The sequence below is a fragment of the Pseudomonas nitroreducens TX1 genome (assembly GCF_000313755.1).
GTDB classification, from domain to species: Bacteria; Pseudomonadota; Gammaproteobacteria; order Pseudomonadales; family Pseudomonadaceae; genus Pseudomonas; species Pseudomonas nitroreducens_A.
Genome location: NZ_AMZB01000133.1, coordinates 54836 through 111757 on the forward strand (window position 1 = coordinate 54836; position 56922 = coordinate 111757).

Genomic DNA, 56922 nt, shown 5'->3' on the forward strand with positions numbered 1-56922 from the left:
GGTCACCACCTCGGTGACCGAGATTGCCGCCACCTCCAAGCAGCAGCAGGCCACCGCCACCGAAACGGCCGCCACCACCACCGAGATCGGCGCCACCTCGCGGGAAATCGCCGCCACCTCGCGCGACCTGGTGCGCACCATGACCGAAGTGTCCTCGGCCGCCGAACAGACCTCCACCCTGGCCGGCTCCGGCCAACTGGGCCTGGCGCGCATGGAAGAAACCATGCATCACGTGATGGGTGCGGCCGAGCTGGTCAACGCGAAGCTGGCGATCCTCAACGAGCGCGCCGGCAACATCAACCAGGTGGTGACCACCATCGTCAAGGTGGCCGACCAGACCAACCTGCTCTCGCTCAATGCCGCCATCGAGGCGGAGAAGGCCGGCGAATACGGCCGCGGCTTCGCCGTGGTCGCCACCGAAGTGCGCCGCCTGGCCGACCAGACTGCCGTGGCCACCTACGACATCGAGCAGATGGTCCGCGAGATCCAGTCCGCCGTGTCCGCCGGTGTGATGGGCATGGACAAGTTCTCCGAGGAGGTGCGTCGCGGCATCTCGGAAGTCGGCCAGGTCGGCGAGCAGCTCTCGCAGATCATTCAGCAGGTGCAGGCGCTGGCGCCGCGCGTACAGATGGTCAACGAAGGCATGCAGGCCCAGGCCACCGGCGCCGAGCAGATCAACCAGGCGCTGGTGCAGCTCGGCGAGGCCACTGGCCAGACCGTGGAATCCCTGCGCCAGGCGAGCTTCGCCATCGACGAGTTGAACCTCGTGGCCAACGGACTGCGCAATGGCGTCTCCCGCTTCAAGGTCTGACGCCGCCGCGGCGGGCAGGCTGTACCTGCAGTTCCGCCTGGGCGCGGATCGCTATGCGCTGGACGTCCACGACGTCATCGAGGTGCTGCCGGTGCCTGCGCTCAAGCGCGTGCCGCAAGCGCCAGCGTGGGTCGCAGGGCTGTTCCCGCACCGCGGCGAACTGCTGCCGGTGCTGGACATGAACCAACTGGCCTTTGGGCACAGCGCGCCGCGCCGCACCAGTACGCGCCTGGTGCTGGTGCGTTACCGCGCCGCAGGCGAGGGGCCGGAGCAGCGCCTCGGATTGATTCTCGAACAGGCGACCCACACCCTGCGCCGTGATCCTGCGGCCTTCCGTGACTACGAACTCGACAACGGCAGCGCCCGCTACCTTGGCCCCGTGCTGGAAGACGAGCAGGGCCTGCTGCAGCGCGTGGGCGTCGACCAGTTGCTCAGCGATGAAGCCCGCGCGCGCCTTCTGCAGGACGCGGGAGGAGCGCCGGCATGACCGATCCGCGTTTCGCCCAATTGCTCAAGGAGCGTATCGGCCTGGATGCCGAGTCGGTCGGCGACGCCGTGATCGAGCGCGCCGTGCGCCAGCGCTGCAACAAGGTCAGCGGTGGCAGTACCGAGCATTACTGGATGCAACTGCAAGGCTCCGCCGAGGAAATGCAGGCGCTGATCGAGGCGGTGATAGTCCCCGAAACCTGGTTCTTCCGTTACCCCGAATCCTTCGGCGCGCTGGCCGACCTCGCGTCCCGGCGCGTGCTGGAACTGGCCGGCTTCCGGCCGCTGCGTATTCTCAGCCTGCCGTGCTCCACCGGCGAGGAACCGTACTCCATTGTCATGGCGCTACTGGACGCCGGCCTCGCGCCGTCCGCCTTCCAGGTGGATGCGCTGGACGTCAGCCGTGCGGTGCTGGAGCGCGCGCAGGAGGGGCGCTACGGGCGCAATTCGTTCCGCGGCGCCAACCTGAGTTTCCGTGACCGCTACTTCAGCGCCGACGGCAACGATTACCAGGTGGCCGAGGCGGTGCGGCGCAAGGTGCAGTTCCGCGCCGGCAACCTTCTGGCGCCGGGCTTGCTGGCCGGGGAGGCGCCTTATGACTATGTGTTCTGCCGCAACCTGTTGATCTACTTCGACCGTCCGACCCAGGAACAGGTGGTGGATGTTCTGCGCCGCCTGGTGCGGGCCGACGGCGTGCTGTTCATCGGCCCGGCCGAGGCCAGCCTGATGTCGCGCGTGGGCCTGCGTCCGCTGGGCGTGCCGCAGTCCTTTGCCTTCCCGCTGCAGGTTGCCGAACCGGCGCCCCGTGCGAAGCCGCTGAACTGGGAAGCGCCCGCGCCGACTCCTCGTCCGGCGCCGCCCAAGCCGGCGCCGGTGCGTCCGCGTCTGGTCGCCAGGGCCCAGGAGCCGGTGCCTGCGACCGCGGGTGACGCGCTGGCAGACATTGCCCGGCTGGCCAATTCCGGCCATGCCGCCGAGGCGCGCCAGCGCTGCGAGGCATTGTTGGCCGAAAGGGGGCCGAACGCCGAAGCCTTCTACTGGCTCGGCCTGCTGGCCGATGCGCAGGGCCACGGCAGCGAGGCGCAGGCGTTCTACCGCAAGGCCCTGTATCTGCAGCCCGATCACCAGGAAAGCCTGCAACACCTGGCCGCGCTGCTCGCGGCGCAGGGGGATGCCGCCGGCGCCCGGCGCCTGCAGGAGCGTGCCGCGCGAGGAGTGAAGCGCAATGGTTGAACGCGATTCTGCATACCTCGACAGTTCGTCCCTGGGCGGCGACCTGCCGAGCGTGGACGACTGCTGGAACCGCATCGGTGTGCGCGGCGACCGCAGTTGCCCGAGGCTCGCCGAGTACATTCATTGCCGCAATTGTCCGGTGCATGCCGCCGCCGCCATCAGTCTGCTGGACCGTTACGCACTGAGCAGTGAAACGGCAGACCTGGACCCGATGGAAAGCCCCGAGCCTGCGGTCGAAGAGGGCTGTCCGCACCTGATCTTCCGCCTCGGCGAGGAATGGCTGGGCCTGCCCACCCGTGCCCTGGCGGAGGTGGCGCCTGCCTGTGTCGTGCATTCGTTACCGCACCAGCGTTCGCCGGCATTGTTGGGCGTGGCCAATGTGCGCGGCACGCTGGTGGCCTGCATTTCCCTGGGCGAGCTGCTGGGCCTCGATGCTCGCGCGGCCGTCCGTGACAACGCGCGCATCGTGCCGCGCATGCTGATCCTGGCCGCCGTCGGCGGGCCGATCATTTCGCCGGTGGATGAAGTGGACGGCATCCATGAACTGGACGAGACGGCCATCGTCGAAGCCGCCTCCCAGAGCCACGCCGCCAACGACCGCTTCACCCGCGGGGTGATGCAGTGGCGCAAACGCAGCATCCGCCTGCTCGATCAGGAAGCCCTGCTCGACGCCGCCGCCCGGAGCCTCGCATGACCCCGGACCAGATGAAGGATGCATCGATGCTGGAGCTGTTCCGCCTGGAGGCGGAGGCCCAGACGCAGGTGTTGGTGCAAGGGCTGATGGCGCTGGAACGCAACCCGACCCAGGCCGACCAGCTCGAAGCCTGCATGCGTGCCGCGCATTCGCTCAAGGGTGCGGCGCGGATCGTCGGGCTGGATGCCGGCGTGCAGGTTGCCCATGTGATGGAGGATTGCTTGGTCGGCGCCCAGGAGGGCCGCCTGCTGCTGAGTTCGGGGCATATCGACGCGCTGCTGGCCGGCACCGATATCCTCCTGCATATCGCCGATGCCCAGCCCGAGCGGGCCGAGCAGGCGCAGCAGGGCGTGCCGGTCATGGTCGAGCGTCTGCAGGCCTTGCTGTCGGGCAAGGCGCCAGCCCAGGCCGCGCCGCCGCAGGCGATACCCGTCGAGCCTGCTCCGGCAGCTGTGGATGTGCCCGCGCAAGCTCCGTCGGCCCCCGCTGAACGCCCCCAGCGTCGTCGTTCCAGCGACAGCGATGAAGCGGGCGAGCGTGTACTGCGGGTGACCGCCGAGCGCCTGAACCAGTTGCTCGACTATTCCAGCAAGTCGCTGGTGGAGTCCCAGCGCCTGAAGCCGCTGCTCGATTCGCTACAGCGTCTGAAGCGCATCCAGGCCAGCGCCAGCCGCGTGCTCGACGGCGCCCGCGACGCCGCCAACACGGCCAATCTCGACGCCGAGGCGCAGGCCTACCTGGCTGACGCGCGCCGCCTGGTCGGCGAGTGCCAGCAACTGCTCAGCGAGCAGATCGCCGAGCTGGACGAATTCAGCTTCAAGGCCGGACAGCGCGCCCAGTCGCTCTACGACACGGCACTGTCCTGCCGCATGCGGCCCTTCTCCGACGTGCTCTCCGGGCAGGCACGGATGGTCCGCGACCTGGGGCGTTCGCTGGGCAAGACCGTGCGCCTGGAAGTGCACGGCGCCGCCACCCAGGTCGACCGCGACGTGCTGGAGAAGCTCGAGGCGCCACTCACCCACCTGCTGCGCAATGCCGTAGACCACGGTATCGAGTCCGCCGAAGCGCGCGCCGCCAATGGCAAGCCGGAGGAGGGTACGATCCAGCTGCTGGCCCGCCACCACGCCGGCATGCTGGTACTGGAGCTGCAGGATGACGGCGGTGGTGTCGACCTCGAACGCCTGCGCAGCGCCATCGTGCGTCGCCAGCTGTCCACCGAGGAAACCGTGGCGCGCCTCACCGAGGAGGAACTGCTGAGCTTCCTGTTCCTGCCCGGCTTCAGCATGCGCGAGCAGGTCACCGAGGTGTCCGGCCGTGGCGTCGGCCTGGACGCCGTACAGCACATGGTGCGCCAGCTGCGCGGCGGCATCCGCATGGAGCAGGTGCGCGGGCAGGGCGCGCGCTTCCACCTGGAAGTGCCGCTCACGCTGTCGGTGGTGCGCAGCCTGGTGGTCAGCATCGGCGGCGAAGCCTACGCCTTCCCGCTGGCGCACATCGAACGCATGCGCCGCCTGGCGCCGGACGAGATCGTCCAGCTCGAAGGCCGCCAGCAGTTCTGGCACGAGGGCCGGCATGTCGGCCTGGTGTCCGCCAGCCAGCTGTTGCAACGCCCCGACGGCGAGGCTTCGCCCGACGAGATTGCCGTGGTGGTGATCCGCGAACGGGACAGCACCTACGGCGTGGCGGTGGAGAAATTCATCGGCGAGCGTACCCTCGTGGTGGTGCCGCTGGATGCTCGCCTGGGCAAGGTACAGGACGTCTCCGCCGGCGCACTGCTGGACGACGGCACGCCGGTGCTGATCCTCGACGTCGAGGACATGCTGCGCTCGGTGGAAAAGCTCCTTGCCACCGGTCGCCTGGAGCGCATCGACCCCACCGGCCGCCTCAGCGGCCCCGCGCGCAAGCGCGTGCTGGTGGTGGACGACTCGCTCACCGTGCGCGAGCTGGAGCGCAAGCTGCTGCTGGGGCGTGGCTATGACGTCGCCGTGGCGGTGGACGGCATGGACGGCTGGAACGCCCTGCGCTCGGAGCATTTCGACCTGGTCATCACCGATATCGACATGCCGCGCATGGACGGTATCGAGCTGGTCACGCTGATCCGCCGCGACACCCGCCTGCAATCGCTGCCGGTCATGGTGGTGTCCTACAAGGATCGCGAAGAAGACCGCCGGCGCGGCCTGGACGCCGGCGCCGACTATTATCTGGCCAAGGCCAGCTTCCACGACGAGGCCTTGCTGGATGCGGTGGTCGACCTGATCGGGAGTGCGCAGGGATGAAGATAGGGATAGTCAACGACATGCCCCTGGCGGTGGAGGCCATGCGCCGCGCGCTGGCCTTCGAGCCGGCGCACCGCGTCGTCTGGGTCGCCGCCAACGGCGCCGAGGCCCTCGAGATGTGCGCCGCGCACAAGCCCGACGTGGTGCTGATGGACCTGCTGATGCCGGTGATGGACGGCGTCGAGGCGACCCGCCGGATCATGGCGCAGAGCCCCTGCGCGATCATCGTCGTCACGGTGGACCTGGAGCGCAACATGAGCCGCGTGTTCGATGCCATGGGCAACGGCGCGGTGGATGCGGTGAATACCCCGGTGATGGGCTGCGGCGACCCGGCTGAAGCCGCGCGCCCGCTGCTGCGCAAGCTGCAGAACCTGGCATGGCTCAATGCCCCGCAGGACAGCCGCCCGATCGCCAGCGCGCCGCTGGTGCGCAAGGGCAGCGGTGCGCACAAGCTGGTGGCGATCGGCTCGTCGGCCGGCGGCCCGGCGGCGCTGGCGGAACTCTTCGCCGCGCTGCCGGAAAGCTTCCCGGCGGCTGTCGTGGTGGTCCAGCACGTCGATGAAGTCTTTGCCGCGGGCATGGCCGAATGGCTGTCGACCCAGTCGCGTATCCCGGTGCGCCTGGCACGCAATGGCGAATCGCCACAGCCCGGCTGCGTGCTGCTGGCCGGCACCAACCACCATATCCGTCTGCTCAGGAGCGGCGAACTGGCCTATACCGCCGAGCCCAGCGGTCATATCTACCGGCCCTCGATAGACGTGTTCTTCGACAGCGTGGTCGAATGCTGGAGCGGCGATGCCGTCGGCGTGCTGCTCACCGGCATGGGCCGGGACGGCGCCGAGGGCCTGAAGCGCATGCGTGGGCGCGGTTTCCTGACTTTGGCCCAGGACCAGGGCAGCAGCGCCGTGTACGGTATGCCCAAGGCCGCGGCGGCGATTGGCGCCGCGGTAGAGATCCGCCCCCTGGGCGACATCGCCCGCAGACTCGCTGAGGTCTGCGCCTGAGCGCGGGCTACGGAGCTGATTGCATGAACCCCCTATCCATGAATTCAAGTCAGAGTAACTACCCCGTGAACACCCCCGGCGACTCCGCTGTGATGGTGCTGCTCGTGGATGATCAGCCGATGATCGGCGAGGCCGTGCGCCGTGCCCTGGCGGACGATCCCAGCATCGACTTCCACTTCTGCTCCGACCCGCACCAGGCCATCGCCCTAGCGATCCAGATCAAGCCCACGGTGATCCTCCAGGACCTGGTCATGCCGGGCGCCGACGGCCTCTCGCTGGTGCGCGAATACCGCGCCAGCCCGGCCACCCGCGACCTGCCGATCATCGTCCTGTCGACCAAGGAAGACCCGGCGGTGAAGAGCGCGGCGTTCAGCGCTGGCGCCAACGACTACCTGGTCAAGCTGCCCGACGCCATCGAGCTGATCGCCCGGGTGCGCTACCACTCGCGCTCCTACCTCGCCCTGCAGCAGCGCGACGAGGCCTACCGCGCCTTGCGCGAGAGCCAGCAGCAACTGCTGGAGACCAACCTGGTGTTGCAGCGGCTGATGAATTCCGACGGCCTCACCGGGCTGTCCAACCGCCGGCACTTTGACGAATACCTGGAAATGGAGTGGCGCCGCTGCCTGCGCGAACAGACCCAGCTGTCGATCCTGTTGGTCGATGTCGACCATTTCAAGGCCTACAACGACACCTTCGGCCATGTGCAGGGCGACGAGGCCCTGCGTCAGGTGGCCGGGGCCCTGCGTTCCAGCGCCAGCCGGCCCTCCGACCTGCCGGCGCGCTACGGCGGCGAGGAGTTCGTCATGGTCCTGCCCAACACCTCTCCCGGCGGCGCACGCCTGCTGGCCGAGAAGCTGCGTCGCTCGGTGCAGGAACTGAACATCCGCCACGAACTGCCGAGTCCCGGGTCCCCGCTGACCGTCAGCGTCGGCGTCGCGACCCTGATCCCGCAGGCGGGGCAAGCCTGCCGCCAGCTCATCGAGCTGGCCGACCAGGCGCTCTACAACGCCAAGCACGGCGGGCGCAACCAGGTGGCCATCGCCGGCTGAGCGAGCGGGGAAGGGCGCCGGGCGGGCGGTGGCGATCTGTCGTAAACCTTTTTAGGGGCGCGACAGTTCACGTATACTTGCCGGCTTTTCTACGCCCTTTACCCGTGAGAGATGCCCGCCATGGAAATCCAACCGATCCTCAACAGCATCAAGGACCTCTCCGACCGTACCCACTCCATTCGGGGGTATCTTTGACTACGATCTGAAACATGATCGTCTGATCGAAGTAAACCGCGAACTGGAAGACCCGGCGGTCTGGAACAAGCCCGAATACGCCCAGAACCTGGGCCGCGAGCGCGCCATGCTGGCGCAGATCGTCGAGACCCTCGACGAGCTCACCGGCGGCCTGGCCGACTCCCGCGACCTGCTCGACATGGCGGTCGAGGAGAACGACGAAGGCGCCGTCGGCGACGTCGAGGCCGAGGTCCAGCGCCTGCGCGAAATCCTCGAGAAGCTCGAGTTCCGCCGCATGTTCAGTGGCGAGATGGACCCCAACAACGCCTATCTGGACATCCAGGCCGGCTCCGGCGGCACCGAAGCCCAGGACTGGGCCAACATGCTGCTGCGCATGTACCTGCGCTGGGCCGACAAGAACGGTTTCGACGCCGAGATCGTCGAGCTGTCCGAAGGCGAGGTCGCCGGCATCAAGGGTGCCACCGTGCACATCAAGGGCGAATACGCCTTCGGCTGGCTGCGCACCGAGATCGGCGTGCACCGCCTGGTGCGCAAGAGCCCGTTCGACTCCGGCAACCGTCGCCACACCTCGTTCACCGCCGTGTTCGTCTCGCCGGAAATCGACGACAACATCGAGATCGAGATCAACCCGGCCGACCTGCGCATCGACACCTACCGCTCCTCCGGCGCAGGCGGTCAGCACGTGAACACCACCGATTCCGCGGTGCGTATCACCCACGTGCCGACCAACACCGTGGTGGCTTGCCAGAACGAACGCTCCCAGCACGCCAACAAGGACACCGCCATGAAGATGCTGCGGGCCCGGTTGTACGAGCAGGAGATGCAGAAGCGCACCGCCGCCTCGCAGGCGCTGGAAGACACCAAGTCCGATATCGGCTGGGGTCACCAGATCCGTTCCTACGTGCTCGACCAGTCGCGCATAAAGGACCTGCGTACCGGCGTGGAACGCAGCGATTGCGACAAGGTGCTCGACGGCGACCTGAACGAGTACCTCGAGGCCAGCCTCAAACAAGGGCTCTGACGCATAGCCCCATTGTAGGAGCGAGCTTGCTCGCGAACCCGTCCAAGAGCTTCGCGAGCAAGCTCGCTCCTACACGTATCCCCCAATTTGATTTAGACGCCAGGCAGATAGACGACCATGAGCGACCAACAACTCGACGCTACCGAACTGCAACAGGAAGAAAACAAGCTGATCGCCCAGCGCAAGGAAAAACTTGCCGCCGTGCGTGAAGCCAAGGCGATCGCCTTCCCCAACGACTTCCGCCGCGAGAACTACTTCGCGGACCTGCAGAAACAGTACGAAACCGCGACCAAGGAAGAGCTCGAAGCAGCCGCCATCCCGGTCAAGGTTGCCGGTCGCATCATGCTCAACCGCGGCTCCTTCATCGTCCTGCAGGACAGCAGCGGCCGCCTGCAGGTCTACGTGAACCGCAAGACCCTGCCCGAGGAGACCCTGGCCGAGATCAAGACCTGGGACTTGGGCGACATCATCGGCGCCGAAGGCACCCTGGCCCGCTCGGGCAAGGGTGACCTGTACGTCGAAATGACCAGCGTGCGCCTGCTGACCAAGTCGCTGCGCCCGCTGCCTGACAAGCACCACGGCCTGACCGACACCGAGCAGCGCTACCGCCAGCGCTACGTCGACCTGATCGTCAACGAGGAAACCCGCCACACCTTCCGTGTGCGTTCCCAGGTCATCGCCCACATCCGTCGCTTCCTGTCCGATCGCGGCTTCCTCGAAGTGGAAACCCCGATGCTGCAGACCATCCCCGGCGGCGCGGCGGCCAAGCCCTTCGAAACCCACCACAACGCGCTGGACATGCCCATGTTCCTGCGTATCGCCCCCGAGCTGTACTTGAAGCGCCTGGTGGTCGGTGGCTTCGAAAAGGTCTTCGAAATCAACCGCAACTTCCGTAACGAAGGCGTCTCGACCCGGCACAACCCCGAGTTCACCATGCTCGAGTTCTACCAGGCCTACGCCGACTACGAAGACAACATGGACCTGACCGAGGAACTGTTCCGCGAGCTGGCCCAGGCCGTGCTCGGCAGCACCGACGTGCCCTATGGCGACAAGGTCTTCCACTTCGGCGAGCCGTTTGCCCGCCTGTCCGTGTTCGACGCCATCCTCAAGTACAACCCGGAACTCACCGCGGCTGACCTCACCGACCTGGAGAAGGCCCGCGCCATCGCCAAGAAGGCCGGCGCCAAGGTCCTCGGCCACGAAGGCCTGGGCAAGCTGCAGGTGATGATTTTCGAAGAGCTGGTCGAGCACAAGCTGGAGCAGCCGCACTTCATCACCCAGTACCCGTTCGAAGTGTCGCCGCTGGCCCGCCGCAACGACAACGACCCGAGCGTCACCGACCGCTTCGAGCTGTTCATCGGTGGCCGCGAGATCGCCAACGCCTACTCCGAGCTCAACGACGCCGAAGACCAGGCCGAGCGCTTCATGCTGCAGGTCAAGGAGAAGGACGCTGGTGACGACGAGGCGATGCACTTCGACGCCGACTTCGTCAACGCGCTCGAATACGGCATGCCGCCCACCGCCGGCGAAGGCATCGGCATCGACCGCCTGGTGATGCTGCTGACCAACTCGCCGTCGATCCGCGACGTCATCCTGTTCCCGCACATGCGCCCGCAGGCGTAAGCGCAGGACGTGGTAGAGAAAGGCCGCCCTCGGGGCGGCCTTTTTCGTTTCTGCAGGGGATGGCTTTTGCAGGAGCGAGCCTGCTCGCGAACCGGGCTGCTCCGGTGCCGTTGGGCCTACCGTTCGCGAGCAATAACGATGGCGTCCCCCTCGCTCCCACAGAATCCCTGGAATCTGACGGTACACCATCCGACGAAATGTATCCCCGTCGCCGTGGCTCGGCCGCGATGTGGCACGTCTCACACCCAGGCCTGATTCCCGGCCGCCTGCTCTGCCTCGCGGTTCGTTTCATGCGCCGGTGTTGCAGCAGCACGGCGGCAATTGTTTTCCCACCGAAAAGCTCGAACAATGCGCCATCAGGCCGCGCCGCCGGAGGTAATGCCAGTGACCCAAGTGTCCCCGCGAGACAGCGCAGCGCAAGTCGCCAGCGCCATCGCAGAAAGTGTCAAATACCAGGGCCGCAAGGCCAGCCGCCAGGGCAGCGAGCAGCGTCGTCAGGCGATCCTCGACGCCGCCCTGCGGATCATCGTGCGCGATGGCGTCCGCGCCGTGCGCCACCGTGCCGTGGCCGCCGAGGCGGGTGTGCCGTTGTCGGCCACCACCTATTACTTCAAGGACATCCAGGACCTCATCACCGACACCTTTGCGCTCTTCGTCGAACGCAGCGCCGAAGCCCTGTCGACCTTCTGGTCCAGCGTCGAAGGTGATCTCCAGGCCATGGCCGCCGGTCTCGCCCAGGACGACCCGCAGGCGCGCCGCGAGCTGACGGCAAATATCGTCGAGCTGGCAATCAAGTACGTGCAGGTCCAGCTCACCGAGCGCCGCGAGCACCTGTTGGCCGAACAGGCCTTCCGCCAGGAAGCGCTGCTCAACCCCAGCCTCAGCGAACTGGCGCAGCGCCACCGGCGCATTCTCTCCCTGGGCGTGGTGCATTTCTTCGAAGTGCTTGGCTCCAGACAGCCCGAGCAGGATGCCCGGGTGTTGACGGCCATCATCCTGCAGATGGAGTATCAGGGCCTGCTGGACGGGGCCGACCACCTGCAGATCGAGGAAATGCGTGCCATCCTTAGCCGCTATCTCGACCTGGTGATGGGCCTGTAGCCCCGGCTGCTGCATTCCAACCCCGCCATCCGGCGGGGTTTTCGTGTCGGAATTCCGGATGCCTGCGCCTGTCGCATGGGAAGGCAAACGGATCTAAGGAGGGCGTGATGAAAGTCTGGCGTGCACTGCTGCTATTGAGCATCTGCCTGCTCAGTGGTTGCCTGGTGACGTTCAAGGCCCCGATTCCGGCCAACGAGCCCGCGCCGGCTCACCTGCTGGGCCAGTGGTCGCGTGTGGACGAGTACGGCGAGGAGCAGTTCCTCGAAGTCACCCGTTCCGGCTCCAACCTTTACCGCGCTGTCAGCTATGTCGACAGCAAGGACAATACCGACAGCGTCGAGGACTTCGGTTTTACCGTTGCCCACCATGGCAAGCGCTGGTACCTCTCCGCCGGGCTGCCGAAAAGCATGGGCGGCAATTTTGCCCTGGCCGGTTTCGAGATCACCGACAAGGACGAACTGGTGATCTATAACCTCGACGTCGACCACATTCTGCAGGACATGAAAGACGGCGCGCTGAAGGGCGAGAAGGTCGATACCGAGCAGGGCGCCGGCGCCCTGGTGAGCAGCCCGCTGCCGGAGGTGATCAAGTACCTCAACGAGCCGGCCAACTCCGACGTGTTCGTCGAAGCGCTACGCTTTTCGCGCGTGACCCCGGGAGAAAAGCAATGACCCCACGGCGCAAGAAGTCCACGCCCAACGAATACCAGCAGATCATCCGTGGCCTGTCCGACCGCATCGTCGAGGCGCAGACGCCGATCCGCGTCCTCGACGCCATCAAGTGGGACGACGGTATCCGCGACGATTTCCTCAAGGGGCGCGGCAAGCACGCGCCCAGGGTCGACCGCACCTACTATGACGGCCGCCCCCTGTCCTTCGACAGCAGCGCGAAGAAGCAGGAATTCCAGAACATCGAGCGCGACATCACCCGCCACCTGGGGCAGTTCAACCCGGTGGGGCAGATCATGCGGCGCATGTGCAAGGAATACCGCATGGTCATCCGCATGCTCGAAGCGCGCGGCACCCAGGACTTCGGCCTGATTTCCCAGGAACTCTATGGCTCGGCCTCGGACGCCTTCCATGCCGGCGATCCGACCCTGGCGGACCTCGGCCTGATGCTCTCGGACTACCTGAACAACATCGCCGACCGCGGCGACCTGAAGGACGAACCCAAGACCCTCACCGCCAGCGATGCGGTGAAGATGCTGCAGGAGCGCCTGAACCAGGTGTTCGACGGCAAGGAAGACACCATCCGCGTCTTCGAGTCCGATGGCATAGTCGCTGACGCCGCGGCCGGCGCCGACTACATCAAGGTGCGCGCCGACGCCATGTTCAACGAACGCGACGTACGCGCGCTGGAAGTCCATGAAGGGCTGGTGCACGTAGGCACCACGCTCAACGGGCTCAACCAGCCGATCTGCACCTTCCTGGCCAAGGGCCCGCCATCCTCCACCGTGACCCAGGAAGGCCTGGCGATCCTGATGGAAGTGATTGCCTTCGCCTCCTACCCGACGCGTCTGCGCAAGCTCACCAACCGCACCCGCGCCATCCACATGGCCGAGGAGGGCGCGGATTTCATGGAAGTCTTCAACTTCTACCGTGAGCAGGGCTACAGCCAGGAAAGCAGTTACCAGAATTCCAGCCGCGTGTTCCGCGGCTCGACGCCCGCGGGCCTGCCATTCACCAAGGACTTGTCGTACCTGAAGGGCTTCATCCTGATCTACAACTACATCCAGCTCGCCGTGCGCAAGGGCAAGCTCGAGCAGATCCCGCTGCTGTTCTGCGGCAAGGCGACCCTGGAAGACATGCGTACCCTGCGGCAGCTGGTGGACGAGGGCCTGGTGGTGCCGCCCAAGTACCTGCCGCCGCAATTCCGCGACCTCAACGCCCTGTCGGCGTGGATGTGCTTCTCCAACTTCCTCAATCACCTCAGCCTCGACCGTATCGAGGCGGATTACGCGAATATCCTCTGACGATTGGGCGGCGCACGCCCTCTCCCTAACCCTCTCCCTGAAGGGAGAGGGGAACGTTCGGTGCAGGATGACACCGTAGCGTCAGCCGACACGGATAGCTCCCTCTCCCTTCAGGGAGAGGGCGGGGGAGAGGGGCTTTGGTAGCGCGCCATTGCTGATCCATTTGAAGGAAGCTCCCAAGGATGACTTGCCGATGATCCGTTGCTTCAAGGCTGCCGTTCTCACGCTGCTCTTCGCCCTCGGCGGCTGCAGCTCCCTGCTGTTCTACCCCAGCGACGACGTCGCCATCACGCCTGCGCGGGCCAAGCTGGAGTTCCGAGAGGTCATCCTCACCACCGCCGATGGCGTGAAGCTCGCCGGCTGGTGGTTGCCGGTGAAAGCGGGCGTGCCGGTGAAGGGCACCGTGCTGCACCTGCACGGCAATGGCGGCAACATGGCCTGGCACCTGGGCGGCACCTACTGGCTGCCGGAGCAGGGCTATCAGGTGCTGATGGTGGATTACCGTGGCTACGGCAAATCCGAGGGCGAACCGAGCCTGCCGGCGATCTACCAGGACATCGATGCCGCCTTCGCCTGGCTGGACAAGGCACCGGAGGTGCAGGGCAAGCCGGTGATCCTGCTCGGCCAGAGCCTGGGCGGCGCCATGGCCGTGCACTACCTGGGTGTGCACCCGCAGCGCCAGAAACAGCTGTACGCCGTAGTGCTAGACGGGGTGCCGGCCAGCTATCGCAACGTTGCGCAATACACTCTGAACACCAGCTGGCTGACCTGGCCGTTGCAGGTGCCGCTGTCCTGGCTGGTGCCCGATGGCGACAGCGCGATTCGCTCCGTGCCGCGACTTTCTGGCGCACCCGTACTGTTCTTCCACAGCATCGACGATACCATTGTGCCCCTGGACAACGGCCTGAGCCTCTACAAGGCCGCGCCACCGCCCAAGGTCTTGCAGCTGACGCGCGGCAACCACGTGGAAACCTTCGGCGAACCCGTATGGCGCGAAGTGATGCTGCGCTTCCTCGACGACCCGCAGCACTTCACCGGGTTGCGCCGGCTGGCCGAAGTCCCGAACTCTCCCTCTCCGGCGAAGCCAGAGGAATCGCAGGCCGACCCGAAACAACAAGGCACCCCATGAACGACCGCAACCCGATCTCCTACATCCTCACCGTCATCGCCACCATCTTCGTCTCGGTCGGCACGCTCTGGTACTACGGCTACCTGCATTTCGCCAAGCCCGAGGACGCGCTGGAGTTGACCCAGTTCACCATGCTGAAAAGCATTCCTGGTCAGGACACCAAGCTCGCGCTGGACCCGGCCGACCAGCAGGCGCAGTGCATCGATGGCGTGCTGGTGATGTTCGACATGACCCAGAAGGGCTTGACCGGCGTGCTGGTCGACGGCCGCAAACGCGCCGTGCGCTGCCTGGGCGAAGAGACTCCGCAGGAAATCAAATGACGGCCTGAACTGCCGTCGCTGATGAAGGGAGGGATCATCGTGCGCCACCCCGAGATCCGCATCTGGCAAGGCGACATTACCCGTCTTGACGTCGATGCCATCGTCAACGCCGCCAACAGCTCGCTGCTGGGCGGTGGAGGCGTCGACGGCGCCATCCACCGGGCCGCCGGCCCGGACCTGGTCCATGCCTGCCGCCCGCTGGGTGGCTGCAAGACCGGCCAGGCGAAGCTCACCCCCGGCTTTCGCCTGCCGGCGCGCTTCGTCATCCACACCGTCGGGCCGGTCTGGCACGGCGGTGAGCAGGGCGAGCCGGAGCTGCTCGCCCAGTGCTACCAGAAGAGCCTGCACCTGGCCGAGGAAAACCTTCTCGCCAGCATCGCCTTTCCCGCCATCAGCACCGGCATCTATGGCTATCCCGCCGAAGCGGCCGCGCGGATCGCTGTGGACGAACTGCGTCGTCCACGCGGGGAGGGGAGCACGTTGAGGGAGTTGGTGCTGGTGCCGTTCTCGGCGGAAATGGCAGAGCTGTATCGGCGATTGCTCGCCTGATCGCCGGGCTGCGCCGGGCTTTTCCGTAGGCTCGGGCTCGCTCGCGAACCGTGGCCCTCGCCGACATCCCTTCACCCCAGCCCTCCCCGGCGGCGGAGGGCGGCCCCGACTCGGTATTTCAGGCAGGCGCGGAGTCCGTCCGCGACCGGCCCTGCCCCGCGCCAGGCGCATCGCGGACGAGTCCGCTCCTGCAATGGGCGCAGGAGCGGGGCGTTAGCCGGCTCAGTAAGCGCTGCTCACCGAGGAACGCGGCTGCACCGGATTGGCGTCGTTGGAGATGGTCACTTCCACGCGACGGTTCATGGCGCGGCCGGCCGGGGTCGCATTGCTCGACACCGGGTACTCCTTGCCGTAGCCACGGGTGGTCACGCGCTCGGGCGACACGCCCTGGCTCAACAGCGCCATGCGCACGGCGTCGGCGCGGCGCTCGGACAGGCTCTGGTTATACGAAGCCGAGCCGCTGCTGTCGGTGTAGCCCTCGATGATCACCTTGCGCTCCGGGTTCTGCTGCAGGAAACCGGCGAGGTTCTGCACATTGCCCATGGCGCCGGGCTTGAGTTCGGCACGGTCGAGGTCGAACAGCACGTCGCCGAAGGACACCATGGTCCCGCGTGAAGTCTGCTTCGCGTTGAGCTCGCCCTTGAGCTTGTTCAGCTGCGCGGTGCGGGCATCCAGTCGCGCCTGGGCACGCTGGGCGGAGGTGTTCTTCAACTGATCCTCGGCATCGCGCAGGGCCACCGTCTGGTTGGCCAGTTCGATGCGCTGCTGGGTCAGGTAGGCCAGTTGGTCCACTTCCTTCTGGTCGGCGCCGTCGCGGTAGGCCTTGTCGGCCTTGGCCAGCCAGTCGCCGGCATCCTTGGTTTCCAGGGCGGCCTGCTGGGTCGCCTGGGGTTGGGCCTGTAGTGCCTGGAAGTCGCCGCGAGCTTTCTCCAGGTTGGCGTTCGGCGGTGTGGAGCACGCGGCCAGGGCCAGGGCGAGGGTGGAAACAGCGGGCAGTACGATGAACTTTTTCATGTCGAAATTCCTTATTTGACCGGGCGTAAGGGCGGGATCACTGGGCCTGCTGCAGGCCTTCCTGACGCAACTCCATCACGCCCTGCTGGGCGTCCTTCACCGCGTTCTGGGCCTTCACGGCCTGGGATTTGCGCTCGGCCACGCGAGCATCCCACTCGGCCTGCTGAGCCAGTTTCCTGGCCTGGTCGTATTCCTTGTCGTTCAGGGCGATACGCGCCTGGGCGAGCTTGTCCTGGGCGTTCTTGGTTTCCACCGGGGCGTATTCCGGCCCGCCGTTGCTGACAGCGGCATTCACCGCCGATTCGGTAACGGCCATCTGCTCGCTGGGCGGGTTGCCGGCGCAGCCGGCCAGCAGCACGGCGCTGCCCACGGCCAGCAGCCCCAGGCGCCAGCGACGCAGCGAAGTGGAGGTGGAAAGAGCAGGGACGGTTCGAGCGCTTTGAGATTTCAGTTCCATTGGGTGAATCCTCTGACGATTGGTAAGGGGTTCCCTCGGCGTTTCGAGTGCCGGCGGATGCCGCCGCACGGGTCTGCGGCTTCGTGGGCATCTGATTAGGGGACTAAGGGTTTTGTCAGGGGGTTCAAAAAAAATGCCCGCCGTATTGGCGGGCATTGGCGACGATCCGCTGGAATCAGCCGCGATGACGCAGTAACCGCAGGCCGTTGAACACCACCAGCAGGCTGGCGCCCATTTCGGCGAAAACCGCCATCCACAAGGTGCCTTCCCCGGCCAGGGTGAGGGCCAGGAACACTGCCTTGATGCCCAGCGCCAGGGTGATGTTCTGGATCAGCACGCGGTGGGTCTGGCGCGACAGGCGGATGAAGGACGGCAGCTTGCGCAGGTCGTCGTCCATCAGCGCCACGCCGGCGGTCTCGATGGCCGTGTCGGTGCCCGCTGCACCCATGGCGAAGCCGATATCGGCGCGGGCCAGGGCAGGGGCGTCGTTGATGCCGTCGCCGACCATGCCGACGCGCTTGCCGCCTTCCTGGCGCTGCTTCACCTCGCTCAGCTTGTCTTCGGGCAGCAGGTTGCCCAGGGCGACGTCGATACCGACCTGCGCACCGATGGCATGGGCAGTGTGCGGGTTGTCGCCGGTCAGCATCAGCGTCTTCACGCCCAGGTCGTGCAACTGAGCAACCGCTTCACGGCTGGTCTGCTTGACGCCGTCCGCCACCGCGAACAGCGCCAGAGGGCCTTCGGCATCGAGCAGCACGATCACCGTCTTGCCCTGTTGCTCGAGGGCGTCCAGGCGTGCTTCGAGTTCCTTCGAGCACAGCTCCAGCTCCTCCACCAGGCGGTGGTTGCCCAGGTGGTAGGTGTGGCCGTCGATCTTGCCTTTCACGCCGCGGCCGGGCAGCGCGGTCAGCTCGCCGACGCTGTACAGCGAAATATTGTCGGCTTCGGCGGCCTGGGCCACGGCGTGCGACACCGGGTGATCCGAGCGAGCAGCGAGGCTGGCGGCAAGTGCACGCACGTCGCCGGCGGCGGTCTCCCTCAGGGCGGTGAAGTCGGTCTGGCGCGGGCGGCCTTCGGTGAGGGTGCCGGTCTTGTCCAGGGCAATCCACTCCAGCGAACGGCCCATTTCCAGGAACACCCCGCCCTTGATCAGGATGCCCAGGCGCGCCGCCGCCGAGAGGCCGCTGACGATGGTCACCGGGGTTGAGATCACCAGGGCGCAGGGGCAGGCGATCACCAGCAGCACCAGGGCGCGGTAGACCCAGTCCAGCCAGGCGCCGCCGAACAACAGCGGCGGCAGCAGGGCGGTGGCGATGGCGATGAGGAAGACCACCGGGGTGTAGATGCGCGAGAACTGGTCGACGAAGCGCTGGGTCGGTGCGCGCGAGCCCTGTGCCTCTTCCACCGCGTGGATGATCCGCGCCAGGGTGCTGTCGTCGGCGACGCGGGTGACGCGGTATTCCAGCGCGCTTTCACCGTTGATGGTGCCGGCGAACAGGGTGTCGCCGGCCTGTTTTTCCACCGGCAGGCTCTCGCCGGTGATGGGGGCCTGGTTGACGCTGGAGCGGCCCTCGAGCACCTCGCCGTCGAGGGCGATGCGCTCGCCGGGACGCACCCGCACGCGTGCGCCGAGGGCGACGGACTTGGCGGAAACTTCCCGCCACTGCCCGTCCACCTGCACCGTGGCCAGTTCCGGAGCCAATTGCAGCAGGCCGCGGATGGCATTGCGTGCGCGGTCTAGCGACTTGGCCTCGATCAGTTCGGCGATGGCGAACAACACCGCGACCATTGCCGCTTCCGGCCACTGGCCGATGAGCATGGCGCCGGTCACGGCAATGCTCATCAGGGCGTTGATGTTGAGGTTGCGGTTCTTCAGCGCGATCCAGCCCTTGCGGTAGGTCGGCAGGCCGGCGCCGAGGATGGCCGCCACCGCCAGCGCTGCCACCAACCACTGCGGGCCGATGGCGAACCACTCGAAGAACTCCGCGCCTGCCGCTGCGACACCGGCCAGCGCCAGCGGCCACCAGGGCTTCTGCTGGGTGGGCTGTGCGGAAACGGGGGCGTTTTCGTCCACTGGCTCGGCCTGCATGCCGAGGGAAGCGACCAGCCTCTGCAGCGGCTCGACACTGTCGAAGCGATGCTGCACGCGCAGCAGGCGCTGCATCAGGTTGAAGTCCAGGTCCTCCACGGCGGATACGCGGCCCAGCGCATCGCGCAGCAGGCGTTCCTCGGTGGGGCAGTCCATGGCTTCGATGCGCAGGCTGGTCCAGCGCAGCTCACCGCTGGCCGAGCCGGCGGCAGCTTTCGCCGCGTCTTGCGCCCGAGCGCCGTGGCCCTCGCCATGATCGTGATCGTGATCGTGATCGTGATCGTGATCGTGATCGTGCGAGTGCGAGTGCAGTGCAGGTTCGGCGGCCGGGGCACGCAGCAGCGCGCCTTTGTCGCAGCCGCAGCAGCCGGCGGCTTCGTGTTCGCGGTGCTGCTCCTGGATTGAGGCGGGGCCATGGATGATCGGCCCCTGGCGATTGGCAGTCATGTCGTCGTTCCTGTTTGACGAGTTGCTGCTGATTGCACACCCTGTAGCAACTACAGAGTCAAGAGTCCCTTGGCGAGGAGTCTCGAATGAAGATCGGTGAACTGGCGAAACTGACCGGCTGCCCGGTGGAAACCATCCGCTACTACGAGCGCGAAGGCCTGCTGCCCGCGCCGTCGCGCAGCGAAGGCAACTACCGGCAGTACGATGCCAGCCACGTCGAGCGGCTGTCGTTCATCCGCCATTGCCGCTCGCTGGACATGACCCAGGAGGAAATCCGCATTCTCCTCGGCCTGCGCGACCGCCCCGAATCCGACTGCGGCACCGCCAATCGCCTGATCGACGAACACCTGCACCATGTCGAGGTACGTATCGCCGAGCTGCAGTCGCTCAGCCAGCAACTGCGCGACCTGCGTGCGCAGTGCCAGGGCGAAGGCAACAGTGAGGATTGCGGCATCCTGCGCGAGCTGGAACAGCCGGCAGAGCCTTCGGTGATTCCTGAAGCCTGCGCCGAGGCGGGGCATCTGCATGTGCCGGGCGTGCATGGGCGGCATTGATTGCTTTGTATGGAGGCGCCAATAGGCGCGATCGGGGATATTGCCTGCTCCTGCTTGAGGTCTGGTCGAGGATCGTCCCTCTCCCTAGCCCTCTCCCTGAAGGGAGAGGGGACCGTTCGGTGCGGGATGAAACTATCGCGTCAGCTGGCACGATCTGCTCCCTCTCCCTTCAGGGAGAGGGCGGGGGAGAGGGAAGCCCTGGGCACGACCTCCCAGAGGGATGCTGTTGCTTCTCCAGGTAAAACAAACGCCCCGGCATCTGCCGGGGCGCTTTCGTCAGGAATGCTCGGCCTCCGTCAGTTCCTGCAGGTACTTGCGCGACAACGCCAGGAAGCGCGGGGTCGGGCCGATGTCCTCGTAGATCGGGTCGCCCTGTTCGTCCTGCGCCACTATCTTGTTTCCCTGCACGTAGGGGAAGCTTGCCTCCAGTTCTTCCAGCGCCGCATTGACCAGTTCCCCCAGCAATTCCTCGACGCTGCGCTTGGGGTACATGTCGTGCAGCGCGCCCAGGCGCGCGGCGGTCTCGATGTCCAGCGGAATGCTGTACTGGTGGTGGGTCATGCGCCCCCTGGCGTTCTTTTCCCAATGGCGTACCAGCTCGCGAATCTTCATGTTCACCTCTAGGGTCTTTGCATGGCGGTCGGCCCTCGTGAGGTCGCCGCGGGTTTTCCCGTCGATGGGGATAACTTTCAGCCTAGACGTTGTCCGAGCATGACTGCGGGCGTTCGTCGCGCCCTTGCCAGCCAGCGCACTGGGCGGCACTGTGAAGCGCCAAGCGACGCCTTTTCAATCAAGGACTCGCACCAAGGAGACCGTGATGCCGGATATCGACGCGCGCCTGCGCGAGGACGTTCACCTGCTCGGCGAGCTGCTCGGGCAGACCATCCGCGCCCAGTACGGGCAAGGCTTCCTCGACAAGATCGAGCTGATCCGCACCGGCGCCAAGGCCGCCCGCCGCGGCTCCGCCGAAGGCGCCAGGCAGCTCACCGCGACCCTCGACGGCCTGGGCGAGGAAGAACTGCTGCCGGTGGCGCGCGCCTTCAACCAGTTCCTCAACCTGGCCAATATCGCCGAGCAGTACCACCGCATCCGCCGGCGCACGCCCAAGGAGCCCGAGCCTTTCGAAAACCGCGTGCTGGCCGAGCTGCTGGGGCGCCTGCGCAAGTCCGGCCTGGCTGCAGAGGGGTTGGCGCGCCAGGTGGCGGAGCTGGAGATCGAGCTGGTGCTCACTGCGCACCCCACCGAGGTGGCGCGGCGCACGCTGATTCAGAAATACGACGCCATCGCCGCGCAACTGGCCGCCGGCGATCACTCCGACCTGCTGCCCGAAGAGCGCCAGGCGGTGCAGGAAAAACTCCAGCGCCTGATCGCCGAGGCCTGGCACACCGACGAGATCCGCCGCACCCGGCCGACCCCGGTGGACGAGGCGAAATGGGGCTTCGCGGTCATCGAGCATTCCCTCTGGCAGGCGCTGCCGGCGTTCCTTCGTCACGTCGACCGCACCTTGCAGGAAACACTCGGCGAGCGACTGCCGCTGGAGGCGGCGCCGATCCGTTTCGCCTCGTGGATGGGCGGCGACCGCGACGGCAATCCCAACGTCACCGCCGCCATCACTCGCGAGGTGCTGTTGCTGGCGCGCTGGATGGCCGCCGACCTGTATCTGCGCGACGTCGACAGCCTGGCCGCCGAGCTTTCCATGCAGCGGGCCAGCGCCGAACTGCGCGCTGAAGTTGGCGACGTCGCCGAGCCATACCGCGCGCTGCTCAAGCAACTGCGCGAACGCCTGCGCGCCACCCGTGCCTGGGCCGAGCGCGCCATCCATACCGGTGAGGAACCGGGCGCGGAAGTGCTGCAGGACAACCGCGAACTGCTGGAGCCGCTGCAGCTCTGCTATCGCTCGCTGCAAGCATGCGGCATGGGCGTGATCGCCGATGGCGACCTGCTCGACACCCTGCGCCGCGCCGCGACCTTCGGGCTGTTCCTGGCGCGGTTGGACGTACGCCAGGACTCCACTCGCCACGCCAAAGCAATGGGCGAGATCACCGACTACCTGGGCCTTGGCGACTACGCGCAGTGGGACGAAAGCGTGCGCCAGGAATTCCTCCTGGAAGAACTCTCCAGCCGCCGGCCGTTGCTGCCGGCCCACTACCAGGCCTCGCCGGAGACCGCCGAAGTGCTCGCTACCTGCCGCGTGGTCGCGCAGGCGCCAGCGGCGTCGCTGGGCTCCTACGTCATTTCCATGGCCGGGCAGCCATCCGACGTACTCGCCGTGCAGCTGCTGCTCAAGGAATGCGGGCTGCAACGGCCGATGCGCGTGGTGCCGCTGTTCGAGACGCTGGACGACCTGGATAACGCCGGTCCCTGCATCGACCGCCTGCTCAGCCTCGACAGCTACCGCACCGGGCTGGCCGGGCCGCAGGAAGTCATGATCGGCTACTCCGACTCGGCCAAGGACGCCGGCACCCTCGCCGCCGCCTGGGCGCAGTACCGTGCGCAGGAGGCGTTGGTGGACATCTGCCGCAACCACGGTGTCGAGCTGCTGCTGTTCCATGGCCGCGGCGGTACCGTCGGCCGTGGCGGCGGCCCGGCCCACGCGGCGATCCTCTCGCAGCCGCCGGGCTCGGTGGCCGGGCGCTTCCGTACCACCGAGCAGGGCGAGATGATCCGCTTCAAGTTCGGCCTGCCGGATATCGCCGAGCAGAACCTCAACCTTTACCTGGCCGCCGTGCTGGAGGCCACCCTGCAGCCGCCGCCGGTGCCCGAACCCGCCTGGCGCGAGGAGATGGACCGCCTGGCCGCCGACGGCGTGCTGGCCTACCGCGCGGTGGTGCGCGACAACCCGCAGTTCGTCGACTACTTCCGCGAGGCCACGCCGGAGCAGGAACTGGGCCGGCTGCCGCTGGGCAGCCGCCCGGCCAAGCGCCGGGAGGGTGGGGTGGAAAGCCTGCGGGCGATCCCCTGGATCTTCGCCTGGACCCAGACCCGTCTGATGCTGCCGGCGTGGCTCGGCTGGGAAGACGCCCTGTTCAAGGCCATCGAGCGCGGCGAAGGCGCGCTGCTTGGGCGCATGCGCAAGGAATGGCCGTTCTTCACCACGCGCATCGACATGCTGGAAATGGTGCTGGCAAAAGCCGACCGGGAAATCGCCCAACTCTACGATGAGCGACTGGTGCAATCGGAACTGCGACCATTAGGTGCGCATTTACGCGACCTATTGTCGCAGTCGGTGCGAGTGGTGCTGGGGCTTACAGGGCAATCGCAACTGCTCGCCCACGCCGCCGAGACGCGCGAATCCATCGGCGTGCGCAACACCTACCTGGACCCGTTGCACCTGCTCCAGGCTGAGCTGCTCGCCCGCTCGCGGCGCTGCACGGGCGATGCCTGCGGCGGTCTGGAGCAAGCCATGCTGGTGACGGTGGCGGGTATCGCAGCGGGCCTGCGCAATACCGGTTGAGGGGCCGCTACCCCCACCAAAGGTGGATTGCCGAGCCGCCAAATGAGGTTAATTTGATGGCTGATTCCGGGCGCAAACATGGCCCGGGATCGCCGTGCGCAGTCCCCATGGCCGGCTTGTGTGGTGTGGGACCGCTGTGTATCGTGAGCAACCTTTCGGCGCACCTCTGCGCCATTGCAAGCATGATGAGATTGGCCCCACGAGGCGGATCCGTGATTTCGCTTAACAAGTATTAAGGAGCATATCGATGCGTGTGATTCTGCTCGGGGCGCCCGGTGCCGGCAAAGGTACCCAGGCTCGCTTCATCACTGAGAAGTTTGGCATTCCGCAGATTTCCACCGGCGACATGCTGCGCGCAGCGGTCAAGGCGGGCACCGAGCTCGGCCTGCAGGCCAAGAGCGTCATGGACGCCGGCGGCCTGGTATCCGATGACCTGATCATCAACCTGGTCAAGGAGCGCATCGCCCAGCCCGACTGCGCCAAAGGCTTCCTGTTCGACGGCTTCCCGCGCACCATTCCCCAGGCCGAGGCCATGAAGGAAGCCGGTGTGAGCATCGACCACGTGGTCGAGATCGCCGTGGACGACGAGGAAATCGTCGGCCGTATCGCCGGTCGCCGCGTTCACCCGGCCTCGGGTCGCGTGTATCACATCGAGCACAACCCGCCGAAGGTGGAAGGCAAGGACGACGAGACCGGCGAAGACCTGATCCAGCGCGAAGACGACAAGGAAGCCACCGTGCGTCACCGCCTGTCGGTCTATCACTCGCAGACCAAGCCGCTGGTCGATTTCTACCAGAAGCTGGCCGACGCCCAGGGCACTCCGAAGTACACCCGCGTCGAAGGCGTCGGTTCGGTCGAGCAGATTACCGCCAAGGTGCTCGGCGCTCTGAACTGATCCATCGCCGTAACAGCCAAAGGCCCGCACATGCGGGCCTTTGGCGTTTATAATGCCCGCCCGTTTTTTCTTCTGATGGAAAACACCATGCCCACGCTGCTGGCCCTGGATACCTCGACCGAAGCCTGTTCCGTCGCCCTGCTGCATGACGGCCGCCGGTTCGTACGCCACGAGGTGATCCCGCGCCTGCACGCCCAGCGCCTGCTGCCCATGGTGCAGGACCTCCTCGGCGAGGCCGGCATCGCGCTGTCCACCGTCGACGCAATCGCTTTTGGTCGCGGCCCCGGCGCATTCACCGGCGTGCGTATCGCCATCGGCGTGGTGCAGGGCCTGGCGTTCGCACTGCAGAAACCGGTCCTGCCAATCTCCGACCTGGCCGTACTGGCCCAGCGCGCCTACCGCGAGCACGGCGCCAGTCAGGTGGCTGCCGCCATCGATGCGCGCATGGACGAGGTGTATTGGGGCTGCTACCGCCTGGGGCAGGGCGAGATGCGCCTGGCCGGCGCCGAGGCGGTACTGCCGCCCGAGCGCGTGGAACTGCCGCGCGACGCCCAGGGCGAGTGGTTCGGTTCCGGTACCGGCTGGGGCTTCGAGGAGCGCCTGGCGGTTCAGGTAGCCGCCCATGACGCCAGCCTGCTGCCGCATGCAGAAGACCTGCTGACCCTGGCCGAATTCGCCTGGGCTCGCGGTGAGGCGGTTGACGCAGAGCAGGCCCAGCCAGTGTACCTGCGCGACAACGTGGCGACTCCCAAGAAAGCCTGACCGGCGCCAATTGACCGCAGCGGACCCCGCTCGCTAGAGTGGCTGCATTCCCACTGAGTTTCTGCCATGCGTATCGATGGTTTCACCTCCACTTCCCAGATGCCGGAGCGCGGTTCCCGAACGGGTACTGCGGTCACTCCGTATCGGGAAGTGCAGCGTGACGTCGAGACCCGCCGCGAGCAGCCAGCGCCGACCTCGGCCAGCCAGGGGCTGGACTCCCAGGCCCGCACCCGCCGCGTTGAGTCTTCCAGCCCGAGCAGCTATGGCGTGCCCGCGACCCTGCGCGACAACCTCGAATACCAGCGCCCGCTGAGTTCCCGCGCCGCCCAGGCCCTGGCCAGCTACACCAGCACCGCCAGCATGGCCGGCCCGTATGAAGGCCAGGAAGTCGTCGGTCTCGACCTCTACGCCTGATGCTGCTGCCGTACTACCTCGGCTGTCCCTCCTGGAACGAGCCCGCCTGGCGTGGCACCTTCTATCCTGCTGATCTTCGCCCTGCCGACACCCTGGGTTTCTATTCCCAGGTGTTCAATGCCGTGGAAGGCAACACTACCTTCTACGCCCGTCCCAACGCCGAAACGCTTGTGCGCTGGGCGCAGACCATGCCGGAGAGCTTTCGCTTCTGCGCCAAGCTGCCGCGCGACATCACTCATGGCGGCGACCTGCGCGGTCAACTGGAGACCACGCGGGACTTCCTCGACCTGCTGGCGCCGCTGGGCAAGCGCGTTGCGCCGCTGTGGCTGCAGGTTTCTGCCAGTTTCGGGCCCGATCGCCTGGGCGAGCTGGCCGCCTGGCTGGATGAATTCTCCGCGCGGCGCATCGCCGTGGAGGTGCGCCACCCGGCCTTCTTCGCCAAGGGTGACGAGGAGCGCGCGCTGAACCGCCTGCTGCTGGATCGCGGTGTCGAACGCATCTGCCTGGACTCGCGTGCGCTATTCGCAGTGCAGTCCGACGACCCGGCTGTGCTCCATGCGCAGTCGAAGAAACCCAAGGTGCCGGTGCGCCCGGCGGCCTTCAGCGACAGCCCGCAGGTGCGCTTCATCGGCGGGCCGGATCTGGACGCCAATCTCGTCCATCTCACGCCCTGGATTGGCAAGGTCGCCCAGTGGATCGAGCAGGGCCTGACGCCCTACGTCTTCCTCCATACTCCGGACAATCACCGCGCCGCCGAACAGGCGCAACGCTTCCACGCCTTGCTGCGCGAGCGCCTGCCGGGGCTGCCACCGCTGTTTGAGCCCAAACCGGAAGTGGAACAGCTCGGCCTGCTCTGAGCCGGCCACTGTGCATGGCGTTCGATGGGCGAGGGGGCTAACCTGCTGCTTCCCCCGTTCGGCAAGGAGACGGCCATGACCTCGCAACAACCCCAGCGCAGCCAACAAGAACGCGGCGAAGCCTTCCGCGCACTGCACCAGCGCGACGGCCTGTTCGTCCTGCCCAACCCCTGGGACGCCGGCTCGGCGAAGCTGCTCGCGCACCTGGGCTTCGAGGCGCTGGCGACTACCAGCGCGGGCCTGGCCTTCGCGCTCGGCCGCCCCGACGCCGAAGGCGCGGTGAGTCGCGACGAGGCATTGGCGAACGCGCGCGAGATCCTCGAAGCGACGCCGCTGCCGGTCGCTGCCGATCTGGAGAATGGCTATGGCGATACGCCGGAAGACTGCGCGCAGACCATTCGCCTGGCGGCGGCCTGCGGGCTGGTCGGCGGTTCCATCGAAGATGCCAGTGGCCGTGCCGATGCGCCGATCTACCCGCTGGAATTGGCCGTGGAGCGCGTCGCCGCCGCTGTGCAGGCCGCTCGCGCGCTGCCGTTCACTTTCACCCTGGCGGCGCGGGCGGAAAACTTCCTGCATGGCCGTGCCGACCTGGATGACACCATTCGCCGCCTCGTGGCCTTTGCCGAGGCCGGAGCCGACGTGCTCTACGCGCCAGGGCTGAAGACCCGCGAGGAAGTCACGGCGGTGGTGCAGGCGGTGGCGCCGCGCCCGGTCAACGTGTTGGTGGGCTCGCCCGCCGTGCAATTGAGTTTGGATGAGCTGGCTGAGTTGGGGGTCAAGCGCGTCAGCGTCGGTTCGACCCTGGCGCGCGCGGCCTATGGCGCTTTCTTCAGCGCTTCGCAGGCGCTGGCGAAAGGCGACCTGAAGCCCATGCACGGCGCCATGCCGTTCGACCAACTCAACGGGTTGTTCCGGGGCTGACGCTTGCGCCGGTGGCTGCTGGGATTTTTATTCGCTCTCGGCGGCCTTGCGCTGGCGGTGCAGCAGCAATGGGTGAAGCTGCCCGATCGCTGGAATCCCTGGGCGCCGCTGGACGTGCGCGACGAGCCGAACCTGCTGACCCGCTACAAGCTCTGGCGCCTGCGCGATGATGCCGAGCTGTGCCGGCTGGCGCTGCAAAGCTCTGATGTGAAGGCGCAACCCCTGGCCGACAGCGAGCCGGTGGCCGGTTGCCCATTGCAGAACGTCTGGCGCGTGCAGGCCGCCGAGGTGAAGTTGAGCAGCAGCTTCCTCGCCAGTTGTCCGTTGGCGGTAAGCTTCGCGCTGTTCGAGCGGCATTCCCTGCAGCCCGCCGCGCGGGAAACCTATGGCCAGCCGGTTGCTGGTGTGGAGCATCTGGGGAGCTTCGCCTGTCGCAATATCTACGGTCGCACCGATGCCCGGCGCAGCCAGCACGCCTCCGCCAACGCGCTGGACATAGCCGCCTTCCGCCTCGCCGATGGCCGGCGCATCGTCGTCGCGAAGGACTGGAAAGGCGAGGGCGACGCCCCGCGCTTCCTGCGCGCCGTGCGCGATGGCGCGTGCAGCACCTTCGACGGCGTGCTCGGGCCGGACTACAACCGCGCGCACCACGACCATTTCCACCTCGACCTGGGCGGTTGGCAGATCTGCCGGTGAGCCCGCGGCCGTTCACGCTGCGGTAGAATCGCGGTTTTTCCCAGGATCGCCTCGTCATGACCGAAGTCCTCACCCCGCCGCGCATCGTCGTCCAGGCGCTGGCGCCTGCCTGGCAGGCCGCCGCCGAGCAGTGGGCGCAACGGCTCGGGTTGCCGGTGGGCGAGGACGAGGCGGACTTCGCCCTGCAACTGGGCGACGACGGTTTGCAACTGCTGCAGCTGGGGCCGGATTCGCCCGGCCCGGTGCGAGTGGATTTCCTTGAAGGGTCTGCCGCGCACCGCCGGCAGTTCGGCGGCGGTGCCGGGCAGATGATTGCCAAGGCCGTCGGCATCCAGCAGGGCGTGCGTCCCCATGTACTGGACGCCACCGCCGGCCTGGGCAAGGACGCCTTCGTGCTGGCGACCCTGGGTTGCGAGATGCACCTCACCGAGCGCCAGCCGATCATTGCCGCGCTACTGGAAGACGGTCTGGCCCGGGCGGCGGGGGATTTCGAGGTGGGCGCCATCGTCGCGCGCATGCGTCTGCTGCAGGGCAACGCCATCGAGCGCATGGCCGCATGGGACGGGGTGGCGCCGCAGGTGATCTACCTGGACCCGATGTTCCCGCACCGCGACAAGAGTGCGCTGGTGAAGAAGGAGATGCGCCTGTTCCGCCCGCTGGTGGGCGATGACCTCGACGCCCCGGCGCTGCTCGAAGCCGCCCTGAAACTGGCCAGCCACCGCGTGGTGGTCAAGCGCCCCCGCAAGGCGCCGATCATCGAGGGCGCCAAGCCCAGCTACAGCCTCGAAGGCAAGTCCAGCCGCTATGACATCTATCCGCTGAAGAGCCTGAAGGGCTGACGGACACTGCGTCGAGCCGAGGCAGGGAGATTGCGGGACCTGTAGGAGCGAGCGTGCTCGCGAACGAAATATCCGGCGGCTCCCGTGCTGAGCGGGTTCGCGAGCAAGCTCGCTCCTACAAAAGCAAAGACTCAGGGCGCAAACGCCTTGAGGAACAGCGCCACCACTTCCTGGACATGAGCCTCGGCTTCCGCCTCCGTGGGCGGTGCTTCGCAGCCGATCAGCAGGCGGAAGTGCACGCAGCCCTGCACCAGCATCAGGAAGTGCTCGGCCGCGCGGCGCGGGCTGTCCATCGTCAGCTTGCCCTGCTGGCGCGCCTGCTCGAGCAGGCGCTCCATCTGGTCCAGAACGCGTTGCGGACCGGCTTCGAAGAACAGCTGCGACAGATGCGGGTTGCCTGCGCCCTGAGCCACCATCAGCCGGCTCAGGGCAATCGCCTCGGGGCTGTTGATCAACTGGTTGAAACCACGCGCCAAGGTCAGCAGCAGGCTTTCCAGGGGCGCATTGGCAGGCGGCTCGGCGAACAGCTCGGGCAGGTTTTCCGCGCACTTGGCCTGCACCGCTTCGACGAACAGCGTCTCCTTGTCCGTGAAGTGGCTGTACACGGTGAGCTTGGATACCCCGGCCTCGGCGGCGATGGCCTCCATGCTGCTGCCGTCGTAGCCGTAGCGGACGAACAGCTCCTTGGCTGCTTCGAGAATGGCCTTGCGCTTGGCCGGATCCTTCGGGCGACCCGGTCCGTTCGATGAGTTCGATGGTGACATGTCTTTACATTTCTAATACTGGACTGATGGGTTCTGTATTTTTACTATACCGGGGAGTATAAGAATTCCAACCGCGTTTTGCGAAAGGTCACACATCATGTTCCGCCATGCTCTGTCTGTCGCGCTGCCTGCTGCCTTCATCCTTTCCCTTTCCGCCTGCGGTAACGGCGAGCCCCCAAAGCCAGCGGTGCGCCCGGCCATCGTGGTGCAGCCGCTGCCGGCGCGGGACATCACCGAGGCCTATCCCGGCGAAGTCCATGCCCGCCATGAGCCGGAACTGGCCTTCCGCATCGGCGGAAAAGTCAGCAAGCGTCTGGTGGAAACTGGCGAACGGGTGAAAAAGGACCAGCCGCTGGCGGAACTCGATCCTGAAGACGTTCGCCTGCAGCTCGAAGCCACGCGCGCCCAGGTGGTTGCCGCAGAGGCCAACCTGCAGACCGTCCGCTCCGAATACGCCCGCTACAAGACCCTGCTGGAGCGCCAGCTGGTCAGCCAGTCGCAGTTCGACAACATCGAAAACACCTACCGCGCCGGCGAGGCGCGGGTGAAGCAGATTCGCGCCGAGTACGACGTGGCCCGCAACCAGGCGGACTACGCGATCCTGCGTGCGCCCCAGGACGGCGTGATCGCCACCCGCCGGGTTGAAGTGGGACAGGTGGTCGCCGCCGGGCAGACCGTCTTCACCCTGGCCGCCGATGGCGACCGCGAGGTGCTGATCAGCTTCCCTGAACATGCCATCGACCGCTTCCGCATTGGCGAGACGGTGAGCGTCGAGCTCTGGTCGCAGCGTGACAAACGCTTCAGCGGCAAGATCCGCGAACTGTCGCCGGCCGCCGATCCGCAGTCGCGCACCTTCGCCGCGCGGGTCGCCTTCGACGACGCCAAGGTGCCCGCCGAGCTCGGACAGAGCGCGCGTGTCTACATCCAGGCCGAGGGTACCGTGCCGCTGGCGGTACCGCTCGCCGCGCTGACCTCGGAGGCCGGTCAGCCCTTCGTCTGGGTGGTCGACCCGCAGACTTCCACCCTGCATCGCCGCCCAGTGCGCATCGGACCTTACGCCGAGGATCGCGTGCCGGTGCTCGAAGGCCTGAAGGACGGCGACTGGGTGGTGGCCGCCGGCGTGCAGGTGCTGCGCGAAGGGCAGGAGGTACGGCCTGTCGACCGGGAAAACCGGTCGATCAAGCTGGTGGCGAAGGAGTAACGCCCGATGCAATTCAACCTTTCCGCCTGGGCGCTGCAGAACCGCTCCATCGTCCTCTATCTGATGCTCCTGCTGGGCATAGTCGGCGCGCTGTCCTACACCAAGCTGGGGCAGAGCGAGGACCCGCCGTTCACCTTCAAGGCCATGGTGGTGAAGACCAACTGGCCGGGCGCGACTGCCGAGGAAGTCTCGCGCCAGGTCACCGAGCGCATCGAGAAGAAACTGATGGAGACCGGCGACTTCGACCGCATCGTGTCCTTCTCCCGTCCCGGCGAATCCCAGGTGACCTTCGTCGCCCGCGAAGACTTCCATTCCCGCGACATTCCCGAACTCTGGTACCAGATCCGCAAGAAGGTCAACGACATCCGCTACACGCTGCCGCAGGGCATCCAGGGGCCGTTCTTCAACGACGAATTCGGCACCACCTTCGGCAATATCTACGCGCTGTCGGGCAAGGGCTTCGACTATGCGGTGCTCAAGGACTACGCCGACCGCCTGCAGCTGCAACTGCAGCGCATCAAGGACGTTGGCAAGGTCGAGTTGGTCGGCCTGCAGGACGAGAAGATCTGGATCGACCTGTCCAACACCAAGCTCGCGACCCTCGGCCTGCCGCTGGCGGCGGTGCAGAAGGCGCTGGAAGAGCAGAACGCGGTGACCGCCACCGGCTTCTTCGAGACGGCGACCGACCGTGTGCAGCTGCGTGTGTCCGGACGCTTCGATTCGGTGGAGGACATCCGCGCCTTCCCGATACGCGTCGGTGATCGCACTTTCCGCATCGGTGATGTTGCCGACGTGCACCGTGGCTTCAACGATCCGCCCGCGCCGCGCATGCGCTTCATGGGCGAGGATGCCATCGGCATCGCCGTGGCCATGAAGGACGGCGGCGACATCCTGGTGCTGGGCCAGAAGCTTGACGCCGAGTTCGAGCGCCTGCAGCAGACGCTGCCGGCGGGCATGGAGCTGCGCAAGGTTTCCGACCAGCCGGCGGCAGTGCGCGAAGGCGTGGGCGAGTTCGTCCGCGTGCTGGCCGAGGCGCTGATCATCGTGCTGCTGGTGAGCTTCTTCTCCCTCGGCCTGCGTACCGGCCTGGTGGTGGCGCTGTCGATCCCGCTGGTGCTGGCGATGACCTTCGCCTGCATGTACTACTTCGGCATCGGCCTGCACAAGATTTCCCTCGGCGCGCTGGTGCTGGCGCTGGGGCTGCTGGTGGACGACGCGATCATCGCCGTGGAGATGATGGCGGTGAAGATGGAGCAGGGCTACGACCGGCTCAAGGCGGCGAGTTACGCCTGGACCAGCACGGCCTTCCCGATGCTCACCGGCACCCTGGTCACCGCCGCCGGCTTCCTGCCGATTGCCACCGCGCAATCGGGCACCGGCGAATACACCCGCTCGCTGTTCCAGGTGGTGACCATCGCGCTGCTGGTGTCGTGGATCGCTGCCGTGGTCTTCGTGCCCTACCTGGGCGAGAAGCTGCTGCCCGATCTCGCCAAGCGCCACGCGGCCAGACACGGTGGCAGCGACAAGGGACACGATCCGTACTCGACGCCTTTCTACCAGCGTTTCCGCCGTGTGGTGGAGTGGTGCGTGCGCTACCGCAAGACGGTGATCCTGCTCACCGTGGCGGCCTTCATGGGTTCGATCATGCTGTTCCGCCTGGTACCGCAGCAGTTCTTCCCGCCCTCGGCGCGCCTGGAGCTGCTGGTGGACCTGAAGTTGGCCGAGGGTGACTCGCTCACCGCCACCGCCGAGCAGGTCAATCGCCTGGAGAAGATGCTCGCCGAGCATCCGGGCATCGACAACTACGTAGCCTACGTCGGCACCGGTTCGCCGCGCTTCTACCTGCCGCTGGACCAGCAATTGCCGGCGGCGAGCTTCGCCCAGTTCGTGGTCCTGGCGAAAAGCCTGGAGACCCGCGAGGAAGTCCGTCAGTGGCTGATCAAGCACATGAACGAAGACTTCCCGACCCTGCGTACCCGGATCAGCCGGCTGGAAAATGGCCCGCCGGTGGGCTACCCGGTGCAGTTCCGCGTCTCCGGCGAACACATCCCGGAAGTCCGCGCGCTGGCGCGCAAGGTCGCCGACAAGATGCGCGAAAACCCCCACGTGGTGAACGTGCACCTGGACTGGGAGGAGCCGAGCAAGGCCATTTTCCTCGACATCGACCAGGAGCGCGCCCGAGCCCTGGGCGTGAGCACCTCGGATATCTCGCAGTTCCTGCAGAGCTCGCTGACCGGTTCCACTGTCAGCTTCTACCGCGAGGACAACGAGCTGATCGAGATCCTCCTGCGCGGCGACGAGCGCGGCCGGCATGACCTGTCGCAGTTGCCCAGCCTGTCGATGCAGACCAGCAGCGGGCGCAGCGTGGCACTGTCGCAGGTGGCGACACTTGAATACGGCTTCGAGGAAGGCATCATCTGGCGGCGTAACCGCCTGCCCACCGTGACCGTGCGCGCCGATATCTACGACGACTCGCTGCCGGCGACCCTGGTGAAACAGATATCGCCCACGCTGGACCCCATCCGCGCCGAACTGCCCGACGGCTATCTGCTGGACGTCGGCGGCACCGTGGAGGATTCGGCCAAGGGCCAGAACTCGGTGAACGCCGGCGTGCCGCTGTTCATCGTGGTGGTGCTCAGCCTGCTGATGATCCAGCTGCGCAGCTTCTCGCGGATGATCATGGTGTTCCTCACCGCGCCGCTGGGGCTGATCGGAGTGACGCTGTTCCTGCTGATATTCCAGAAACCCTTCGGCTTCGTGGCCATGCTCGGCACCATCGCGTTGGCGGGGATGATCATGCGTAACTCGGTGATCCTTGTGGACCAGATCGAGCAGGACCGCACCCACGGCATGGACACCTGGCACGCCATCATCGAGGCCACGGTACGACGCTTCCGCCCCATCGTACTGACCGCCCTGGCCGCCGTGTTGGCGATGATCCCCCTGTCGCGCAGCGTGTTCTTCGGGCCGATGGCGGTGGCGATCATGGGCGGCCTGATCGTCGCCACGGCGCTGACGTTGCTGTTCCTGCCGGCACTCTATGCGGCGTGGTTCAGGGTGAAGAAGGAGGCCTAGCTGCGGTGACGTGAGTCCATGAAAAAGCCCGGCATCTGCCGGGCTTTTTCTTTTACTGGTAGGAACGAGCTCGCGAACGCTACGCCGCTCTCGGCACATAGCCGATCAAAGCACGCCGAACACCTTCTTCGCCAGGCCAGTGGCCGCGGCAGTGGGGTTCTGGCGAATGGTCTTCTCCTGCTCGGCGATGAGCTTGAACAGGCCGTCCAGCGCTTCCTCGGTCACGTAGTTCTCGATATTGGCATTCTTCGCATCGACCACGCCGAAGGCAGCGGCCTGGCTGGCGAAGGCGTTGTACTGCTTGGCCACGCCGACCTGGTCGGTGGCCTGCTTGATGATCGGCAGGAACTTGGCGCGCAGTTGCTCGCGGCTGCTGCGGTTCAGGTAATCGGTGGCGGAGTGCTCGCCGCCCTGGAGGATGCCCTTGGCGTCGGTCACGGTCATCTTCTTGACCGCATCCACCAGCAGAACCTGGGCTTGGGGCATGGCGGCCTCGGCGGCCTTGTTCATGCTTGCTTCGAGCTGGTCGACCTGGGCGCCCATGCCGAACTGCTTCATGGTCTTGGCGGCCTTGCCCAGCTTGCCGGGCAGCTCGATGCGCACGGCCGGATCATTGCTGAAACCGCCGGGCTGGCTGAGCTGCTTCACGGCCACCTGCGCACCCTGGGTCAGCGCGTCCTTCAGGCCGCCAGTGGCGTCGCTCTGGCTGAGGTCGGAGAGGGACAGGGCAAAGGCATTGACGGACAGCAGGGCGCCGGCCAGCAGAACGGGGAATCGCAGCATCGATACTTCCTTGGTGAAACACGACGGTTGTGAACCGCCGAGGTGGAGAACGGAGGAGGGAGATTAACGGAGGATGGCCGCCGGAGAAAACCCGGCGGCGCGGTGAATCAGCGCACGGGATCGACGCGGACGCGCAGCGGCTGCGGATCGCTGCCATCGAGTTTGACGCTGTGGCGCTCGGTGGTGATGAACAGCAGTCGGCCGCTGTCTTCGATGCGTGCGCTGATGCTGTAGCTGTGGCCCGGCTTGACCTGGTTGCGGTCGTAATCCAGATGGAACGCCAGCGGCACCTGGCGGCCGGGCTCCAACTGCTGCTGGGCAAGGTCGATGGCCGGGGCGTCGGCCAGCGATACGTCCTGCAGGTTGACGGTCACCTGGGCGGTTGGCGGCAGGGCGATGCGCTGAAGGTAGAAGACTTCGCCCTCCAGCGATACCTTGTCGCCGGAAGACGTGGAGCTGCAAGCGGCGAGCAGGCCGGTCATCAGCAGCAGGGGGAGGGTTTTCATTGGGGAGCTCTCCTTGGGTCCAGGGCGCGTCAGACCATTGTGGGTGACTTTGGTTTCCGCGCCATGATCTGGGTGAGCTCCGAGTTATTTCACGATGCGTCCAAAGAGGTTCTGGAACATGACCTGATCGCGACCGTCGGTGAGGTCGTAGAGTGAGTAGTCGTGGCTCAGTCGCGCCCCGCCGTCACGGGTCAGCGGGTCCCAGGTCAGGTTGGCGCGGCGCATGGTGGAGCTGCTCATCAGCTCGTCGAAGGGGATCGACACGTACATGCCCTTGTCGAAGCTGCCTTCACCATAGGCCTCCTTGTTCGCTGTAGTCAGCGTGACCCAGGCGCCGAAGCGCACGCCGTTCCTGAACTGGCGGGACAGGTCGAGGGTGCCGCCCCAGTCACGCGCCAGATAACGGCCGGCGCTGACCTGCGCGAGGATGTCCTCGAAACCGGTCTGCCAGTAGAGGGTGACGAAGCCGGTGGCCGTCTGGTAGTTGCGCAGAGCGAAGTGCTGGTCGAACTCGCGCTGGCGAACGAGGTCGAGGTTGGCGCCCAATGCCCAGTTCTCGTTCATGGGGCGATACAGCAGTTCGCCGCCCACCCCGGCATACATGCTTTCCAGATAACCGCCGTAGACCATGCCATACAGGTCCTGGTCCAGCCGTGCGGTCTTGTTCAACTGGAAGGTCTGCAGCATGACGTTGGAGGTCGTCATGTACTCGCGGATATCGGTGCGCACGCGCGGCAGGTTGCTTGGCGCGTCGTAGGTGAAGTTGTCGAAGTTGTTGAACAGGTTGACGCTGAGCAGACCGTTTGCCCACAGGCTCGGTGTGAAGCGGTATTCGCTGTCGAGGTCGGCGGTGAACTGATAAAGCAGGAAGTCGTTCGGCCCGCCGATGCTCTGGTTGTAGCCGAGGCCGACGTTGTAGCTGAAGGGATCGGGCTTCTGCTGATACAGCAACTGTTCCCGCTGCGGCAGCGGCACGTTCTGTTCGGTGGTGCGGCGCAGGTCTTCCAGCGGCCGTTCCTGATTGGCCACTTCCTCGAATAGTCGACGCGGCACGCTGGTTTCGACGATGGGCTGGCCATAGCGCGTATCGACGACGGTAAACCACTGGATATTGTCGTCGGTCGTGTTGTCGAGAATACGTGCGGTACGTCCTACCGCTTCGGGCGCGTAGAGATAGCGGGTCTGCTCGCCATAGACCACGATCTCGCGGTCTTTCTGCGTGATGCGTCTCACCTTGTAGCCGGCGTTTTCTTCCAGGCGACGGGAGACGTCGGCCCAGTCGGTAGTCTCGCCTGGCTTCTGCTCAACTCGTGGTGCCAAGGCTTCGGGAGCGGGGTCGCTCACTTTCGCCGGCGCCTTGCGGGTAGCGAAGTTGGTGTGCAGGGTGATGCCGAACATGGCGGTGTTGCCGCGCTCGAAGGCGGCCGTCAGGTCGATCGAATCGCTGGCCTTGTAGACCAGACCGATGTTGAACGGGGAATCCTGCTTCTGTGGGTTGTCGAGCGGTTCGTGCTGGTAGTCGTTGCCGTCGTATTCGAGCTTGAAGGACAGCGGTTTCCAGGGCGTCTGCCAGTTGATACCGCCGAAGAGGGAGGGGCGGCCACGGAAGTAGCTGTTGGCACTCAGTTCCCCGGTTCCCTCGGACTTAGGCCGGGTATTGAATCGGTTATCGATCCAGCCGAGTGGGTTGTCCAACTCGCCCCGGTTGCCGATGTAACCCCAGGCGAGCCCCAGGCTGAAGTCGAGATTGCCGACGCGCTTGTTACCCACGAGGTATTCGCTGGAGAACAGGCCGGTACCGCCGATATCGCGGCCGCCAAGGGCGATCTCGGGAGCCCAGCGGCGTTCCTGCAAAAGGCGGAATTTGACGTCGAAAGCCTTGTCCTTGTAACTCTGATCTCCGCTGAAGTCCTCGGCGCCATACTTCCGGTTACTGATGGACGTATAGCGGAACGTACCCTCCATCCAATCGAAGGGCTGCAGCGAGAAGCTGTAGCGCGAGTAGGGGGCGGTGCGGTTGGCGTTGATGCTGATCTCGCCTGATGGCGCCATGCGTGCGGTCGGCGTTTGCAGCAGGCCGACACCGCCGAAGTCGTTCTGTGTGTAGCGTGGCTCGGCGCAGGCCAGGTTGGCGCCCGCCAGCAGCAGGTAAAGACCGTGGCGGCAGTTCATGGCGATTCCATCGGAAGAGGCTGGGTAGCGATGAATTGGGCCAGCTCACGGTTCAGGTCCGGAGTAATTGCATCAACCCGGGTGGCATCCAGAGGGACCAGCACCACGGCGCCGGGCGCGGGGGGATCGGCTTCTTCTCGATTCCACAGGGCGATACCCAGCCGGTAGACCTGCCCGTCAGGCTGAATCAGGTAGAGGTAATCCGGATCCGCCTCCGCCAGGGCGGGACACTGCTGCGCATACCGGTAGGCTTGCTGCAAGGTGGCGAACGGAAGGGTGCAATCGCTCGATACCGCGCCGATGACACGGATGCTGTCGGGGCGTGGTGGAAAGATCAGTCGGTCGCCGCCCTGAAGCTTGGGCGAGTGGGCGGCATTCAGCTCGACGGCCAATGGGTCGAGCCGGTAAAAACGCCGCCCGGTGACTGGAAGGCGGCTCACCTGCTCGTTCAATTGCCGGGCCGCATTGGCCATCCCAGGCTCGTTCCGAAGCAGCGCGAGGCGCCGGAGCTGGATCAGGTCGAACAGGATGCCTGCTTTCAGGCGCTGTTGTTCCTGTTTCAGGCTTTCGCGCTGCCAGGACGCACCCAGCCAGTAGCCCAGCGGATCTATCCGCAGTTGACCTAACAGGTCACCCAGGCGCAAGCCTTCGACAATTTCCTTTTCCCCTGGAGAAGGGATCGCTCCGAGTACCTCGATGCGGGTATTGGCAGACAATGTGCTGCCGAGCGTGAGGCCCAGCAGCAGGCAGCCGATCCGCGCAAGACTCATGGTTGCCCCCGCAGTGGCCGCAGTTGGGTGAGTGTGACGCTCAGGCTCGGCGTGACCTGCTGGCGGCTTTGCATGACGAAGCCATCCTGTGGGTCGACCCAGTAGTGGTTGGTCGAAGACATGCCGGCAAGTGGGGACTCCAGGGATTCGTCGACGCGCAGCAGGGAGTGGTCCCGGTCGAGAATGTGCACAGTCTCGATACCGGCGAGACGGAAAGCGCCCTTGAGGGGGACATCGAACTGGGCGTTCGAGTCGAGATCGATCCAGCGCTGGCTTGGCTGCCCGTTCGCAATGCCCTGCAACCCTCGGGAAAAGGGGGAATCCGGTGCCAGTCGCGTCCCCAGAAGATCATTCGGGAAGCCGAGAGTGCGTACGATGACACCGTCTTCCAGCAGCAACAGCTGATTGGCGTTGGTCCGCCAATACTGCAGCTTGCCCTGCACGCGCACCAGCGCCATTACCGCGGAGCCATACTCGGTCGTCACCTGGATCTGGTAATAGGGCAGCGCATCGACCTGCGCTTGCGTGACTTCCAGCTTCGCAGGACCGTGAAGGCTGGCGCCCAGGGTATTCAGGGAGCCTTGCATCAAGGGATTGCAGCCACTCAGTGACGCGGCCAATGCGGCCAGCGCGATCAGGCGAAGGGCAATCATGGGGTCGTATCAGTTGTTATTGAGGTTGTGCTGGATGGTTGAGCCGGTGCCCACGATGCCGGCAGATGGCACCAACTGACTGATCAGACGGTTCCATCGAGTGACCCCGGCCGGGCCGACGTAGACGACGTCCTGGGGGCGCAGTTGGAACTGCTGGGCAAGGATGAAGGCGGTAGGTGAGTTCGCGTCCAGTTGGAAGACCGTCGCACGTTCGGCTTCCAGGTTCTCCACGCCGCGGATGACGTACACGGCCTTGCCATTGGCGGTGGTCTGGTTGAGGCCGCCGACACTGCCCAGCGCGTCAGCCAGGTTCATCTCGCGGGTCTTGAAGGTCAGGGCGCGCGGTGCGTTGACCTCGCCCATCAGGTAGACCTTCTTGCGATCGTTGTAGGGCAGGTAGATGCGGTCGCCGTCTTTCAGGTAGAGGTTGTACAGGTCCGAGCCCTGGGCAGTATTCAGGGCATCCAGATTCAGGTGATACACCTGTTTGTCCCGCTGGAGCGTCAGGCCGGAAAGGTCGGCATTGGCCGTGTCCAGTTCCGCGGCGCCTATAGCTTCCATCAGAGTCAAAGGTGTGTCGGTGATGGGTTGCTGGCCGGCTTTGACAAAGGCTCCATTAAGCACCACGCGCTGGCTGGAATAGCGCATGACGGCAATGTCCACCTGCGGTTGCTCGACATAATCGGCAAGCGCCTCGGTGATGTGACGACGAACATCTTCTATGGTCCGGCCGCCCACTTTGATCTGTCCTACGTAGGGGTAGAAAAGAGTTCCATCGGGGCGGACCAGACGGCCATTGGCATCGATCTGTTGTTGTTGCCCGGCCGGCGAAGTCAGCTCCGGGTGGTCCCACACGGTGATGTAGAGGAGGTCCCCAGCACCGATTCGATAGCTTTCCGCTTGATAGCCGAGCAACTCCGGCGGAACCCGATCGTCCTCCTGCACTGCGGCCTCCACGGTGAGCAGTTTTGGTGTGATCTGTACCAACTGAACGCGGCTGGACTCGGCCGAGTCCTCCTGAATGAGTTGTCTGGTATCCAGATTCTGGCCAGGAGAAAACATGCACCCCTGAAGCGCGAGGGCGGACAGGACAGCAACAGACAGTGGACGGATCATGAATGGCTACACAGCAGGAGTAATCAGGATGGCGCAAAGGCTTTCAGCACCGGTTTTCCTGGGCTGGGAGGCTGCTCAGGAGGCTGCGCAGGTTAGCAACGGAACTTACGGGCGGATGTAGGAAAAGGATGGTGGGCTACGAGAGGGAATTCTTTAACTGCAGGAGAGTTTGGTTAGTAGGCGTTTTGGTGAACGAAACCCTTGAACAGGGTCAGGAAAACAATTTTCAGGTCCCACCAGACTGACCAGTTATTGATATAGGCGAGGTCGAACTCGACCCGCTTCTGCATCTTCTCCAAAGTGTCCGTCTCGCCACGCCAGCCATTCACCTGGGCCCAACCGGTAATGCCGGGCTTGACCTTGTGGCGCAGCATGTAGCTGCTGATCTGCCCGCGATACTCCTCGTTGTGCGCAATGGCATGAGGGCGTGGGCCGACGATGGACATATCGCCCAGGAATACGTTGATGAATTGGGGGAGTTCATCCAGCGAGGTTCGGCGCAGGAAGGACCCAACCGGGGTGATGCGATTGTCGTTGCGCGTGGCCTGGGTGACTGTCGCGCCGTTCTCCATAACGCGCATGCTGCGGAACTTCCACACTTCAATCGAGCGGCCGTCGATGCCGTAGCGCTTCTGCTTGAAGAATACAGGGCCGGGCGACGTGAGTTTCACCGCAACGGAGATCAGCAACATCGGGATGGCGATGAGGCAGAGAATCACCGAGGACAGCAGGATGTCTTCCAGGCGTTTGACCAGGGCCCCGGTGCCCGCCATCGGGCTATCGAAGATGCTGATGGTCGGGATGCCATCGATGTTTTCCGCGCGCGCGTGCAGCAGGTTGAAGACGAAGACGTCCGGAACGATGTAGACCGACGCGGTAGTGTCGCTGAGCTGATCGACCAGCCAGCGAATACGCTCTTCGCTGCGCATGGGTAGGGCAATGTAGATGCGGTCAAGGGCTCCGGCGCGGGCCTGCTGCACCAGTTGCTCGAGATTGCCGGAAACACCCAGTTTTACCCGGCGGCCCGGAAGTTTCACTGGCTCGATTCGCTCGTCATCATAGAAACCGAGCAGCTCCAGTCCCATCCAGGGAGCCCTGGCAATGTTTCCCGCCAGTCGAACACCAAGCGAACCTGCTCCCACGACAGCGACTTTCCGGGTATTGAATCCACGGTATCGCAAGGCTTTCAGGGCCTTTCGAAGGAGAGTGCGGTATATCGCCAGGGCCAGCAGGGGGAGGCTGGCCAATAGCGAGAGTTGCACTAGATAGGCTGGCTTCGGATCAAGCAACAGTTTGTCCGTGCTGATGAGCACCAGTGCGCTGACGAGCCAGGTGCCGGTCAGTTTCTGAAGCTCGTCTCGAATTCGCTCACCTCTCCAGGAGCCATAGAGGCCGAAGGTATCGGCGAGATGGGAAAACGCCAGCAGCGTAAAGGCAGCGACCGCCAACATATCCCTATTCTGCTCAATCCCCTGGAGGATGTAGAGGCACGCTATGGTGATCAGGATGATCAACAGGTCGAGCAGTCTTTGAAGCACAGATATGCCGGCCTCATGGGCGCGCAAGATTCCGCGATCTCTTCTGTTCATCGGGTGAGGCTCTAGGACAATTTGGTCAGGCGGTGAGACCCAGGGTATGGCTGTAGAACGCCGAGAGCTCACGGGCGAATCTGTCGGGTGCAAAGCGTTGGCAAACAAAGGCGCGCAGTTCTTCGGGGGATCGAGTCGTCCCCGTTGAGAGGGCACTCTTGATATGCCTTATCAGTGTTTCTTCACTGGAAAGGTCTGCTACCAGTCCAACGGGGGCAACTATTTCCGGTAAAGAGCCTGTCTGGTTTACCAGCACCGGCGTGCCTTTGGCGAGGGACTCGATGGCGACCAGTCCGAAGCCTTCCCAGCGAGACGGCATGATCGTCAGTGTCGCTCGCTCATAGAGCTCGGCCAGAGCGTTCTTGTCCTGCCATCCCAGGAAACGAATATTGTCGGTAGCGATATATTTGCGGCCTTCCAATACCGCTGAGCCGGCGACCAGGAGTTGGACGTCTCTGAGAGATGGACTTTTGAAAGCGCGATAGAGGAGGTCGAATCCTTTCTGGCGGTCCAGCCGGCCGACGAACAGGACCGTGCGGTCCAACTTGTGACCTTGCCAAGGTAGTCCTGACAAGTAGTGTGGGTCGACCGGGTTGTAAATGATCACCTGGTTGGCATTGGGGATGAACGCTGCCCGCTGCTGCTCAGTCCTGGATATATGAATGATGCCGTCGGAGAGCATTCCGGTGAGGAAGTCCAGTGACCTGCTGGCCAGGTTTTCCAGGCGCGAGGTTTCGCGCAGGAACGACCAGCCATGGGCGCAATAGATCGCCGGCGGATTCTTCAGCAGCATCAACCGGCGTAATACGAAAACGTAGCCGGCCAATGAGCTGTGCAGGTGGATCAGATCATAGCGTTCCAGCTTAAGTACCTTGTGTAGTACCTGAAAAAGATGGGCTGCACGGCTGACGCGACCATTTCCATTGAATAGCAGGAGCTTTGCGCTATCGATGGCGATGCATTCGCGGTGGCTGCCTGGGATCAGGTACTGATTATCATGGGGCGATGTCTTGTCCAGTGTCTCCAGGTAGGTGGCGACACCGCCCTGGATGGTCTCTGCGACGTGGAGGATTTTAAGGGTTCTCAGGGAAAGTTCGTTCATGGCGGCGTGACAGGGAAAGTTTCAGGAATGCGAGGAATCCGTAGCAGGCGAAACTCGGTACGAAAAGCAGTGCCGAGTCGCTCAAGGAGGCGAACAGATAGATCAGTACTCCAGCATTAACCGCGCGCATATCGGGGCGGAGGCGGAGACTGAACGGGCTCGGATTTCCGATCAGCAACGGCGAGACGAAGAAAAGGGCAAAGCAGGTCAGTCCCGTCAGGCCGAAGTCGTGATAGATCGACAGGTAGGGAATTTCAGTGATGGCGGATATCGGCTCCTGAGGCATGAGCCGGAACTCATCGAGCATCCAGAAGAACTGATCACGATTGCCCAGAGAGCTATCCATCAGGAAACGATCGCCACCGAGGTAGTTGGCGGAGAGGAATATGGCGGCGGCGGCGCAGACAACGAGGCTTGCGACCAGGGCAGTGAGCCGGCGAAGTGTGAGCCCTTGCCCGTAAGTCATCAGTAAGGCAAGGGCGGTGAGCAGCCACACCGTGCGAGAAAGGGTGAGGATCATGCTGGCGATCAGGATCAACTTGAAGAGCGATCGGTGCTCGAGGCGGAAGTACAGCGGGGCTAGCACGGCCATACAGAGGCCATAGATGTTTCCGTTGTTGTAGGTGGAGACCAGCTTGAACAGCTCCCCGCGTTGGTTATTGCGCTGCCAGACGGAAAGCACATCATCGCCACCCCCAGTCGTTAGGTAGGGGATATTGAGATAGTCGCCGGTCAGCGCTGCGTATAGGAAAGAAAGAATTCCGAACACCGCCACCACTCGAATGCTGAGTCTGAGTGTTCGAAAGATGGTTGCCTGGGTCAGTTCGTTGTAAAGCAGCGATAGCAGGTAGTAGAAGACCGGTATCAGGATGAACACGAAAAGATGTCCACCCAGATAACCGACGTTTTCGTAACCGAAGAACAGCTCAGTTACAACCCAGACTGTCCAGAAGGGCGCAATTGCCAAAGTGCAGCGACACAGTGGCCCAATTTGTCGCACTGGCGTGTTTAGCCGAAGCATCAGCAGGATCGGAGTGAACACTAGGACGATCAGGTAAAGACAGTAGATCGGGGTGCTTCCTGCATAGAAGCCACTTTTGGGAAGTGCTACCAGAAAAACGACGATGATGCAGTAGAGCATCCGGGACAGTTGCGTGGACATGGTCGGAGGTCAGCTTGCCTGAAGCTTCTTCCAGCCTTGTAGGAATGCTCCGCCGGTGAGGGCCGCTCCGGTCAGTGCCTGGAATGCGAGATATGCCGTTTCGTGCTGGAACAGGATGGCGAGTATCAGCAGGAGCATGCCGATGCCAGAGAGGTTGTAGATGGACAGCAGCCACATGGCCACTCTGCCCGACCCGGTGTCCCCTGATCCGTCTCGGCGTGCTCCCGCCAATACGTTGACCTTGTTCAGAATCAATCGGGAGAAAAGCGAAAAGATGCTGGCCAGTCCTCCCAGCAGCAGGCTTTCCATGTTTCCCATACCGTAGCCGATTGCCAGGTAGAGACCTGCGGTGATGGTATAGCCGCCCATGGCATCGAGGAATTCTCCCCGGTTGGAGCCGGTACGCGTAAAGCGGGCAATGTTGCCGTCTACGCAGTCGAGTATGAGCCACATCATCACGAGCCCACCTACCAGCCAGGCCGATGACGCCATCGCCGCCGCGACGATAGAGAGCAGGGCAAACACAATGGAGGCGGCAGACGCCGCATTGGCGCTCATGCCAAGAGTGATGAAGAGTGCGGTGACGGGATAGGACAGTGGCCTGGCACAGAAGTACGCCGCCGGATTTCCCCAACGGTCGTAGTGGCTCTTGTCCCGTGGCATGGACTGCTTGATTTCAGTAATGGTCGGCATGGCTGTCGGTAGTGATTGGTTGTGGAAGGGGGTTCCGGCAATTCAGGAGTGCGCGAATGCGCAGTACAAGCACCAGAAGTTCGGTTGCCAGGATTGTCAGGGCGACGTTGCGGGCGCTGATCTGGTCGAAAACATAGAGGCATGCCAGAACGAGGATGTTGGCAATCGAGGCGTGTACGACCGTGCGGTTGGCATAGTCCAGACGATCCAGCGCGGCAAAGGCGGGATAACCGAATGCGGCAGCAAGGTAGCTGGCCACCATGGCGGTGAGCATGATGATGAAGGTGCTCCGGGCTGAGATGAAGTCATCGCCCAGCGCCCTTTGCAGGATTTCTCCGGAAAAGACGGCAAGTAGACTTGCCAGAAAGGCGAGTGCCGCGGCAGAACACAGGGTCACCAGCAGGAATACTCGCCAGTTGCGATGCTTGGCCATGAACGGATAGAGCACCTGATTCACCGGCAGGGCAGAGCCGACCCGATAGACCTGCTGGCAGGCATAGAACTGTGCTGCCTGGATCTGTCCGGATAGGCCGACGACCGTCGTGGCTGCCGATGTGTAGGTCGCGACGGCGATTCGCGAGGTGAAGAAAGGCAGTGCCGTGCGAAACTCCTGCACGACCTCTTGCATCGGCGGCCGCAGCACGCGAAAGCCGCAACGGTAGATCTGGTGGATCGAAAGTCCGGCCGCAGCCAGCTGGGCCAGGCCCCAACCGAGAATCACCAGCCAAGCGTCGTGGCTATCGTGAACGAACAACAGCACGATCAGCAGGTAGAGCCCTTTGGTCGCGAGGTTGTAGAAGGTGATGACCTGCATGCGTTCCAGGCCGATGAACAGCCAGTTGGCCTGGTACGCCTGGCCTACGGTCGCGAGAATGCCCAGGGCGAAGAGCGGAGCATCCTGGCGGTATGCCGGAATCAACATCGGAACCAGCATGCTGATCAACGACGCCACGACAACGAGTGGCAACTTTCCCAGGAATACCGAACCCAGCAGTCGGCCGATCAGCAGCGGCTCTTCGCGATGGCAAGCGATCCTGTAGGTGCTCGAGAGGCCGTAGCCGAAGTCGGTGATGATCAGCGACAACTGGCTGAGGGATAGCACCATCGCCACCGAGCCGAAATTGGCTATGCCTAGGCGTTGGGTTAGGATCGGCAGCAAAAGTAACGGTAGGAAGTTGGCTAGCTGCGTCAGGCTGGCAGCCAATGTGTTTGTTGCCAGCGGATGGGTGGCGAGCCGTGTGATCAATCTCATGGGAGTCAGCGCAGGCGCTCGATGATCGATGAGATGGTGTCGAGCGAAGCCTTCAGGTCCGAGAGATGGGACTTGTCGAAATAGCCCAGGCTTTGCTTGATCTGAGTGCTGGAGATGCCTTCGGTGCGAGGCAGGTAGACGACCTTGCACAACGAGCTCAGGTGATCGAATTTTCCTTCCCAATCGTGTCCCATGCCGAGAATCGCCACGTCGTAGGCCACGATGTCCTGTGCTTTCTGCCCCCAGTCGGTTTCCGGAATCGCCAGGTCGACGAACTTGATCGATTGCACGATCTCGATTCGATCGGCGAACGGAATGATGGTCTTCTTGCCCTTGCCAGCGTTGAACTCGTCGGTGGAAACGCCAACGATCAATCGATCGCCCAAGGCTTTTAGGCGGGTCAGCAGTTTCAGGTGCCCGTGGTGGAAAAGATCGAAGGTGCCATAGGTGAGAACGGTCGTTTTCATTGAGCGCATAGTTCGTGGCGCGTGCTTCAACACCTAGGCGTCGGCACGCTACCGCCCCAGGATTTTTGGTTGATTTCCCGAGAACGCGGATGAGGTGATTGTTACCGGCCACCGGGGCCGGGTTGCAGTGCGGTGTCGCAGCCTGTCGTGTGCTGCTCTAACTGTCGTGTGTGATCGGCTGGACTTGGATGACTGGCACGCTGACGCGTGACTCTCTTTGCAGCAGATTGAGCAGCAGGATCACTCGCTTGGCGCCGTCCCTTGCTTCGAATATCGCCTCCACCTCGAGGGATCCTGACCCGCTGATTCGAACTCGATCTCCCGCCTGAAACAGGCGAGCCACGGTAGCTGTGTGTGATCGCACTCCTTCCATGACCGAGTGCGGGACGGGCAGTGGGGTGCTGTCAAAACGAACTATCTGACTGACACCCCGAGTGGAACGGATCGGCATCCAGTTGTCTTGCAGCGTGTCGAGTTCGATGAAGAGATAGCCAGGAAACAGTGGTTCCGAGCGGAGCTGCAGGGTTCCGTGGCTGATTCGCTCGACCTGACGCATTGGCAACAGGCACTCGTAGTGCTGTTGCTGCAGATTGGCCAGTGCCCGCAGGTCTTGCCTGGGCTTGCATTGCACGAGGTACCAGCGTTTTTCTTTGACTGCTTGCATGGATTCGCTCCGGAATGACCGGCTGGTGTCAGCTGTTTCCCGACAGGTATTCATACTGGTAATTGGCATACGCCCCTTTGCTGTAATAGTCCGAGGCGCGTCGTTCAACGCCATTGAAAATTGCCCCCTTTAGTTCGATGCCGTTCTGTTCGAAGCGGCGAATCGTCAGTTCGACTTCCCGTGGGGCGTTCTTGCCGAAGCGGGTGACGATCAGGCTCGTACCGGCCTGTCGACCGACGATGGCGGCATCGGTGACGGCGAGCAGGGGAGGGGTATCCAGGATGACCAGGTCGAACTCGGCGCTCGCTTTCTCCAGCAAGTCGGTGAAGTTGGGGTGCATCAGCAGTTCGGAGGGGTTCGGCGGGATCTGGCCGCGGGAGATAAAGCAGAGGTTTTCGACCGCCGTTTTATGTAGCGCCTGTTCGAAGGTGCAACGCTGGATGAGTAGGTCCGAGAGACCATTCTTGTCATCCGTGTCGAAAACCTTGTGCAGGTAGCCCTTGCGCATGTCCACATCGATCAGGAGTACTCGTTGCCCCGCCTGGGCAATCACTGCGGCCAGGTTGGCGCTGACGAAGGATTTGCCTACTGTCGGGCTGGGGCCGGAGATCATCAGGCGGTTGTCGCCGGATTCGAGCATGGCGAAGTGCAGACTCGTCCGCAGGCTGCGCAAGGACTCGACCGCCAGGTCGGTGGGATGGCCGGTTGCCAACAGCGGAGCGGGGTGGCGAGCGACTTTGCCTTTTCTATTGTTCTTGTTGCGCTGGTCTTCTTCCGATTTCTGCAGTTCGCTGAAGGGGATGGAGGCATAGACCGGCAAGCCGAGCTGTTCAATCGCCTCCGGATTTTCGATACCTCGATTCAGCGCCTTGCGCAGCAGCACCAGAGCAATGGCGAGGAACAGGCCGAGCAGGGTGGCGATAGCGACGACCAGAGGCTTTTTCGGTTTCACCGGCGTGGTGATGTCGACGTCGGCCGGATCGATGATGCGTACGTTGCCGACGGTGCCCGCCCGCATGACGTCCAATTCCTGGGCCTTGTTCAGCATCTGCGTATAGATGGCGGTGCTGACCTGCACGTCGCGAGTCAGGCGCAGCAGGTCCTGCTGGGTTTCCGGCAGGGCCTCCACGCGCTTTGCGAGGCCGGACTGCTTGCTGGTGAGTTCGCCGATCTGTCGCATCAGCGCCTGGTAGGCCGGGTGCTGGCGGGTGAACTTGTGGTCCATTTCGGCTTGCTGGAGTTTGAGCTGGGAAATGTTGGTGTCCAGCGCGACGATCTGGTCCAGCAGGGCCTTGGTTTCCAGGCTGATGTCGGCCGACTTGGCGCGGGATTGATAACTGCTCAAGGCGTTCTCGGATTGTTCGAGGTCATGACGCACCTCTGGCAACTGGCCACGTAGGAAATCGAGGCTGGATGCGGCTTCGGCAGAAGCACGCTGGACGTTTTGCAGCACGTACTGCTGGCTGATGGCATTGAGGACGGCGAGCGCCTGGTCAGGTTGTTCGTCATCCAGCGACAAGGTGAGGATGCCGGACTCCTTGCCAGTCTCGCTGACATTTAGAACCTGCTGATAATCGATGATGGCGCTCAGGCGACGTTCACGAGTGACGGTGAAACGTGTGCCAGCATTGGCGTTCAGCGCTTCTACCTGAATCCTCACGCCATTCTGTTCGCATGGCTGGCCGACGCGGCCTTCCACCAGAAGGTTGTCGTCATCGTCGAACAGGGTGAATTGGCCCTTTTCGCCGGTGATGAGTTTCAGGTCTGTCTCGAGCAACGCATTGGGAACATCGAGTTGAAAGATCTTCAGCGTTTCACCGCCCCAGGCAAAGCGGCTCATGCCCAGCAGAGGCGGGGCAACGTCTCCCTGATGTTCCGGGGAGTAGTGGCGATGGAGGAAGTTTCCGAGCACCGGCAGAAGCGATGGCTGGATATCGATATCCAGCTTGAGCGCATCCACGGCTTTGCCGATCACCGTACGAGACGTCAGCAGCTGGATTTCAGTGACAGCCTGCGACTGCGCTCCCAGCAGATCGCTCATGTCCGACAGCCCTGGAATGCCCGGCTTTTTCTGCTCGACCTGAATAGTGGCCGTCGCCCGATAAACCGGGGCTGCCAGCAGGGCATAGGCAGTCCCCACGACCATGAAGCCGGCGGTGATACCTGCGATCAGCCATTTGTGATCGACCAAGGTGCCGAACAGGGCGAGCAGGTCGATTTCGTCGTCATCGCTGACGGCCGGCGGAAGGGAGGGCGCTTGAGGGTATTGCATAAGGGACTTCTTGACGTATTCAGCGTTGAGGTTGAAGGCGTTGGGACCAGGCTTTGACGCCTTCCTCGATCAGTGCATAGGCGTGCTCGAAGGCGGCAGTTCCTCGACGGTAGGGGTCGAGGATCTCGCGTTCGCTTTGCCATTTGCCGAGCAGAAAGGTCTTGCCGCGCGATACGGGGGAGAGCCGGATGACGTCCTGTAGTTGGCGGTGCTCCATGACCAGCACGAGGTCGGAAGCCTGCAGAAGCTGGGGCGTCAGTTGGCGCGCCTGATGCTCCCGGGGGGCTTGGCCGTGGCGTTGCAGTGTCGCGAGCGCGTGGCGTTCGAGTGGATGACCGACAACGGCGGTCAGGCCGGCAGAGCTGACCTGGATGCCTGTTTGAGTCAGGTTCCGTCGGAGCAGATGCTCACCTGTCGGGCTGCGGCAGATATTTCCTGCGCAGACAACCAGTACGTTCTTGAACACGCTGACCACCGCTGTGTTGATAGATCGCTACCTATGGGCCGCGAAAATTAAGCCTCGCGCCGGAACGATTCAATGCATGCAGGCCCCCGTTAGAGGGGTTTGGGAATTCTCTGAGGAGGGTTAAAGGGAATCCCTTCAAATCGCAGGTAAGGGTGGACAATTCTGGTGGCGTAATGCCGTTTCGTTGGCCATTGACCGAGGTTTGCTGCGACTGAAAAGCGCGCCGTTGCTGTGACATCCAGGCAGGCAACCGGCCAGAAGCGGCGGGCTGCGAAGTGGCGCTGGGAAGGGGCCTGCTTCGACAGCAGGCCAGCGGGTCAGCCTGCGGCCAATGGGTTGGCGGTATGCGGCGGGGTGAAGCGGGAATAGAGATTTTCCAGCGAGCTTTGCAGGTGCTGACCGCAATGCAGACTCTGGATGCTGAGGCCGTTGCGGGTCAGTTCAGCGATCACGCCAGGGTCGCCCTTGGCGAAGGCGATGACTTGCCGTTGTGCCTCCGCAACGTCCGGGGCGGTGGACAAACCCTCGGCGACGAAGGGGCCGATACGGCGCAAGGCGATGGGAAGATCGAGCTTCGCCGCCTCCAGTACCGAAATAGGAAATCCGTCCCACGCGGCGGTATGGAAATACAGGTCGAGACCCTTCATATGGGCGATGACTTCGCCGCGCGGGCGCCAGCCCGTCACTTCGATGCCCGTCTCGACCATTTCCGTCATGACCTGGGCGTCGCCGCCACCGATCCACTTGAAGTGCGCAACCTCCGCGCAGTTCTGTGCAAGGGCACGGAAGTAGTCGTGGCCCTTCTGTCGGCTGATGCGCCCGACCATGCCGACCACGGGTTTGCTGGTGAGGCTGCGTACGGCCGGTACTTCCGGCAAGTCATCGCAGACATTCACCAGCCCCAGGGTATGTGTCGGCTCGATCAGTTCCCCGGCGATGCGCTGTTCGTCCAGGCCGCAGCCCGCAATCACTGCGGTCCGCTTCGCCAGCAACGCTTCGATGGCCCGGTAGGCCTTGAGCATCATCGGGTGATCGCCGCGCAGGAAGGCGAAACCGTGAGGTGTGTAGACGACCTTCTGCGCAGGGACGAAAGGCAGGGCGCGGATCAGCGCACCGGCATAGGTGCTGTGCAAATGGATGACGTCCGGCTGCACACGATCGATATAGGGTTTCACCCGAGCCAGACTGGACAGGCGACGCGGCACCAGTTGCATGTGCTTGAACAGGCCCTGGCTTTCCTCACCGGTGGTGTCGCCTTTGCGCACCGCGGCCAGCAGGTAATGCTCATGCTGCTGGGAGTTGAGGATGTAGGAATTGATTGCCGAGGTGACGCCGCCGCCGAACGACTCGGTGATGTGCAGGATTTTCATAAAGCAATGCAGGTCCCTGGAAAATTACGTGTCGTAACTGGGAGACCAAACAGCTGAATATGGTCTTGCTGGGCTAGAGCGTAGCCTTTTTCATACAGGATTTGTAAGGGATTTTGACGCTTTTGTTGAGATCGAAAGGTTCCGTCAAATTACCGGCGGGCTCGCAAGCGATCGCTCCAGGGAGTCACGGCGGACTCAATGAGGGCATAGGCACGCTCGAAGGCTTCCGGGCCCTTGCGGTAGGGGTCGGGGATTTCCTGGTCGGTCTGCCATTTGCCCAGCAGGAAGGTCTTGCCGCGAGCCTCGGGCGCCAGGCGGATAACGCTCTGGATCTGTGACTGCTCCATGACCAGAACGAGATTGGCTTCGTGGATCAGTTCGGCGGTGAGTTGGCGGGCGCGATGCGGGTGGGGATGGTGGCCGTGGCGGCGGAGGATGGCGAGGGCCGTGTTGTCGATGGAGTGGCCGACCAGCGCGCTGAGTCCAGCGGAGGCCACCGAGATGTCGCTACCCTGCAAGGATTCGCGCAGCAGGTGTTCGGCGATGGGACTGCGGCAGATGTTGCCGACGCAGACGATCAGAATCCTGTTGAACACGGAGAGCGTCCCTGACCGCGACCGATGGATCGTCAGAAATCTATCGGTCGCGGTGCGCAGGCGTCAAGCCGCCGGCAGAGGGTGGGTCAGCCCTGACTGGCAGGCGGCTGGTCGGCGGGGGCGCTCTCGTGCTGGGAGGGTCGCTCCAGGGCGACCTGGCGGATCGACAGCCGGATCTCCGCCGGTAGCACGCGCTTGGCTGCACCCTCGGCCAATTCGCCGAGCAACTCGTGGAAGCTCAGCTTGCCGTGCTCATCCTTGCGCAATACGCCTTCGTCCAGCAGGGTCTGGATGAAGTGGCGGAACAGGCTCTTGTCGAAGAACTCCGGGGCATTGAGACCGTGGAGTACCGACAGGCGCTGGGCCATCACGGTACAGAGGTTTTCCAGTTCCTCGGCGGTGAGCTGCTTCTGCCCGGCGTTGAGCACCAGCGAGATTGACATGTAGAAGCGCTGCAGGGTCTGGGCGATGGCGCGGGCCAGCAGGGTCAACAGCACGTACTGGCGCGAACTGGGCGGTGGGCGGATGAAGGTGTCGTTCTCCTGCTTGAGCAGTTCGCTGGTGACCATGGCCTGCAGCCACTGGTCGACCACCGCATCCAACTCATCCAGGCTCCAGCGGATGAACAGTTCGGCCTGCAGGTAGGGGTACAGCGCGCGGGTGTAGCGCAGCAGCTGTTCGCGACTGATTCGTCCGCTGTTCTGGAAGAAGCTGGCGATCAGTGCCGGCAGTGCGAAGATGTGCAGCACATTGTTGCGGTAGTAGGTCATCAGCACCGCGTTCTGCTCGTCGAGGTAGCAGATGCGGCCCAGGGCGTCCTTCTGCTCGCTGAGCAGGTTCATGCTCTTCACGTACTCGATCTGTTGCTGGCCGTCCCCCTCGGGGAGGGTGGCGCTGGGCGAGTAGGGGACCTTGCGCAGCAGGTCGAGATAGAGGTCGATCACCCGCGCCAGGGCGGTTTCGTCCAGGGCCAGGCGGGTGGTGGACAGCAGCGCCAGTGCTACCAGGTTCACCGGGTTGATCGCGGCGGCGTCGTTGAGGTGGCGGGCGACATCGCGGGCCAGGTGGTTGGTGGTTTCCGAGAGCCAGGCCGGGCGATATTCGGGGCCGAGCTCCTGTTCGCGCCAGTCCGGTTGCTGCTGGTCGAGGAACTGGTCGAGGTGGATGGGCTCGCCGAAGTTCACCCAGACCTGGCCGAAGCGCTGCTTCAGCGCGCCGACGACCTTGAAGATGTCGAAGATCGACTCCTTCTTCTTCGCCGCGCCGCGCAACTCGCCCAGGTAGGTGCGGCCTTCGAGCACGCGCTCGTAGCCGATGTACACGGGGACGAAGACGATGGGCCGGCGCGAATCACGCAGGAAGCTGCGCAGGGTGATCGCCAGCATGCCGGTGCGCGGATGCAGCATGCGCCCGGTGCGCGAACGGCCGCCTTCGACGAAGTACTCGGTGGAGAAGCCGCGGCTGAACAGGGTGTGCAGGTATTCGTTGAACACCGCGGTGTACAACTGGTTGCCCTTGAAGCTGCGGCGCATGAAGAAGGCGCCGCCACGCCGCAGGATCGAGCCCACCACCGGCATGTTGAGGTTGATGCCGGCGGCGATGTGCGGCGGCGTCAGGCCGTTGCGGAACAGCAGGTAGGACAGCAGCAGGTAGTCGATGTGGCTGCGGTGGCAGGGCACGTAGACGATCTCATGGCCCTGGGCGACCTCCTGCACGCGCTCGATGTGGTTGACCTTCACGCCCTCGTAGAGCTTGTTCCAGAACCAGGTCAGGGTCACTTCGAGGAAGCGGATCACCGGATAGGAAACGTCGGCGGCGATTTCATTGGCGTAGCGCAGGGCGGCGGCCTCGGCCTTCTCCTGGGAAATCTTCTGGGTTTCGCACTCCTCCTGGATTGCCTGGCGCACCAGGGGGGCGCGCAGCAGGCCCTTGACCAGGGTGCGGCGGTGGGAAAGGTCCGGGCCGATCACCGCGGTCTTCTGGTTGCGGAAGTGCACGCGCAGGATGCGCTGGACCATGCGCAAGGTGCGCTCGTGGCCCTTGCCCTGTTCCACCAGCTCGCGCAGATGGATGGGTGCGGAGAACTGCACGCGGGTCTTGCGACCGAGAATGAGGATGCGCGCCAGCTTGCGCAGGCGCCCGGTCACGGCCCAGTTGTCGGCAAACAGCAGTTTCCAGGCGCTCTTTTCGCTGTCCGGCGATTGCCCCCAGAACACGCTGACCGGGATGATCTGTGCGTCGTCGATGCCGTTCTGGCCGATGGCGCCGAGCATGCGCACCAGCGCCGGCGGCGCGCCGCGCTTATCCTGACGGCCGAGCCAGTCGGGCTCCGGGGTCAGGTAGAAGAAGGCCGCAGGCTCAATGGATTCACCCACTGCCACCGGCATCACCGGACGCGGCAGGCCGGCCTTGCGGCACTCGGTGTCGACCACGGCCAGATCGCTGACCGAGGGCTGCTGCAGGACGTAGAGGACCGGTTTGCTGCGGTCGATCTTCAGGCTGAAGGCCGACTGGTTGATGGTTTCCGAGCGCACCCAGAGGTACAGCAGGCGGCGCAGGGCACCGAAACCGAAGCGGCGGAACGGGTAACGAGGCATACAGGCCCTATGGCTGGCGTAGGTAAAACGAGCGATTGCTCAGGCCGGCTAGTTTGCCGGATTAGCCCTTCGCCAGCAAAGCCGGACGCGCTTGGTCGGCGAGGGCGGATACCCCGTGATCAGCGGCTATCCTGCCATTTAGGGGATGACATTCTATGGAGGTTCCGCGATGCGTACGTTCACCTGGGGATGTCTGTTCGCCTTGTCGGTTGCGTTGCCCGCCGCGGCGCAGACCGTCGTGCCGCTCAAGGGCCAGAGCAGCCAGCAGATGCAGCAGGACATGAGTGAATGCAACAGCGTGGCTGCCAATGCCGCGAGCAGCGCTACCAGCAGTTCCGACCCGAATGTGGGTGGTCGGGTTCGGGGTGCGGCCAGGGGGGCGGCTGCAGGCGCCGTGGCGGCGGAGGTGCGTGGGCAGCGCCATGAGGAGGTTTATGACCGCGTCAGCGATGATGCCAAGCAGCAGTACCGGCAGAACCGAGCGGGCGATGCCGCTGCCGCGGGGGCCGTGGTTGGAGCTTCGCGCCAGCGCCAGGAGCGCCGGCAGGATCGTCGTACGCAGAGCGAGGCGCAGAACACCGCCAGCTCCAGCGCCTACAGTGGTTGCCTGCAAGGTCGGGGCTATCAGGTCAGTCCCTGAACGGTCGGGACCTTTGATGGTGCACGACTGACCGCGCATCGGGCGCGGTCGATGGATACTCATGAGCATTATTCATCGAGCCTGATGGATTGGATGGACCGCCAATTCAGCAGACAAATGACTGGCATTACTGCAGCGGCAAAAAACTGTAAGTCGCATTCCGACTGCGTCCGAAAGACATTCCCGCAGTTTGCTGGAACCCGATGAGCGGGAACGAAACTACCCGCCGTGAAGTCGGGAAAGTGCGAACAGGTCCACGTTCGAAACACTTTCGTTACGCTGGGTAACGAGCACCAAAATGGCTCTGCAAGCCCCGGAAAATGGCACTTTGGCCTGTTTGGTCATAGGGGCGCGCAGTGGATGAAAAAGTGCTTTTCAGCTGTAACTTTTGATTTATATACTCGGGAGTGCTGTCGCCTGCGGGCGTTATTCGAATTTCCTTCCTACGTGCCATTCGGCGCGGGTTGGATGATAAGAAAAGCGTTCAGCGGATGACTGCCGAAGTCCTCATTCCCGGGGGCCAATCCAAAAAATAATAGGCAAGTTGGAGAGTGTGGTAATGGCTGATCGTGAGGTCGGAACCGTCAAGTGGTTCAATGACGCCAAAGGTTATGGATTCATTCAACGCGATAGCGGTCCGGACGTTTTCGTTCACTACCGTGCCATTCGTGGCGATGGTCACCGCTCCCTGGTCGAAGGCCAGAAAGTGGAGTTCTCGGTGATCCAGGGTCAGAAAGGCCTCCAGGCGGAAGACGTCGCCAAGGTCTGAGCCCCCGAAAGAACAAAGGCCCGTCCAGTGGACGGGCCTTTGTTTTTCCAGCCTTGCATGTGACGGGTTCAGCCCGTACGCCAGGTGATCTCTTCGACGCCCGCGGCGGTCACTTTCAGCCAGCGATCGGCGTCTTCCTCGCCCTGATCCTCGCTCCAGCTGCCGGGAGCGCAGCGTACTTCCACGTCCAGTGCGGCGCAGGCAGCGCGAGCGCAGGCGACATCGTCGTCCCATGGTGTCTGGTCGCTGTCCAGGAACAGGCTGTTCCACTTGCCCACGGCCCTGGGCAGCCAGGTGACGGAAATGCTGCCCGCGGTGCATTTGAAGGTCTCGCCCTGAACGCGCCATTCGGAGCAGGGGCCAAGTGCCTTTTCCAGCCAGACGCCGACGGCGGCCTGGTCGGCATCCTTGAGGTAGATTTCGATATCCGGTTGGCGCATGGCGTCCTCGTCAGGGTTCTTGGCGTTGCAGCCAATCGTAGCGTACCGCGACCGTCACCTCGAAGGGCTCGGCGAGGATGCGCTCGCGCCGTTCGGGATTGACCCGCCAGCCGTGGGGCGTCATCGCGAGCAGGTGTTCGCGGGCTTCGCGAGTGTGCAACGGCAGCTTGAAGCTCAGTTGTTCGGTGTGCGCCAGTTTCAGCTCTTCGGGCAGGTCGGCGAGATGCTTGTCCTCGACGTATTCGCGCACTTCGTCATACAGGCGCTGGCGCAGTTCCAGCAGGTGATCGCGCGCCGGGCCCAGGCGCAGCACACCGCCGCTGGGAGTGAGCAGGCGAGCCGCTTCCTTCCAGTCGATCGGGCTGAACACGCTGGCCAGCAGTTGGCAGGACGTATCGGCCAGCGGTATGCGGGCCATGCTGGCGACCATCCAGGTCAGTTGCGGGGCGCGCTTGCAGGCGCGTTTGACGGCCTCGCGGGAGATATCCAGCGCATAGCCGTCGGCCTGCGGCAGGGCTTCGCCCAGCTGCGCGGTGTAGTAACCCTCACCGCAACCGATGTCCAGCCAGCGCCCCGGAGCGCGTTCTGCGGCCAGTTCGGCCAGGCGACCGGCCAGTGGCGCGTAGTGGCCTGCGCCGAGGAAGAGCCGGCGTGCCTCGACCATGGCGGCGTTGTCGCCCGGATCGAGGCTCTTCTTGTGCTGCACCGGCAGCAGGTTCAGGTAACCCTGCCGGGCGCGGTCGAAGCGGTGGCCGGCAGAGCAGGCGACACCGTTGTCGACCTCGGTCAGCGCCTCGCGGCACAGCGGGCAGATCAGCATCATTTCTTCCCTTGCGGTGGCACCAGCGGCAGCGGCAGGTCGTTGCGCAGCACGGTCGGCAACGAACGGCGACGCTGGGCGATCTGGTACACGCGCAGGGAATAACGGCGCTCGGCGGCTG

54 protein-coding genes (2 of these 54 only partly in view) are annotated in these 56922 nt (G+C 64.2%); 28 read left to right on the plus strand and 26 right to left on the minus strand.

The genetic code is table 11. The annotated features are described in order from the left end of the window. From C167_RS0125310 to C167_RS0125385, 15 genes are all read left to right on the plus strand, one after another. On the plus strand, positions 1–811 hold the 3' portion of the coding sequence (locus C167_RS0125310) for a methyl-accepting chemotaxis protein (protein WP_017521112.1). Its footprint begins 809 nt before the window's first position; 811 of the gene's 1620 nt are visible here — the last part of the coding sequence; the start codon falls outside the window, past its left edge; the stop codon is at positions 809–811. Continuing rightward, entirely contained in the window at positions 786–1298 is a 513-nt protein-coding gene (locus C167_RS0125315) for a chemotaxis protein CheW (RefSeq protein ID WP_017521113.1), read from the plus strand. The genes C167_RS0125310 and C167_RS0125315 overlap by 26 nt, the downstream gene beginning before the upstream one ends. Beyond that, positions 1295–2530 (plus strand): CheR family methyltransferase, encoded by a 1236-nt coding sequence (locus tag C167_RS0125320; protein WP_017521114.1) that lies wholly within the window; start codon positions 1295–1297, stop codon positions 2528–2530. Before C167_RS0125315 ends, C167_RS0125320 begins: the two co-directional genes overlap by 4 nt. Then, a complete protein-coding gene (locus tag C167_RS0125325) occupies positions 2523–3224 on the plus strand; it encodes a chemotaxis protein CheW (protein ID WP_017521115.1) in 702 nt (233 codons plus the stop codon). The genes C167_RS0125320 and C167_RS0125325 overlap by 8 nt, the downstream gene beginning before the upstream one ends. Next, positions 3221–5500: a hybrid sensor histidine kinase/response regulator gene (locus C167_RS0125330; RefSeq protein WP_017521116.1), complete on the plus strand. Its 2280-nt coding sequence runs from the start codon at positions 3221–3223 to the stop codon at positions 5498–5500. Before C167_RS0125325 ends, C167_RS0125330 begins: the two co-directional genes overlap by 4 nt. After that, positions 5497–6504 (plus strand): chemotaxis response regulator protein-glutamate methylesterase, encoded by a 1008-nt coding sequence (locus C167_RS0125335; protein ID WP_026079272.1) that lies wholly within the window; start codon positions 5497–5499, stop codon positions 6502–6504. The genes C167_RS0125330 and C167_RS0125335 overlap by 4 nt, the downstream gene beginning before the upstream one ends. Positions 6505–6542: 38 nt before the next feature. Further along, positions 6543–7553, plus strand: a complete 1011-nt coding sequence (locus C167_RS0125340; protein ID WP_026079273.1) for a response regulator — start codon at positions 6543–6545, stop codon at positions 7551–7553. A gap of 120 nt (positions 7554–7673) precedes the next feature. Next, a protein-coding gene (gene prfB, locus C167_RS0125350) for a peptide chain release factor 2 (RefSeq protein WP_100227314.1) occupies positions 7674–8769 on the plus strand; the annotation gives its coding sequence in 2 pieces (ribosomal slippage) (positions 7674–7745 and positions 7747–8769; 1095 coding nt in all). 117 nt (positions 8770–8886) lie between these two features. Next, positions 8887–10392: a lysine--tRNA ligase gene (gene lysS, locus C167_RS0125355; protein WP_017521120.1), complete on the plus strand. Its 1506-nt coding sequence runs from the start codon at positions 8887–8889 to the stop codon at positions 10390–10392. A 384-nt stretch (positions 10393–10776) separates the two neighbouring features. Next, a complete protein-coding gene (locus tag C167_RS0125360; RefSeq protein WP_017521121.1) occupies positions 10777–11493 on the plus strand; it encodes a TetR/AcrR family transcriptional regulator in 717 nt (238 codons plus the stop codon). 107 nt (positions 11494–11600) lie between these two features. Next, a complete protein-coding gene (locus C167_RS0125365) occupies positions 11601–12164 on the plus strand; it encodes a hypothetical protein (RefSeq protein WP_017521122.1) in 564 nt (187 codons plus the stop codon). Continuing rightward, a complete protein-coding gene (locus C167_RS0125370) occupies positions 12161–13465 on the plus strand; it encodes a flavohemoglobin expression-modulating QEGLA motif protein (protein ID WP_017521123.1) in 1305 nt (434 codons plus the stop codon). Before C167_RS0125365 ends, C167_RS0125370 begins: the two co-directional genes overlap by 4 nt. 193 nt (positions 13466–13658) lie before the next feature. Beyond that, on the plus strand, positions 13659–14594 hold the full coding sequence (locus tag C167_RS0125375; protein ID WP_017521124.1) for an alpha/beta hydrolase: 936 nt from the start codon (positions 13659–13661) through the stop codon (positions 14592–14594). Then, on the plus strand, positions 14591–14914 hold the full coding sequence (locus C167_RS0125380; protein ID WP_017521125.1) for a hypothetical protein: 324 nt from the start codon (positions 14591–14593) through the stop codon (positions 14912–14914). Before C167_RS0125375 ends, C167_RS0125380 begins: the two co-directional genes overlap by 4 nt. A 21-nt stretch (positions 14915–14935) precedes the next feature. Continuing rightward, the gene (locus tag C167_RS0125385) at positions 14936–15463 is read left to right on the plus strand and encodes an O-acetyl-ADP-ribose deacetylase (RefSeq protein ID WP_017521126.1); all 528 of its coding nucleotides are present in this window, start codon (positions 14936–14938) and stop codon (positions 15461–15463) included. Between the two features lie 222 nt (positions 15464–15685). Here C167_RS0125385 and C167_RS0125390 read toward each other — a convergent pair whose 3' ends face one another. The 3 genes from C167_RS0125390 to C167_RS0125400 all read right to left on the minus strand — a co-directional run bounded on the left by C167_RS0125390 (position 15686) and on the right by C167_RS0125400 (position 19470). Further along, positions 15686–16477, minus strand: coding sequence for an OmpA family protein (locus C167_RS0125390; RefSeq protein ID WP_017521127.1), 792 nt, complete (start codon positions 16475–16477; stop codon positions 15686–15688). 37 nt (positions 16478–16514) lie between these two features. Beyond that, complete coding sequence (locus tag C167_RS0125395; protein ID WP_017521128.1) at positions 16515–16934, minus strand: DUF4398 domain-containing protein; 420 nt, start codon at positions 16932–16934, stop codon at positions 16515–16517. A 175-nt stretch (positions 16935–17109) separates the two neighbouring features. Then, the gene (locus tag C167_RS0125400) at positions 17110–19470 is read right to left on the minus strand and encodes a heavy metal translocating P-type ATPase (protein ID WP_017521129.1); all 2361 of its coding nucleotides are present in this window, start codon (positions 19468–19470) and stop codon (positions 17110–17112) included. Between the two features lie 86 nt (positions 19471–19556). Between C167_RS0125400 and cadR the strand changes: the two genes are divergently transcribed. Then, entirely contained in the window at positions 19557–20024 is a 468-nt protein-coding gene (gene cadR, locus C167_RS0125405) for a Cd(II)/Pb(II)-responsive transcriptional regulator (protein ID WP_017521130.1), read from the plus strand. A 276-nt stretch (positions 20025–20300) separates the two neighbouring features. On the opposite strand, the gene C167_RS0125410 is transcribed toward cadR, so the two are convergent. Continuing rightward, positions 20301–20636, minus strand: coding sequence for a hypothetical protein (locus C167_RS0125410; RefSeq protein WP_017521131.1), 336 nt, complete (start codon positions 20634–20636; stop codon positions 20301–20303). Between the two features lie 205 nt (positions 20637–20841). On the opposite strand from C167_RS0125410, the gene ppc reads away from it, so the two are divergent. The 8 genes from ppc to C167_RS0125450 all read left to right on the plus strand — a co-directional run bounded on the left by ppc (position 20842) and on the right by C167_RS0125450 (position 28862). Beyond that, positions 20842–23478: a phosphoenolpyruvate carboxylase gene (gene ppc / locus C167_RS0125415; RefSeq protein WP_017521132.1), complete on the plus strand. Its 2637-nt coding sequence runs from the start codon at positions 20842–20844 to the stop codon at positions 23476–23478. 247 nt (positions 23479–23725) lie between these two features. Continuing rightward, entirely contained in the window at positions 23726–24373 is a 648-nt protein-coding gene (gene adk, locus C167_RS0125420) for an adenylate kinase (RefSeq protein WP_017521133.1), read from the plus strand. Between the two features lie 87 nt (positions 24374–24460). Beyond that, positions 24461–25135 (plus strand): tRNA (adenosine(37)-N6)-threonylcarbamoyltransferase complex dimerization subunit type 1 TsaB, encoded by a 675-nt coding sequence (gene tsaB, locus C167_RS0125425; RefSeq protein WP_017521134.1) that lies wholly within the window; start codon positions 24461–24463, stop codon positions 25133–25135. Between the two features lie 66 nt (positions 25136–25201). Next, entirely contained in the window at positions 25202–25549 is a 348-nt protein-coding gene (locus C167_RS0125430; protein ID WP_017521135.1) for a hypothetical protein, read from the plus strand. Further along, positions 25546–26406, plus strand: a complete 861-nt coding sequence (locus tag C167_RS0125435; protein ID WP_026079276.1) for a DUF72 domain-containing protein — start codon at positions 25546–25548, stop codon at positions 26404–26406. The genes C167_RS0125430 and C167_RS0125435 overlap by 4 nt, the downstream gene beginning before the upstream one ends. A gap of 75 nt (positions 26407–26481) precedes the next feature. Beyond that, positions 26482–27327: an isocitrate lyase/PEP mutase family protein gene (locus C167_RS0125440; RefSeq protein WP_017521137.1), complete on the plus strand. Its 846-nt coding sequence runs from the start codon at positions 26482–26484 to the stop codon at positions 27325–27327. 3 nt (positions 27328–27330) lie between these two features. Next, a complete protein-coding gene (locus tag C167_RS0125445; protein ID WP_026079277.1) occupies positions 27331–28023 on the plus strand; it encodes an extensin family protein in 693 nt (230 codons plus the stop codon). A gap of 56 nt (positions 28024–28079) precedes the next feature. Then, entirely contained in the window at positions 28080–28862 is a 783-nt protein-coding gene (locus C167_RS0125450; protein WP_017521139.1) for a class I SAM-dependent methyltransferase, read from the plus strand. A gap of 131 nt (positions 28863–28993) precedes the next feature. Here the strand turns inward: C167_RS0125450 and C167_RS0125455 are convergent, their stop codons facing one another. After that, a complete protein-coding gene (locus C167_RS0125455; RefSeq protein WP_017521140.1) occupies positions 28994–29626 on the minus strand; it encodes a TetR/AcrR family transcriptional regulator in 633 nt (210 codons plus the stop codon). A gap of 97 nt (positions 29627–29723) precedes the next feature. Here C167_RS0125455 and C167_RS0125460 point away from each other — a divergent pair, with 97 nt between their 5' ends. Then, complete coding sequence (locus C167_RS0125460; protein WP_017521141.1) at positions 29724–30827, plus strand: efflux RND transporter periplasmic adaptor subunit; 1104 nt, start codon at positions 29724–29726, stop codon at positions 30825–30827. Between the two features lie 6 nt (positions 30828–30833). Next, positions 30834–33902, plus strand: coding sequence for an efflux RND transporter permease subunit (locus C167_RS0125465; RefSeq protein ID WP_017521142.1), 3069 nt, complete (start codon positions 30834–30836; stop codon positions 33900–33902). A 105-nt stretch (positions 33903–34007) separates the two neighbouring features. Here the strand turns inward: C167_RS0125465 and C167_RS0125470 are convergent, their stop codons facing one another. The 18 genes from C167_RS0125470 to plsB form a co-directional block, all read right to left on the minus strand. After that, on the minus strand, positions 34008–34685 hold the full coding sequence (locus tag C167_RS0125470; protein ID WP_017521143.1) for a DUF4197 domain-containing protein: 678 nt from the start codon (positions 34683–34685) through the stop codon (positions 34008–34010). Between the two features lie 107 nt (positions 34686–34792). Then, on the minus strand, positions 34793–35191 hold the full coding sequence (locus C167_RS0125475; RefSeq protein ID WP_017521144.1) for a YbaY family lipoprotein: 399 nt from the start codon (positions 35189–35191) through the stop codon (positions 34793–34795). 84 nt (positions 35192–35275) lie between these two features. Next, the gene (locus tag C167_RS0125480; protein ID WP_017521145.1) at positions 35276–37363 is read right to left on the minus strand and encodes a YjbH domain-containing protein; all 2088 of its coding nucleotides are present in this window, start codon (positions 37361–37363) and stop codon (positions 35276–35278) included. Continuing rightward, entirely contained in the window at positions 37360–38133 is a 774-nt protein-coding gene (locus C167_RS0125485) for a capsule biosynthesis GfcC family protein (protein ID WP_017521146.1), read from the minus strand. The genes C167_RS0125480 and C167_RS0125485 overlap by 4 nt, the downstream gene beginning before the upstream one ends. Further along, on the minus strand, positions 38130–38786 hold the full coding sequence (locus C167_RS0125490) for a YjbF family lipoprotein (protein ID WP_017521147.1): 657 nt from the start codon (positions 38784–38786) through the stop codon (positions 38130–38132). Before C167_RS0125490 ends, C167_RS0125485 begins: the two co-directional genes overlap by 4 nt. Before the next feature lie 9 nt (positions 38787–38795). Further along, positions 38796–39902, minus strand: coding sequence for a polysaccharide biosynthesis/export family protein (locus C167_RS0125495; protein ID WP_081596717.1), 1107 nt, complete (start codon positions 39900–39902; stop codon positions 38796–38798). 173 nt (positions 39903–40075) lie between these two features. Further along, positions 40076–41491 carry an undecaprenyl-phosphate glucose phosphotransferase gene (locus C167_RS0125500; protein WP_026079280.1) on the minus strand — a complete coding sequence of 472 codons (1416 nt, stop codon included), beginning with the start codon at positions 41489–41491 and terminating at the stop codon, positions 40076–40078. 25 nt (positions 41492–41516) lie between these two features. After that, positions 41517–42593: a glycosyltransferase family 4 protein gene (locus C167_RS0125505; protein ID WP_017521151.1), complete on the minus strand. Its 1077-nt coding sequence runs from the start codon at positions 42591–42593 to the stop codon at positions 41517–41519. After that, positions 42565–43755, minus strand: a complete 1191-nt coding sequence (locus tag C167_RS0125510) for a hypothetical protein (RefSeq protein ID WP_017521152.1) — start codon at positions 43753–43755, stop codon at positions 42565–42567. Before C167_RS0125510 ends, C167_RS0125505 begins: the two co-directional genes overlap by 29 nt. 9 nt (positions 43756–43764) lie before the next feature. Then, positions 43765–44448, minus strand: a complete 684-nt coding sequence (locus C167_RS33400; protein WP_017521153.1) for a CDP-alcohol phosphatidyltransferase family protein — start codon at positions 44446–44448, stop codon at positions 43765–43767. Then, positions 44432–45700 (minus strand): oligosaccharide flippase family protein, encoded by a 1269-nt coding sequence (locus C167_RS0125520; protein WP_081596718.1) that lies wholly within the window; start codon positions 45698–45700, stop codon positions 44432–44434. Before C167_RS0125520 ends, C167_RS33400 begins: the two co-directional genes overlap by 17 nt. A gap of 5 nt (positions 45701–45705) precedes the next feature. Then, positions 45706–46167, minus strand: a complete 462-nt coding sequence (locus C167_RS0125525) for an adenylyltransferase/cytidyltransferase family protein (RefSeq protein ID WP_017521155.1) — start codon at positions 46165–46167, stop codon at positions 45706–45708. A 157-nt stretch (positions 46168–46324) separates the two neighbouring features. After that, on the minus strand, positions 46325–46831 hold the full coding sequence (gene rfaH / locus C167_RS0125530) for a transcription/translation regulatory transformer protein RfaH (RefSeq protein ID WP_017521156.1): 507 nt from the start codon (positions 46829–46831) through the stop codon (positions 46325–46327). Positions 46832–46859: 28 nt separating this feature from the next. After that, the gene (locus C167_RS0125535; RefSeq protein WP_017521157.1) at positions 46860–49103 is read right to left on the minus strand and encodes a polysaccharide biosynthesis tyrosine autokinase; all 2244 of its coding nucleotides are present in this window, start codon (positions 49101–49103) and stop codon (positions 46860–46862) included. Positions 49104–49122: 19 nt separating this feature from the next. Next, positions 49123–49569 (minus strand): low molecular weight protein-tyrosine-phosphatase, encoded by a 447-nt coding sequence (locus C167_RS33950; RefSeq protein ID WP_081596721.1) that lies wholly within the window; start codon positions 49567–49569, stop codon positions 49123–49125. 317 nt (positions 49570–49886) lie between these two features. Further along, the gene (locus C167_RS0125550; protein WP_017521160.1) at positions 49887–50939 is read right to left on the minus strand and encodes a glycosyltransferase family 4 protein; all 1053 of its coding nucleotides are present in this window, start codon (positions 50937–50939) and stop codon (positions 49887–49889) included. Positions 50940–51088: 149 nt separating this feature from the next. After that, entirely contained in the window at positions 51089–51535 is a 447-nt protein-coding gene (locus tag C167_RS0125555; RefSeq protein WP_017521161.1) for a low molecular weight protein-tyrosine-phosphatase, read from the minus strand. An 86-nt stretch (positions 51536–51621) separates the two neighbouring features. Continuing rightward, complete coding sequence (gene plsB, locus C167_RS0125560) at positions 51622–54132, minus strand: glycerol-3-phosphate 1-O-acyltransferase PlsB (protein WP_017521162.1); 2511 nt, start codon at positions 54130–54132, stop codon at positions 51622–51624. A gap of 169 nt (positions 54133–54301) precedes the next feature. Here plsB and C167_RS0125565 point away from each other — a divergent pair, with 169 nt between their 5' ends. Together C167_RS0125565 and C167_RS0125570 are read left to right on the plus strand one after the other, a co-directional pair. Then, positions 54302–54772, plus strand: a complete 471-nt coding sequence (locus C167_RS0125565) for a YMGG-like glycine zipper-containing protein (protein ID WP_017521163.1) — start codon at positions 54302–54304, stop codon at positions 54770–54772. Between the two features lie 559 nt (positions 54773–55331). Then, positions 55332–55541, plus strand: a complete 210-nt coding sequence (locus C167_RS0125570; RefSeq protein ID WP_015476243.1) for a cold-shock protein — start codon at positions 55332–55334, stop codon at positions 55539–55541. 68 nt (positions 55542–55609) lie between these two features. On the opposite strand, the gene C167_RS0125575 is transcribed toward C167_RS0125570, so the two are convergent. The 3 genes in view from C167_RS0125575 to C167_RS0125585 are tightly spaced (at most 10 nt apart) and all read right to left on the minus strand, a layout consistent with a single transcriptional unit that may run on beyond the window. Beyond that, positions 55610–55981 carry a hypothetical protein gene (locus C167_RS0125575; RefSeq protein WP_017521164.1) on the minus strand — a complete coding sequence of 124 codons (372 nt, stop codon included), beginning with the start codon at positions 55979–55981 and terminating at the stop codon, positions 55610–55612. Positions 55982–55991: 10 nt separating this feature from the next. After that, positions 55992–56801: a putative RNA methyltransferase gene (locus tag C167_RS0125580; RefSeq protein ID WP_017521165.1), complete on the minus strand. Its 810-nt coding sequence runs from the start codon at positions 56799–56801 to the stop codon at positions 55992–55994. Beyond that, positions 56801–56922: the 3' portion of a hypothetical protein gene (locus C167_RS0125585; RefSeq protein WP_017521166.1), read on the minus strand. The gene runs 64 nt beyond the window's last position; the window shows 122 of its 186 coding nt (coding positions 65–186); its start codon lies beyond the right edge, outside the window — the gene reads right to left on this strand; the stop codon is at positions 56801–56803. Before C167_RS0125585 ends, C167_RS0125580 begins: the two co-directional genes overlap by 1 nt.

Bases quoted from the DNA above. Each gene is read 5' to 3' on its own strand.
- rfaH (WP_017521156.1), bottom strand. From the start codon at position 46,831: ATGCAAGCAGTCAAAGAAAAACGCTGGTACCTCGTGCAATGCAAGCCC.
- C167_RS0125325 (WP_017521115.1), top strand. From the start codon at position 2,523: ATGGTTGAACGCGATTCTGCATACCTCGACAGTTCGTCCCTGGGCGGC.
- C167_RS0125400 (WP_017521129.1), bottom strand. From the start codon at position 19,470: ATGACTGCCAATCGCCAGGGGCCGATCATCCATGGCCCCGCCTCAATC.
- C167_RS0125315 (WP_017521113.1), top strand. From the start codon at position 786: ATGGCGTCTCCCGCTTCAAGGTCTGACGCCGCCGCGGCGGGCAGGCTG.
- C167_RS0125380 (WP_017521125.1), top strand. From the start codon at position 14,591: ATGAACGACCGCAACCCGATCTCCTACATCCTCACCGTCATCGCCACC.
- C167_RS0125320 (WP_017521114.1), top strand. From the start codon at position 1,295: ATGACCGATCCGCGTTTCGCCCAATTGCTCAAGGAGCGTATCGGCCTG.
- C167_RS0125460 (WP_017521141.1), top strand. From the start codon at position 29,724: ATGTTCCGCCATGCTCTGTCTGTCGCGCTGCCTGCTGCCTTCATCCTT.
- C167_RS0125575 (WP_017521164.1), bottom strand. From the start codon at position 55,981: ATGCGCCAACCGGATATCGAAATCTACCTCAAGGATGCCGACCAGGCC.
- C167_RS0125330 (WP_017521116.1), top strand. From the start codon at position 3,221: ATGACCCCGGACCAGATGAAGGATGCATCGATGCTGGAGCTGTTCCGC.
- lysS (WP_017521120.1), top strand. From the start codon at position 8,887: ATGAGCGACCAACAACTCGACGCTACCGAACTGCAACAGGAAGAAAAC.
- C167_RS0125480 (WP_017521145.1), bottom strand. From the start codon at position 37,363: ATGAACTGCCGCCACGGTCTTTACCTGCTGCTGGCGGGCGCCAACCTG.
- C167_RS0125475 (WP_017521144.1), bottom strand. From the start codon at position 35,191: ATGAAAACCCTCCCCCTGCTGCTGATGACCGGCCTGCTCGCCGCTTGC.
- C167_RS33400 (WP_017521153.1), bottom strand. From the start codon at position 44,448: ATGCCGACCATTACTGAAATCAAGCAGTCCATGCCACGGGACAAGAGC.
- C167_RS0125385 (WP_017521126.1), top strand. From the start codon at position 14,936: ATGAAGGGAGGGATCATCGTGCGCCACCCCGAGATCCGCATCTGGCAA.
- C167_RS0125430 (WP_017521135.1), top strand. From the start codon at position 25,202: ATGCGTATCGATGGTTTCACCTCCACTTCCCAGATGCCGGAGCGCGGT.
- C167_RS0125365 (WP_017521122.1), top strand. From the start codon at position 11,601: ATGAAAGTCTGGCGTGCACTGCTGCTATTGAGCATCTGCCTGCTCAGT.
- C167_RS0125520 (WP_081596718.1), bottom strand. From the start codon at position 45,700: ATGAGATTGATCACACGGCTCGCCACCCATCCGCTGGCAACAAACACA.
- C167_RS0125510 (WP_017521152.1), bottom strand. From the start codon at position 43,755: ATGTCCACGCAACTGTCCCGGATGCTCTACTGCATCATCGTCGTTTTT.
- C167_RS0125495 (WP_081596717.1), bottom strand. From the start codon at position 39,902: ATGATCCGTCCACTGTCTGTTGCTGTCCTGTCCGCCCTCGCGCTTCAG.
- C167_RS0125505 (WP_017521151.1), bottom strand. From the start codon at position 42,593: ATGAACGAACTTTCCCTGAGAACCCTTAAAATCCTCCACGTCGCAGAG.
- C167_RS0125340 (WP_026079273.1), top strand. From the start codon at position 6,543: ATGAATTCAAGTCAGAGTAACTACCCCGTGAACACCCCCGGCGACTCC.
- C167_RS0125450 (WP_017521139.1), top strand. From the start codon at position 28,080: ATGACCGAAGTCCTCACCCCGCCGCGCATCGTCGTCCAGGCGCTGGCG.
- C167_RS0125565 (WP_017521163.1), top strand. From the start codon at position 54,302: ATGCGTACGTTCACCTGGGGATGTCTGTTCGCCTTGTCGGTTGCGTTG.
- C167_RS0125470 (WP_017521143.1), bottom strand. From the start codon at position 34,685: ATGCTGCGATTCCCCGTTCTGCTGGCCGGCGCCCTGCTGTCCGTCAAT.
- C167_RS0125525 (WP_017521155.1), bottom strand. From the start codon at position 46,167: ATGAAAACGACCGTTCTCACCTATGGCACCTTCGATCTTTTCCACCAC.
- C167_RS0125390 (WP_017521127.1), bottom strand. From the start codon at position 16,477: ATGAAAAAGTTCATCGTACTGCCCGCTGTTTCCACCCTCGCCCTGGCC.
- C167_RS0125395 (WP_017521128.1), bottom strand. From the start codon at position 16,934: ATGGAACTGAAATCTCAAAGCGCTCGAACCGTCCCTGCTCTTTCCACC.
- tsaB (WP_017521134.1), top strand. From the start codon at position 24,461: ATGCCCACGCTGCTGGCCCTGGATACCTCGACCGAAGCCTGTTCCGTC.
- C167_RS0125455 (WP_017521140.1), bottom strand. From the start codon at position 29,626: ATGTCACCATCGAACTCATCGAACGGACCGGGTCGCCCGAAGGATCCG.
- C167_RS0125375 (WP_017521124.1), top strand. From the start codon at position 13,659: ATGATCCGTTGCTTCAAGGCTGCCGTTCTCACGCTGCTCTTCGCCCTC.
- cadR (WP_017521130.1), top strand. From the start codon at position 19,557: ATGAAGATCGGTGAACTGGCGAAACTGACCGGCTGCCCGGTGGAAACC.
- C167_RS0125440 (WP_017521137.1), top strand. From the start codon at position 26,482: ATGACCTCGCAACAACCCCAGCGCAGCCAACAAGAACGCGGCGAAGCC.
- C167_RS0125570 (WP_015476243.1), top strand. From the start codon at position 55,332: ATGGCTGATCGTGAGGTCGGAACCGTCAAGTGGTTCAATGACGCCAAA.
- C167_RS0125580 (WP_017521165.1), bottom strand. From the start codon at position 56,801: ATGCTGATCTGCCCGCTGTGCCGCGAGGCGCTGACCGAGGTCGACAAC.
- C167_RS0125335 (WP_026079272.1), top strand. From the start codon at position 5,497: ATGAAGATAGGGATAGTCAACGACATGCCCCTGGCGGTGGAGGCCATG.
- C167_RS0125465 (WP_017521142.1), top strand. From the start codon at position 30,834: ATGCAATTCAACCTTTCCGCCTGGGCGCTGCAGAACCGCTCCATCGTC.
- C167_RS0125485 (WP_017521146.1), bottom strand. From the start codon at position 38,133: ATGAGTCTTGCGCGGATCGGCTGCCTGCTGCTGGGCCTCACGCTCGGC.
- adk (WP_017521133.1), top strand. From the start codon at position 23,726: ATGCGTGTGATTCTGCTCGGGGCGCCCGGTGCCGGCAAAGGTACCCAG.
- C167_RS0125535 (WP_017521157.1), bottom strand. From the start codon at position 49,103: ATGCAATACCCTCAAGCGCCCTCCCTTCCGCCGGCCGTCAGCGATGAC.
- ppc (WP_017521132.1), top strand. From the start codon at position 20,842: ATGCCGGATATCGACGCGCGCCTGCGCGAGGACGTTCACCTGCTCGGC.
- C167_RS0125370 (WP_017521123.1), top strand. From the start codon at position 12,161: ATGACCCCACGGCGCAAGAAGTCCACGCCCAACGAATACCAGCAGATC.
- C167_RS0125500 (WP_026079280.1), bottom strand. From the start codon at position 41,491: ATGAACAGAAGAGATCGCGGAATCTTGCGCGCCCATGAGGCCGGCATA.
- plsB (WP_017521162.1), bottom strand. From the start codon at position 54,132: ATGCCTCGTTACCCGTTCCGCCGCTTCGGTTTCGGTGCCCTGCGCCGC.
- C167_RS0125410 (WP_017521131.1), bottom strand. From the start codon at position 20,636: ATGAAGATTCGCGAGCTGGTACGCCATTGGGAAAAGAACGCCAGGGGG.
- C167_RS0125490 (WP_017521147.1), bottom strand. From the start codon at position 38,786: ATGATTGCCCTTCGCCTGATCGCGCTGGCCGCATTGGCCGCGTCACTG.
- C167_RS0125550 (WP_017521160.1), bottom strand. From the start codon at position 50,939: ATGAAAATCCTGCACATCACCGAGTCGTTCGGCGGCGGCGTCACCTCG.